Origin of the sequence: Streptomyces sp. NBC_00442, from assembly GCF_036014195.1 — a bacterium.
In the GTDB taxonomy this organism is placed as follows: Bacteria; Actinomycetota; Actinomycetes; order Streptomycetales; family Streptomycetaceae; genus Streptomyces.
The window spans coordinates 1,540,211-1,597,881 of record NZ_CP107918.1; the positions used below are offsets into that span (position 1 = coordinate 1,540,211).

At 71.5% G+C, this 57,671-nt stretch carries 46 protein-coding genes and 2 pseudogenes (2 of these 48 running past the window's edge); 19 read left to right on the plus strand and 29 right to left on the minus strand.

Annotation, left to right across the window (positions count from 1 at the left end):
• Positions 1-1,765 carry the 5' portion of a glycogen debranching N-terminal domain-containing protein gene (locus OG432_RS06810; RefSeq protein ID WP_443058347.1) on the minus strand. Its footprint begins 266 nt before the window's first position, so 1,765 of the gene's 2,031 nt are visible here — the first part of the coding sequence; the start codon lies at positions 1,763-1,765; its stop codon lies off the left edge, out of view.
• A gap of 340 nt (positions 1,766-2,105) precedes the next feature.
• Positions 2,106-3,476 carry a DUF4192 domain-containing protein gene (locus OG432_RS06815; protein ID WP_328315027.1) on the minus strand — a complete coding sequence of 457 codons (1,371 nt, stop codon included), beginning with the start codon at positions 3,474-3,476 and terminating at the stop codon, positions 2,106-2,108.
• A gap of 435 nt (positions 3,477-3,911) precedes the next feature.
• On the opposite strand from OG432_RS06815, the pseudogene OG432_RS06820 reads away from it, so the two are divergent.
• The 3 genes and pseudogenes from OG432_RS06820 to OG432_RS06830 form a co-directional block, all read left to right on the plus strand.
• Positions 3,912-4,142 (plus strand): annotated as a pseudogene (locus OG432_RS06820) (helix-turn-helix domain-containing protein); the annotation flags it as partial.
• Positions 4,143-4,318: 176 nt separating this feature from the next.
• Positions 4,319-6,490, plus strand: a complete 2,172-nt coding sequence (locus OG432_RS06825; RefSeq protein ID WP_328308755.1) for a RecQ family ATP-dependent DNA helicase — start codon at positions 4,319-4,321, stop codon at positions 6,488-6,490.
• Between the two features lie 296 nt (positions 6,491-6,786).
• A complete protein-coding gene (locus tag OG432_RS06830; RefSeq protein WP_328308757.1) occupies positions 6,787-7,425 on the plus strand; it encodes a hypothetical protein in 639 nt (212 codons plus the stop codon).
• Between the two features lie 138 nt (positions 7,426-7,563).
• On the opposite strand, the gene OG432_RS06835 is transcribed toward OG432_RS06830, so the two are convergent.
• The 4 genes from OG432_RS06835 to OG432_RS06850 all read right to left on the minus strand — a co-directional run bounded on the left by OG432_RS06835 (position 7,564) and on the right by OG432_RS06850 (position 11,020).
• Positions 7,564-8,187 carry a hypothetical protein gene (locus OG432_RS06835; protein ID WP_328308759.1) on the minus strand — a complete coding sequence of 208 codons (624 nt, stop codon included), beginning with the start codon at positions 8,185-8,187 and terminating at the stop codon, positions 7,564-7,566.
• Between the two features lie 259 nt (positions 8,188-8,446).
• The gene (locus OG432_RS06840) at positions 8,447-9,157 is read right to left on the minus strand and encodes a ribonuclease HII (RefSeq protein WP_328308761.1); all 711 of its coding nucleotides are present in this window, start codon (positions 9,155-9,157) and stop codon (positions 8,447-8,449) included.
• Positions 9,158-9,427: 270 nt separating this feature from the next.
• The gene (locus OG432_RS06845) at positions 9,428-10,348 is read right to left on the minus strand and encodes an ADP-ribosylglycohydrolase family protein (protein ID WP_328308763.1); all 921 of its coding nucleotides are present in this window, start codon (positions 10,346-10,348) and stop codon (positions 9,428-9,430) included.
• A gap of 12 nt (positions 10,349-10,360) precedes the next feature.
• The gene (locus tag OG432_RS06850; protein WP_328308765.1) at positions 10,361-11,020 is read right to left on the minus strand and encodes a histidine phosphatase family protein; all 660 of its coding nucleotides are present in this window, start codon (positions 11,018-11,020) and stop codon (positions 10,361-10,363) included.
• Between the two features lie 280 nt (positions 11,021-11,300).
• On the opposite strand from OG432_RS06850, the gene OG432_RS06855 reads away from it, so the two are divergent.
• Positions 11,301-12,011, plus strand: a complete 711-nt coding sequence (locus tag OG432_RS06855; RefSeq protein ID WP_443058554.1) for a TetR/AcrR family transcriptional regulator — start codon at positions 11,301-11,303, stop codon at positions 12,009-12,011.
• Positions 12,012-12,032: 21 nt separating this feature from the next.
• Here OG432_RS06855 and OG432_RS06860 read toward each other — a convergent pair whose 3' ends face one another.
• Positions 12,033-12,638: a YdbC family protein gene (locus OG432_RS06860; protein ID WP_328308769.1), complete on the minus strand. Its 606-nt coding sequence runs from the start codon at positions 12,636-12,638 to the stop codon at positions 12,033-12,035.
• 91 nt (positions 12,639-12,729) lie between these two features.
• Positions 12,730-13,578, minus strand: a complete 849-nt coding sequence (locus tag OG432_RS06865; RefSeq protein WP_328308771.1) for an arylamine N-acetyltransferase family protein — start codon at positions 13,576-13,578, stop codon at positions 12,730-12,732.
• Between the two features lie 157 nt (positions 13,579-13,735).
• On the opposite strand from OG432_RS06865, the gene OG432_RS06870 reads away from it, so the two are divergent.
• Positions 13,736-14,278, plus strand: a complete 543-nt coding sequence (locus OG432_RS06870) for a TerD family protein (protein WP_328308773.1) — start codon at positions 13,736-13,738, stop codon at positions 14,276-14,278.
• Between the two features lie 196 nt (positions 14,279-14,474).
• On the opposite strand, the gene OG432_RS06875 is transcribed toward OG432_RS06870, so the two are convergent.
• Positions 14,475-17,378 carry a vitamin B12-dependent ribonucleotide reductase gene (locus OG432_RS06875; protein ID WP_328308775.1) on the minus strand — a complete coding sequence of 968 codons (2,904 nt, stop codon included), beginning with the start codon at positions 17,376-17,378 and terminating at the stop codon, positions 14,475-14,477.
• Positions 17,379-17,533: 155 nt separating this feature from the next.
• On the minus strand, positions 17,534-18,055 hold the full coding sequence (nrdR, locus tag OG432_RS06880) for a transcriptional regulator NrdR (protein WP_328308777.1): 522 nt from the start codon (positions 18,053-18,055) through the stop codon (positions 17,534-17,536).
• 572 nt (positions 18,056-18,627) lie between these two features.
• Between nrdR and lexA the strand changes: the two genes are divergently transcribed.
• Positions 18,628-19,419, plus strand: a complete 792-nt coding sequence (lexA, locus tag OG432_RS06885) for a transcriptional repressor LexA (protein ID WP_328308779.1) — start codon at positions 18,628-18,630, stop codon at positions 19,417-19,419.
• Positions 19,420-19,564: 145 nt separating this feature from the next.
• Here lexA and OG432_RS06890 read toward each other — a convergent pair whose 3' ends face one another.
• The 5 genes from OG432_RS06890 to OG432_RS06910 form a co-directional block, all read right to left on the minus strand.
• On the minus strand, positions 19,565-21,535 hold the full coding sequence (locus OG432_RS06890) for an ATP-dependent DNA helicase (protein WP_328308781.1): 1,971 nt from the start codon (positions 21,533-21,535) through the stop codon (positions 19,565-19,567).
• A 37-nt stretch (positions 21,536-21,572) separates the two neighbouring features.
• The gene (locus tag OG432_RS06895) at positions 21,573-23,483 is read right to left on the minus strand and encodes an IucA/IucC family protein (RefSeq protein WP_443058556.1); all 1,911 of its coding nucleotides are present in this window, start codon (positions 23,481-23,483) and stop codon (positions 21,573-21,575) included.
• 199 nt (positions 23,484-23,682) lie between these two features.
• Positions 23,683-24,321: a GNAT family N-acetyltransferase gene (locus OG432_RS06900; RefSeq protein WP_328315029.1), complete on the minus strand. Its 639-nt coding sequence runs from the start codon at positions 24,319-24,321 to the stop codon at positions 23,683-23,685.
• 479 nt (positions 24,322-24,800) lie between these two features.
• Positions 24,801-26,672 carry an IucA/IucC family protein gene (locus tag OG432_RS06905; protein ID WP_328308785.1) on the minus strand — a complete coding sequence of 624 codons (1,872 nt, stop codon included), beginning with the start codon at positions 26,670-26,672 and terminating at the stop codon, positions 24,801-24,803.
• Between the two features lie 37 nt (positions 26,673-26,709).
• On the minus strand, positions 26,710-28,119 hold the full coding sequence (locus tag OG432_RS06910; protein WP_328308787.1) for a diaminobutyrate--2-oxoglutarate transaminase family protein: 1,410 nt from the start codon (positions 28,117-28,119) through the stop codon (positions 26,710-26,712).
• 337 nt (positions 28,120-28,456) lie between these two features.
• Here OG432_RS06910 and OG432_RS06915 point away from each other — a divergent pair, with 337 nt between their 5' ends.
• Both OG432_RS06915 and OG432_RS06920 read left to right on the plus strand, forming a co-directional pair.
• Entirely contained in the window at positions 28,457-29,680 is a 1,224-nt protein-coding gene (locus OG432_RS06915; RefSeq protein ID WP_328308789.1) for a trypsin-like serine peptidase, read from the plus strand.
• A gap of 203 nt (positions 29,681-29,883) precedes the next feature.
• A complete protein-coding gene (locus OG432_RS06920; RefSeq protein WP_328308790.1) occupies positions 29,884-31,053 on the plus strand; it encodes a trypsin-like serine peptidase in 1,170 nt (389 codons plus the stop codon).
• Between the two features lie 150 nt (positions 31,054-31,203).
• Here OG432_RS06920 and hflX read toward each other — a convergent pair whose 3' ends face one another.
• From hflX to miaA, 6 genes are all read right to left on the minus strand, one after another.
• Positions 31,204-32,706, minus strand: a complete 1,503-nt coding sequence (gene hflX / locus OG432_RS06925; protein WP_328308791.1) for a GTPase HflX — start codon at positions 32,704-32,706, stop codon at positions 31,204-31,206.
• Between the two features lie 196 nt (positions 32,707-32,902).
• Positions 32,903-34,366 carry a M1 family metallopeptidase gene (locus OG432_RS06930; RefSeq protein ID WP_328308793.1) on the minus strand — a complete coding sequence of 488 codons (1,464 nt, stop codon included), beginning with the start codon at positions 34,364-34,366 and terminating at the stop codon, positions 32,903-32,905.
• Between the two features lie 225 nt (positions 34,367-34,591).
• Positions 34,592-36,676: a RelA/SpoT family protein gene (locus OG432_RS06935; RefSeq protein WP_328308795.1), complete on the minus strand. Its 2,085-nt coding sequence runs from the start codon at positions 36,674-36,676 to the stop codon at positions 34,592-34,594.
• 304 nt (positions 36,677-36,980) lie between these two features.
• Entirely contained in the window at positions 36,981-37,844 is an 864-nt protein-coding gene (gene dapF, locus OG432_RS06940) for a diaminopimelate epimerase (RefSeq protein ID WP_328308797.1), read from the minus strand.
• Between the two features lie 151 nt (positions 37,845-37,995).
• Complete coding sequence (locus OG432_RS06945) at positions 37,996-38,592, minus strand: hypothetical protein (RefSeq protein WP_443058348.1); 597 nt, start codon at positions 38,590-38,592, stop codon at positions 37,996-37,998.
• A gap of 101 nt (positions 38,593-38,693) precedes the next feature.
• The gene (miaA, locus tag OG432_RS06950; protein ID WP_328308799.1) at positions 38,694-39,632 is read right to left on the minus strand and encodes a tRNA (adenosine(37)-N6)-dimethylallyltransferase MiaA; all 939 of its coding nucleotides are present in this window, start codon (positions 39,630-39,632) and stop codon (positions 38,694-38,696) included.
• 197 nt (positions 39,633-39,829) lie between these two features.
• Between miaA and OG432_RS06955 the strand changes: the two genes are divergently transcribed.
• Complete coding sequence (locus OG432_RS06955; RefSeq protein ID WP_328308801.1) at positions 39,830-40,126, plus strand: hypothetical protein; 297 nt, start codon at positions 39,830-39,832, stop codon at positions 40,124-40,126.
• A gap of 190 nt (positions 40,127-40,316) precedes the next feature.
• Here the strand turns inward: OG432_RS06955 and OG432_RS06960 are convergent, their stop codons facing one another.
• Both OG432_RS06960 and miaB read right to left on the minus strand, forming a co-directional pair.
• Entirely contained in the window at positions 40,317-41,018 is a 702-nt protein-coding gene (locus OG432_RS06960; RefSeq protein WP_328308802.1) for a class III extradiol dioxygenase subunit B-like domain-containing protein, read from the minus strand.
• Between the two features lie 80 nt (positions 41,019-41,098).
• On the minus strand, positions 41,099-42,586 hold the full coding sequence (gene miaB / locus OG432_RS06965) for a tRNA (N6-isopentenyl adenosine(37)-C2)-methylthiotransferase MiaB (protein ID WP_328308804.1): 1,488 nt from the start codon (positions 42,584-42,586) through the stop codon (positions 41,099-41,101).
• Positions 42,587-42,655: 69 nt separating this feature from the next.
• Between miaB and OG432_RS06970 the strand changes: the two genes are divergently transcribed.
• Positions 42,656-43,651, plus strand: a complete 996-nt coding sequence (locus OG432_RS06970) for a TAXI family TRAP transporter solute-binding subunit (protein WP_328308806.1) — start codon at positions 42,656-42,658, stop codon at positions 43,649-43,651.
• A 52-nt stretch (positions 43,652-43,703) separates the two neighbouring features.
• On the opposite strand, the gene OG432_RS06975 is transcribed toward OG432_RS06970, so the two are convergent.
• Positions 43,704-45,107 carry a sensor histidine kinase gene (locus tag OG432_RS06975; protein ID WP_328308808.1) on the minus strand — a complete coding sequence of 468 codons (1,404 nt, stop codon included), beginning with the start codon at positions 45,105-45,107 and terminating at the stop codon, positions 43,704-43,706.
• Positions 45,108-45,123: 16 nt separating this feature from the next.
• The gene (locus OG432_RS06980) at positions 45,124-45,825 is read right to left on the minus strand and encodes a response regulator transcription factor (protein ID WP_328308810.1); all 702 of its coding nucleotides are present in this window, start codon (positions 45,823-45,825) and stop codon (positions 45,124-45,126) included.
• Positions 45,826-46,176: 351 nt separating this feature from the next.
• Here OG432_RS06980 and OG432_RS06985 point away from each other — a divergent pair, with 351 nt between their 5' ends.
• From OG432_RS06985 to OG432_RS07020, 8 genes are all read left to right on the plus strand, one after another.
• Complete coding sequence (locus OG432_RS06985) at positions 46,177-46,962, plus strand: amino acid ABC transporter ATP-binding protein (RefSeq protein WP_328308812.1); 786 nt, start codon at positions 46,177-46,179, stop codon at positions 46,960-46,962.
• Positions 46,963-47,168: 206 nt separating this feature from the next.
• Entirely contained in the window at positions 47,169-48,089 is a 921-nt protein-coding gene (locus OG432_RS06990; protein WP_328308813.1) for a glutamate ABC transporter substrate-binding protein, read from the plus strand.
• A 129-nt stretch (positions 48,090-48,218) separates the two neighbouring features.
• Positions 48,219-48,866, plus strand: a complete 648-nt coding sequence (locus OG432_RS06995) for an amino acid ABC transporter permease (protein WP_328308814.1) — start codon at positions 48,219-48,221, stop codon at positions 48,864-48,866.
• A complete protein-coding gene (locus OG432_RS07000; protein ID WP_328308815.1) occupies positions 48,863-49,801 on the plus strand; it encodes an amino acid ABC transporter permease in 939 nt (312 codons plus the stop codon). Before OG432_RS06995 ends, OG432_RS07000 begins: the two co-directional genes overlap by 4 nt.
• A 143-nt stretch (positions 49,802-49,944) precedes the next feature.
• Complete coding sequence (locus OG432_RS07005) at positions 49,945-51,630, plus strand: FAD-dependent monooxygenase (protein WP_328308817.1); 1,686 nt, start codon at positions 49,945-49,947, stop codon at positions 51,628-51,630.
• Positions 51,631-51,819: 189 nt separating this feature from the next.
• Positions 51,820-51,891, plus strand: a complete 72-nt coding sequence (locus tag OG432_RS07010; RefSeq protein WP_309544753.1) for a putative leader peptide — start codon at positions 51,820-51,822, stop codon at positions 51,889-51,891.
• 90 nt (positions 51,892-51,981) lie between these two features.
• Positions 51,982-52,515: a cysteine dioxygenase gene (locus OG432_RS07015; protein ID WP_328308819.1), complete on the plus strand. Its 534-nt coding sequence runs from the start codon at positions 51,982-51,984 to the stop codon at positions 52,513-52,515.
• Positions 52,506-52,919, plus strand: a complete 414-nt coding sequence (locus OG432_RS07020) for a rhodanese-like domain-containing protein (RefSeq protein WP_328315031.1) — start codon at positions 52,506-52,508, stop codon at positions 52,917-52,919. Before OG432_RS07015 ends, OG432_RS07020 begins: the two co-directional genes overlap by 10 nt.
• Before the next feature lie 144 nt (positions 52,920-53,063).
• Here the strand turns inward: OG432_RS07020 and recX are convergent.
• From recX to OG432_RS07040, 4 genes and pseudogenes are all read right to left on the minus strand, one after another.
• A pseudogene (gene recX / locus OG432_RS07025) lies at positions 53,064-53,798 on the minus strand (recombination regulator RecX); the annotation flags it as partial.
• Positions 53,690-54,823, minus strand: a complete 1,134-nt coding sequence (gene recA / locus OG432_RS07030; RefSeq protein WP_328308821.1) for a recombinase RecA — start codon at positions 54,821-54,823, stop codon at positions 53,690-53,692. The gene recA and the pseudogene recX, both read right to left, overlap by 109 nt.
• A 354-nt stretch (positions 54,824-55,177) precedes the next feature.
• On the minus strand, positions 55,178-56,287 hold the full coding sequence (locus OG432_RS07035; RefSeq protein WP_328315032.1) for an AI-2E family transporter: 1,110 nt from the start codon (positions 56,285-56,287) through the stop codon (positions 55,178-55,180).
• 343 nt (positions 56,288-56,630) lie between these two features.
• Positions 56,631-56,825: a DUF3046 domain-containing protein gene (locus OG432_RS07040; protein ID WP_328308823.1), complete on the minus strand. Its 195-nt coding sequence runs from the start codon at positions 56,823-56,825 to the stop codon at positions 56,631-56,633.
• A gap of 80 nt (positions 56,826-56,905) precedes the next feature.
• On the opposite strand from OG432_RS07040, the gene OG432_RS07045 reads away from it, so the two are divergent.
• Positions 56,906-57,671, plus strand: partial view of a hypothetical protein gene (locus OG432_RS07045; protein ID WP_328308824.1) — the 5' portion only. 167 nt of this gene lie beyond the right edge of the window; the window shows 766 of its 933 coding nt (coding positions 1-766); the start codon lies at positions 56,906-56,908; its stop codon lies beyond the right edge, outside the window.

Below are 57,671 nucleotides of genomic sequence, written 5' to 3' on the forward strand. Positions count from 1 at the left end.
CCGCGGTGCGCTGCTCTCCCGCGTACATCTCGGGCAGCCGGTGGTCGAACGCCTCCGCGGCGGCCAGGACCCCCCGCAGCAGGGCGACGGCCTCCTTCTCGTAGCCGGCGCCCGCGAGCCCCGCGACGGCGACGGCGCTCTCGTGGACCCGCACCGCGCCGGCCCGGTGCCCGAACGCGTTGTACCCGGGCTCCTTCACGGCGAGCCCGCGCAGCCCCCATCCCGAATCCATCGCGGGGCCGCCGAGCAGCCGGGCCAGCTGCTCGGTCTGCACCTTGTCGAGCAGCCCGGGTGCGAGGCGGCCGCCGCCGAGCAGCCCCGTGTCGAGGAGGTGGGCGGCGCCCGCTCCGAGCAGCGGCACCGGGCGCCCGTCGGCGGTGCGGGCCGCGGCGGGACGGCCGCCGCCGAGGTCATCGACCCAGAACTCCGCCCGGAACCGCTCCCTCATCGTCTTGGCCCGTGCGAGCCAGACATCCGCTCCGGGACGCCCGCAGTCCCGCAGCAACTCCCCACCGAGCAGCGCGGCCCGGTGGGCATGGGCCTGGGTCTCGGCGCGGACGAGACGGGCTCCGGGGCCGGGCTCGGCGAGGTAGCCGTCGTCACCCAGAGCGGCGCCCAGCCAGTGCAGACAGCGCTCGGCCGCGGGCAGCAGCGCCGCCACGTCCGACTCGGGAAGCCCCCAAAGCCGCGCCTCCGCGAGCACGACAGGGAAGGCCAGCGTGGCCTCCACCCCCGTACAGCCCGGCGGGAGGAACGGGCCGGCGTCGCGCAGCGGACCCGGAATGCGCCCCAACTCCAGCCCCTTACCCCCCAGTTGGGTCCTGGCCAGGGTGCGCAGGGTGGCGGCCGCGAGCCGGGTGGACAGCGGCAGCGCCATCCGCGCCGCCCAGAGCGACTCGGCGGGCGCCGCGCCGCACCGCCAGGGCACACCGCCCGCCGCGTGCAGGTCCGCCGGGTTCGCGGGGTCGCGGATCAGCAGGGCCCGCAGGTCGTCGATGCTGCGCTGCCACAGCATCGCCACCCGCGGGTCGTCCCCCTCGGCCCTGGCCTCCTGGACCGAGGGCAGCGGGCTCGCTGCCTGGCCGGCCGGCCGCACGGGACGCCCCGACCGGACGGACAACTGGATCGTGTACGAGCCGCCCGGAGGAAGCTCCACCGCCCAGCGCAGTACCCCTGCGGAGGCGAGCGCGTCGGTGGGCGGCGGCTGGGCGGTCACCGCGCAGTGCGCGTTGCCCGAGGTCCAGCGCATCCCCGAGTCGTGGACGCTGGCGGGCAGTTCGGGCCCCGCGCGCCCCGCCGACACCCTCCCCAGCTCCGCCAGGTCGGTGCCCAGAGCGATCTCCACCGGGAACCTCACGGGCCGCCCCGCGGAACTGGTCAGGGTGATCCGTTCGGTGCCGTCCGCATGGCGTAACCGTTCGACACAGAGCTCGGGGTCGGGCCCGCCGTCCGCCGCGGTGCGCACCACGGCGACGAATCGGGCGCGGTCGGCCGCTATCGACCTGCCCTGCACGGAGATCGGGTCCCGGCCCGCCACTCTCAACTGGCAGCGCGAGAGCAGCCGTCTGCCGTGCTGGTAGAAGCCTTCGAGGCCGTGCCCGGTCAGTTGGCCGTGCTCGGGCGACACCACGAGGCCGGGCAGAGCCACGCAGATCACGGCCGCGTGGACGGCCGGGAGCTCGGCGGGCAGAGATCCGGGGACCCGTGGCGGAACCGGTCCCGGCATACCCCCGGCGCCGGCGCGGGGCGGTGCGGTGGACACCATGCGTACCCTTCTGCGCGTTCCGGACGACGACGGCTGCGGCCAGGCGGGCCGTCCCGCCCGTGGGGCGCGGCGCCCGGTGCCTCACTCGCCCGCCAAGTGAACGCCGCGAGCCTCGACCGGGTCACGGACCGATCGGCCCCGCTTCCCGTTACCGGCCGGCTCTGCCCCCCGTTACCGGCCGGCCCTGCCCCCCCGTTTACGGTCGGCCCTGCCCCTCCGTTACCGGTCGGCCCTGCCCCCCCCCGTTACCGGCCGCCCCTGCCCCTCTGTTTCGGGCCGGCCCTGCGCCCCGCTCCTGGCTGTCCCGGCCCCCTGTTACGGCCGGCTCTGCCTCACGTGTTCACTCCTCCCCCTTTGTCCTCTCCCCGGCCCTGCGGCGGACCCGGGTGCGCGTTTCCTTGTGGTTGGGTCCGGTCGACGGCGGGCCCGTGGGCGCGGGGCGGACGGCGGCACTCGCGGACGGGCGTACCCCGGCCGTGCCCCTTCCCGAGGGCCGCGCCGGGTTGCGGCGTGCCCCGCACTCCGCCACCGGAGCACTCGCCCCCTTGTCCGTACCGCGGCCCGCGAGCCGCGCCGCGCGCTCCTCCCGCAGGCAGATGCGCAGCTCCTCGGGGTCCAACCCCTGGTTGCAGGCCTGATGGAGCAGATAGGCGAAGCGATACTCGGGGTCGGCCCTCAAGGCGAGGCCGAAGGCGATCCGGGCGTGCGGATCGTCACCGGTCGACCAGGAAACCCAACCCGCCAGGGTGAGCAACGCGGCCGCGTGCCCCCGGTACGGACCGACGCAGCGGCGGGCCAGCGCACGCCACAGGCGCAGTGCGAGCTGGGCTTCGGCGCCCTCCATCCATTCGGCGGCCCAGTCCCGGGTCGTGCGGTCCTGGAGGCCGAGGATCACGGCTGCCGCCTCGTCGTGTGCGATGAGGCCGTCGTCCAGTTCGTCCGCCGCGTTGTTGCCGAGGAGCAGGGTGCCCGCGCCGGCGCCCCCGCCGTCCGCGGGCCGCGCGTCCGCGCCGCGAGCCGGTGCGGGGGCGCCCGCGATCCGCCGCATGAGCCGGCCCGCCAGGTCGAGCGTCTCGTCGGCCACGCCGCGTCGGTCCCCGTCGGTGAGGATGCGGGGGAACATCTCCGCGGCCGCGGCGTCCAGCGCCCGCTCCTGGTCTTCGGCGGCCGCCGTACACCATGGCGCGAATCGCTCCTCCATCTCCCGCAAGGAGCCCCGCACCTGGATACCCGCGTATGTGGCGGCGGCCGCCATGACCGAGGTGCCCGGCAGCGCGAGCACATTGCCCTCCGGCGGGCAGCAGCGGGTGTCGGGGCAGCAGTACGACCAGTATCGGCCGTCGGAGATGCACAGCGCTTCGAGCACCGGAACGTCGAGGTTGCCGCAGGCGGTACGCAGCCGCTGGGCCAACGGCCGCAGTCGCTCCATCACTTCGTGTGCGCTTCCATCTCGCGAGGGGTCCTGGCAGAGGAAGACGACGATGCCATCGGGCCGGGAGCCGCGCCGCTCGCTCCCCGTGATCAGGCAATCGGCGAGCTCGTCGGCGATGTCGGGCCATTCCTGCGGGGAGGCGGGCAGCCCGACCCTGACCCGGCCGCCGAACCTGCCGCTCTTGCCGTGCAACGCCACCAGGACCGCCGAGTCGGTCGGATGGAATCCCAGCAAGTACGGCAGCGCGTCGGCCAGTTCGGCCGGGCCGCGCAGGGTGATCCGCGGCTCCTCCGACGGGGCGCGTGAATCGGTCTCGTGGGATCGCGGTTCGTGGGATCGCGGTTCGCGGGGTCGGGATTCGTGAGAACGGGGTTCGTGAGAACGGGGTTCACGAGGTTCGGATTCGTGTGATGCGGATTCGTGGTGTTCGCTCATGTCTCGCATGCCCCGAGGGTTTCGCGATTCCGCATTCCCCACCACCCCTGTGGAAAACCTTATCCACAGGCCAGAAGTGCTGGTCATACAAATACCACCGACGAGACGACGGGGTCAGCGGTAAATGCTGCACCAGTGACGGCCGTCCACGAACCGAGGGCGCGGGCCTGCTGGGCGGGGTCGGTGTAGGCGGTCGCGATGACGGACATCGAGGCCGGAAGCAGGGCAGCGCCCGCGATGCCCGGAACACCGCACAGGCCGGTCAGGACAGCCACCGACATGGCGGGCGCAAGAACGGAAGCGAAACGGATAATTCCGATTACGCTATCGGAAGCGCCGACGGACTGGGGGCCTGCATATGCGGTCCCGTTCCGTCAGCTGAACACGTTCCGCACCGCCGCCGAGACCCCCGATATCACCAGGGCAGCCGAGTGTTTATATGACGCCCAGTCGAGCGTGACCGAACAAAATGCGTCGCTCCAAGCGGACTTGGGAGTGGCTCTTTTCGACCGTTCGGGCCGGGTACACGACTCCTGGCGTGCGCTGGGCAGCGAGTGGACGGGCCTGCGCCCATTCCCCGAACACCGCGCGCGAATTTCTCGACAGCACCGCGCTGACCAGGGCGGACCGCCGGGCGGGCATGGCAGCGTTGCGCGATTGTCCGACCCGTCCTGTTGTATGGGGGCATGGAGCACACGAGCAACGCGGAACTGCGCACCGAGGCCGACACCGTCCTCGCCCGTCTCGTCGGGGACGCCACCGGCACCGCGCGGCTGCGCGAGGACCAGTGGCGGGCGATCGAGGCCCTGGTCGCCGACAAGCGGCGGGCGCTCGTCGTGCAGCGCACGGGGTGGGGCAAGTCCGCGGTGTACTTCGTGGCGACCGCGCTGCTGCGCACCCAGGGCGCGGGCCCCACGGTGATCGTCTCGCCGTTGCTCGCCCTGATGCGCAACCAGGTCGAGGCGGCGGCGCGGGCCGGAATCACCGCCCGCACCATCAACTCGGCCAACCCCGAGGAGTGGGACACCATTCAGGAGGAGGTCGCGGCGGGCGCCGTCGACGTCCTGCTCGTCTCGCCCGAGCGGCTCAACAATCCGGACTTCCGGGACAACGTCCTGCCGAAGCTCTCAGCGGCCACGGGCCTGCTCGTGGTCGACGAGGCCCACTGCATCTCCGACTGGGGCCACGACTTCCGGCCCGACTACCGCCGCCTTCGCACGATGCTTGCCGAACTGCCGCCGGGGGTGCCGGTGTTGGCGACCACCGCCACGGCGAACGCCCGGGTGACGGCGGACGTGGCAGAGCAGCTCGGCACCGGCGGCGGGTCGGACGCGCTGGTGTTGCGCGGCCCCCTGGACCGCGAGAGCCTCAGCCTCAACGTGGTGTCACTGCCGGACGCGGCCCACCGACTGGGCTGGCTCGCCGACCACCTCGACGAGCTGCCGGGCTCGGGAATCATCTACACCCTGACGGTCGCGGCGGCCGAGGAGATCACGACGTATCTGCGCCGGCGCGGCCACACGGTGGCCTCGTACACCGGCAAGACGGAGAACGCGGACCGCCAGCAGGCCGAGGACGATCTGCTCGCCAACAGGGTCAAGGCGCTGGTCGCCACGTCCGCGCTCGGCATGGGCTTCGACAAGCCGGACCTGGGCTTCGTGGTCCACCTGGGCTCGCCCTCCTCCCCCATCGCCTACTACCAGCAGGTCGGCCGCGCGGGACGTGGGGTGGCGCACGCGGAGGTGCTGCTGCTGCCGGGCCGTGAGGACGAGGCGATCTGGAAGTACTTCGCGTCGGTGGCCTTCCCTCCGGAGGAGCAGGTCCGGCGCACCCTCGACGTCCTGGCGCAGGCCGGCCGCCCCCTGTCGCTGCCCGCCCTCGAACCCCTGGTGGAACTGCGTCGCACCCGCCTGGAGACGATGCTCAAGGTCCTCGACGTGGACGGCGCGGTGCACCGCGTCAAGGGCGGCTGGACCAGCACGGGCCGGCCGTGGGTGTACGACACCGAGCGGTACGCGTGGGTGGCCCGGCAGCGCTCCGCCGAGCAGCAGGCGATGCGGGACTACGCCTCGACGACGGGGTGCCGGATGGAGTTCCTGCGCCGCCAGCTCGACGACGAGCAGGCGGCGCCGTGCGGGCGCTGCGACAACTGCGCGGGCGCCCGCTTCACGGCGGACGTGTCCGGCACGGCCCTGGACGAGGCCCGCGGCGAGCTGACCCGGCCCGGCGTGGAGGTGGAACCCCGCAAGATGTGGCCCACGGGCCTCGCGGCGGTCGGCATCGACCTGAAGGGCCGCATCCCCGCGGGTGAACTGGCCTTCTCCGGGCGGGCATTGGGTCGCCTTTCGGACATCGGCTGGGGCAACCGGCTGCGCCCGATGCTCGCGCCGGGGGCGCCGGACGGACCGGTGCCCGACGACGTCGTGCAGGCGGTGGTGAGCGTCCTGGCCGACTGGGCCAAGGGCCGGGGCGGCTGGGCCTCGGGCGGCCCGGACGCGCCGCCGCGGCCGGCCGGCGTGGTGACCCTGCCCTCGCGCACCCGGCCCGCACTCGTCTCGTCCCTCGGCGCTCGGATCGCCGAGATCGGCCGGATGCCGCTGCTCGGCTCGCTCGCCTACGCGCAGGGCCCGCAGGGCGAGCGGATCGCCCAGTCCAACAGTGCCCAGCGGGTGCGCGCCCTGCACCACGCGTTCACCGTGCCCGAGTCACTCGCGGCCGCGCTCGCCGAAGCCGACGGCCCGGTGCTGCTCGTCGACGACGCCTCCGACACGGGCTGGACGCTGGCCGTCGCGGCGAGGCTGCTGCGCCGCTCCGGCGCACAGGGCGTCTTCCCTCTGGTTCTGGCGGTCCAGGCCTGAGGGAGGTGGCCTGCTCCCGGCAGCCAGGCGGTGGAACCTCCCAGCCCTCACGGGCGGGACATGGTCGTGCGCGAGCGACGGACCGGAGGCGGTCGGGGGTGATCGGGGGCGCGCCTGGGCAGGAATAGATGTGCGTGCCCACGGTCCCCGATCGGCGTCCTGACCCCGCGTCGCCAACCGACCGTAGGGCAGCGAGAACTGGGACCCGCCCCGCCCCTGTTCGGGGGACGGGCCGTGCCGGTGCGCGTCCGCCCGGCCCTGCCCGCGCGAGGGGTGCGTCTCCCGAAGGGAGGACCGTGACGCTTGGATCCGCTCCGTCCGCGGCTTCGGCCGTAGCCTCCAGCCTCTTGTCGGCCGGCTCAGCGAACCGCAGTACCCGGGTGCTCGAACCCGCCGAGTGGGCGGCGGCCGGCATTCCGCTGCTGCGCAGTCCTCGTGAGGTGGTCGACGGGCTGCACGAACGGCACCGGCCGACGCCCGGGACCGCCGTCGTCGCCGTCCTCGACCATGAGGAACGGCTCGCGGCCAGCGCGTCATTCAGCCGGCGGGCGTCCCTGGCCGACGGCTGGGAGTTCCGTAACGCGCTCCTGGTCCATCTGCGCCGGGTGGTCCCGCACGACTTGCGCCGCCGGTCCCCGGTACGCACGGCGGTGCTGCTCTACTGCCGGGACGGGGACGAGCAGTGGACGGACGAGGACGGCGCCTGGATGTGGGGGCTGCGCGACGCCTGCACCTTGCACGGGCTGCGCTGCGGGGCGTACATCACGCTCACGCGCGCGGGGTGGCAGGTGCTGGGCGAGGGCCGCGGCGGCCGCCGCCCCAGCACCGCCGCCGCACCGCACGTGAGGACCGACGCCGGTCTCACGGCGGGCCCGCCGGCGCTGAGGTCCGGCACCGGCGGATTGGACATGCCGCGGCGCACGGCCGCGCGCTGAACCGTCAAGGCACGGCGGTGACGGCGCTGTCACGGCCGTGGAGTCCACGGTGTTCGCCGCGCAGCCCGGGGCTTGACGAGCCCCCACCCGCGCGTCCGGCCGCCCTCGCGTGGGGACCGGATCGCGCGTGAGGGGGCTTCAGACTCCGGCGCCGAGCGCCTCGTTGACGCGCTGCGGGTCGCCGCAGACGATGAGCAGTACCTCGGCACGGGCCAGGGCGAGCGGCAGCGCGCGCGCCGCGGCGTCGTCGGCCTCCCTGGCGTTGGCGGCCACGACGACCACCGGTCGGGCCGAGGCCCGCGCGACGGCGTCCGCGTCGGCGTAGAAGACGTCGTCACGGGCGTCGTGCTGGGCCCAGTAGGCGTCCTCGCCGAAGGACAGCTCGTGTGCTGCCCACGGGTGCGGATCGCCGGTGGTGAGGACCAGGATGTCACCCGGCGCTCGGCCGGAGTCGAGCAGCAGGTCGACCGCTTCGCCCGCGGCGTCGAGCGCGCCGTCGGCGGGGGCCGGGATCAGCTGGATCTGCGGACCGGCCGGGCTCGGCGGCGCGGGCGGCGGGGTCTGCGCGACGGAACCGTGCGACCGCTGCGCGGGGGGCGTGGGCCGGGCCGGGCCGGGGCCCGGACGTCCGGGACGAGGCACGGCCGCGGGACGCGGACCGGGTACGGGGCGAGGGGTCTGCGCGGTGCGGCCGGCGGCCGGGGTGACGCGGGGACCCTGGGCACTCTCGTGAATCTGAGGCTCCTCGGGGATGAGAGGCATGGATGGATGTCTATCAAATGCCGGTGACGACATCACCGGCGGGTGGCACAAAGGTGCGATCGGGGCGGAGTCTCCCCGCAACTGGGCGGGAAAGTCCAGGGATTTCGGGACGCGGGCCCGGACTTTCGCTCCCCCGCGAAGCGGATGGGAAGCCTCCGGCAAAGGGAGACACAGGGACAGCAGCGGGATGCCGCAGGGAAGGCACGCAAAGCCCCCTTGGGCGCGCGGGCGCATGGCCGAACTCCGGTGTCGTCCGGGATCAGAAGTCGAAGCCGAGCTGTCCCCCGCTTTCGAGTGCGGCCGCCTGCGGCGAGAGCCGCGTCTTCTTCAGGTGGCGCCACTGGGGAAGGGCGTCCAGGTACGACCAGGAGAGCCGGTGGTAGGGGGTCGGTCCCCGCTCCTCCAGCGCCGCCTTGTGCACGGGCGAGGGATAGCCCGCGTTGTCGGCGAACCCGAACCCGGCGTACTCCCCCTGCGTGCCCGTCAGTTCGGCCATCATCGCGTCCCTGCGCACCTTGGCGATGACCGAGGCGGCCGACACGGCGACGCAGGACTGATCGCCCTTGATCACCGTACGGACCTGCCAGGGCAGCCCGAGGTAGTTGTGCTTCCCGTCGAGGATCACCGCGTCCGGCCGTACCGGCAGCGCGTCCAGAGCGCGTACGGCGGCCAGTCGCAGGGCCGCGGTCATGCCGAGCTCGTCGATCTCCTGCGGCGAGGCGTCACCGAGCGCGTACGCGGTGACCCAGCCCTCCAGTATCGCGGCGAGTTCATGGCGACGCTTGGGGCTGATCAGCTTGGAGTCGGTGAGCCCGGCGGGCGGTCGGCGCAGCCCCGTGACGGCGGCGCACACCGTGACGGGACCGGCCCACGCCCCGCGTCCGACTTCGTCGACACCGGCGACGATCTTGGCCCCGGTGGTGGCGCGAATCGAGCGCTCGACGCTGTGGGTGGGTGGTTCGTACGGCATGGCGTCTGCAAGGTTACGCCGCCGGTGGCCGCCCGCGACACCCAGGTCCACCACTCTCCCCTCCCTCCGCCTCCGCACACCTGGGAGCGGCACTGAGGCACCCCCGGGACCACGCCGAAGACCGGCTCGCCGAACGGGCGGGCGGGAGCGCGGCCCCGTCGGGTACGGCACGCCACCCCGGCACCGAGCTCGCACTCAACCCCCGGCACCCGGCACCCGGCACCCGGCACCCGGCACCCGGCACCCGGCACCCGGCACCGAGTGACGGTCTCAGCCGGTCGGCCCGGTCGGGAGCCAGTCCGGCAGTGGTTCGGTGCGCTCGAGCCAGGCGGCCGGGGGCGCCCCTGCCGTGCTGGAGGCGATCACGCCGCCCACGATCGCGCAGGTCGTGTCGACGTCGCCGCCCACCTGAGCCGTCGTCCAGAACGCCCGCTCGTAGTCGCCGAGCCCGCGCGCCGCGGACCAGAGGGCGAAGGGCACGGTGTCGTGCGCGCTGGTGCGCCGGCCGGAGCCGAGCACCGCGGCCACCGTCGCCGCGTCGTCGTAGTCGAGCATGTCCCTGGCCCGCCGGAGCCCGGCTCCCACCGCGCTGCGCGGCACGAGCGCGATCACCGCGTCGAGCAGGTCGCCCGGAGCGGGCGGCCCATCGGGCGCGGCGGCCAGCGCCGAGGCCGCCGCGACGGCCATGGCCCCCACGACGGCCTCGCGGTGCTGGTGCGTCGTATAGGAGGAGATCTCCGCCTGGTGGGTGGCCTGCTCGGGGTCGCCCGCGTACCAGGCGCCGAGCGGCGCGATGCGCATGGCGGAGCCGTTGCCCCAAGAGCCCTGGCCCTTGAAGAGCGCGGAGGCCAACTCCCGCCAGTCGCCGCCCTCTCGGACGAGGCGCAGCATCCGGTTGACCGCGGGACCGTAGCCCCGGTCGAAGTCGTGATGCCGGGCGAAGGACTGTGCGAGCGCGTCCTGGTCTATGCGGTCGTGCGAGGCGAGCACGGCCAGCACCGAGCAGGCCATCTCGGTGTCGTCGGTCCACTGCCACGGGCCTTCGGGCAGTTCCCGGCGCTTGAGGCGGGGGTAGTTGACGGGAACGAAGAACTGGGAGCCCAGTGCGTCGCCGACGGACAGCCCGCGCAGGCTGCCCAGCGCGCGGACGAGGCGCGGGTCGAATGCTTCGGTGGAGGAGTCAGCGGTCATCGCGCAGCCACTCTATCCGGTGATGCCGTACGGCTCGGGTGCACGCCAGCGCTGGAACGGCCGGTCCAGCGAGTACCGCCCGTCGGCGCCCAGCAGCAGTGTTCTGGTCTCCGCGTTTCCGGGGTTGGACAGCGACTCGAAGTCCGCCACGCTCCAGTGGAACCAGCGCATGCAGAACAGCCGCATGGTGAGCCCGTGCGTCACGAGAAGCACGTTGGGCGGGTGGTCCGGCGCTTCGAAGCTCCGGTAGAGGCTCTCCAGGAATGCACCCACCCGGTCGTAGACATCGGCCCCCGACTCGCCTTGCGCGAACCGGTAGAAGAAGTGGCCGTACGCGTCCCGGTACGCCTTCTGGAGCTTGACGTCGTCCCGGTCCTGCCAGTTCCCCCAGTCCTGTTCGCGCAGCCGTGGCTCCTCCCTGATGCGCACCTGCTCCGGGGCGAGACCGAACGCCCGGAACGTCTCGTGGGTGCGGCGGTACGGCGACACGTACACGCTGACCTTTTCCTCGCCGAACAGCGCACGCAGCCGCTCGCCCGTCGCCTCGGCCTGCCGCAGGCCGCTCTCGGTGAGCCTCAGCGCATGGTCGGGCTCGCGCTCGTACACGGTGTCGTCGGCATTGCCCTCCGACTCGCCATGCCGGACGAGGACGATGCGCCGTGGTCTTGCCATGCACAAACCCTAGATCGCCCGCGCCCCGATCGAGCGACTGTGCGACCTCCATCCGGCGTAGGCGCGCGCCGGCCCCTACCGGGCACCCCTCGTCGCGGGTGTTCGCCCGGTGTCGCGGGCAGGCCTGGATGAGCGTGAACAACATGAGCGTCTCCCGTTTTCCTTCGCCGGCCGGGCATCCCGGAGCGGCCCCCACCCATCCATGTAACGCAACTTTTGTGGCGTTACTGCGAGTGTGGCAGACTACGGCCCACTAACGCAACAGGAGTCGCAATTGAATATGACGCCCGACCCGCAGGCCGCCCACGCCCCGACCCCGCAGGAGCCGACACCGAAGAAGGCCGCGGCACCCCCGGACTCCACCGCCCCATCGGCGACACCCGGCAGCAGACGTCCGGGCGGACGCACGGCGCGCACCCGGGCCGCGGTGCGCGAGGCCGTGCTCACCGGGCTGTCCGAGCAGGGCTATCCGGGCCTCACCGTCGAGTACGTGGCCGAACACTCGGGCGTGCACAAGACGACCCTGTACCGGCGCTGGGGCGGCCTCGAAGGGCTCGTCGCCGATGCGCTCGACCCGGCCGGCGAGGAAGACTGGAGCCCGCCGGACACCGGGAGCCTTGCGGGGGATCTGCGCGCGCTGGCCCGCGAGATGGCCCAGTCGTTCGGCGCCGGGTCCGGGGGCGCCGGCCCCACTGCGCTCATCGCGGCGGCGTTCACATCGGCGCGCGCAGCGGATGCGCTGCGCGCGCTGTACACCGAGCGGTTCGAGCGGGGCGAAGCGGTCGTGCGACGCGGCGTGGAGCGGGGAGAGGTCCCGGCCGACACCGATGCGGGCGCCCTGGTGCGGGCCGTCGCGGCGCCCCTGTTCCTGCGGCTGTTCGTCACCCGCGAACCCGTCGACACACGGCTGGCCGACCAGTCGGCCTCGGCCGCTTTCGCAGCGGCGCGCGCGGGCGCCTTCGCCAACCACCCGAGCGCAAGCCCCGGTTGAGCTCCCCGAAAGCCCGCTCGATCAGACCGTCCAGCCCTGGTCGAGCTGCACGACGTCCCCGCTCAGAGCGGCGACGTCGGTCTCGGTCTGCGCCTGGAGCGAGAGCCGTTCCAGCCGGTCCGCGCGGTACTTTCCGCGTTCGGCGGCCGACTGCCACATCGAGAGCACCAGGAACTCGTGGCCGGGCGCCTCGGCGAACACGCCCCGCACCATGCCGGGGGACCCCGCCATCGCGGGGTTCCACACCCTGCGCTGCATCAGCGCGAAGTGCTCGACCCGCTCCTCATGCACCTCGCAGTGCGCGACGCGCACCACGTCGGCGTCCGTGAAGCCGGGCTCGAAGCCGGTCTTCACGTCGAAACGGTGCACGAAGAGTTTCGTCTCGATGTCCTTGTACGTGCCCGACTGGGAGGCCGCGACGCGGTCGTGTTCCCGCGCCATGAAGGAGTCGTAGAACGCCCGGCTCTCCCAGAAGCCGAAGACATGGGCCACCTCCGGCCGTCTCCGGCTCCAGCCGCCGCCCTGCCCGCGGAAACCGGGCTCGCCCAGTAACCCCGCCCACTTCCGCTGCCCCCGCTCGAAACCGCGGCGGTCCACCACGGTGCAGCGAGTCCACTTGACCAGCACCGCGCCATCGTACGGCGCGCCACCATGCCCCGGTCATGCTCCGGGTGAGTACGTCCGCAGCAATATGCCGCACGGCCCGAAGTCCAGTTCACTACCGAACACGAGCACGAGGCGCCTGCCCCTTCGGCCCACCGGCCAGAGCGCCCAGTTGGGCGAGATCATCCTGTTCCATCACGATGTCGAAGGTCTCCGACAGCAGCCGTCCCAGCTCATCGGCGGACACGCTGCGCCAGTCCATCGTGCCGTCGGTACGAGAGGTGGTGAACTCGTCCCTGACCAGCGCGCGGCGCACGCCGGGCGCGGCTCGCTGCACCACCACCTGCCCCACGAAACGGGACCGGGGGTGTGAGGAGCTGTAGTGGTTCATGACGGTGAAGTCGACGGGATAGAGGGGCTGCGGCGCGAAGGCGTAGAGATCGGTCCATCCTCCGGGCCGCCCCGTGCGCAGGACCTGGATCCCGTCGTTCTCGGTCTTGATCCCGAAGGTCCATCCGCCCTGTTCCACGACCGCGCCGCCCCGCAGGGGCACCGGCTCCAGCGGCCCCTGGTGGCCGAACCCCGTGTCGCACAGCCAGGGTTGACCGTCCACGGTCGCGATGAGCAGGGCGTGGGTCACCGGCGTCAGCGACGACACGTCCCGCCTCCTGACCCGTGCCCCGCGCGCCGCGAACGTGAAGCCCAGCCGTTCCAGTACGGCGGCGAACAACGAGTTCTGCTCGTAGCAGTAGCCTCCTCGCGCCTGCCCGACGAGTTTGCCCATGAGGCTCTTGACATCCAGGGGCACAGGGCGGCCCAGGGCGGCGTTCAGGTTCTCGAAGGGGATCGCCGCCACGTGCGCCCGGTGCAGCGCTCGCAGGGTGTCGAGCGTGGGCGACGCGTCACCGTCGTAGCCGATCCGCGCGAAGTACGCGTCCAGGTCGACGTCTTGGCCGTTCCACATCGCGATCCCCCTGCTGCAACCCCGGAGCCCCTGCGGCCCCTCCCTGCGCAATGATCACCGATCGGCCGCCGCCGAGCCAACTGGCTCTGCCCATGGGCCACATGGAGCGTGACAGCATGGAGGCAGGCGGGGTGGCGGATTCGGGGAGGGGTCTGACATGAGCGGCATCAGCAAGGGGCTCGGCACGGTCGAGGTGGCACTGCGCTGGGACCCGAGCCCACTGGGCTCACCCGCGCACGACCTGGATGTGGTCGCGGCCGTCTACGCGGCGCGCGCACCGTACGGGCCGCCCGACTACCGGGTGTACTTCGACAGCCGGTCCCCCGACGGCACCATCCACTTGGATCGCGACAGCCGCACCGGCCAGGGGCTCGGGTACGACGAGGTCATGACCCTGGAGTTCGCCCGTATGCCGGCCGAGCACACGCGCGTGGTGGTCGGCGTGGTCATCCAGCAGGGGGCCGGACATCGTGTCTTCGGCGATGTGGCCAACCCGGGCGTGCGCATCCGCGAGGGATACGCCGAACTGTCCAGCCATGCGTTGTCCAGCGTGGCGGGCGCCACCGCGGCCACCGTCGCGGAGTTCGTCCGCGGCGAGTCGGGCGCCTGGGAGTTTCATGAGGACATTCGCGGATTCACCCTTGACCCGGATGCCTTCATCGCCGCCATGGGCTCACCGCCCGCCCGTCCCCTCCCGTAGGGGCGGCGTCCGTAGGGGCGGCGTCCGACGCCCCTAGAGGCGGCGTCCAACGGCGCGACGACAGACGACAGCAGAAGGGGACCGGCCGAGACCGGTCCCCTTCTGCGAGCTACTTCATGAAGAGCTCTTCACGAACTCCGCTCAGCCAGGCGCGCGGGACGCGTCGGACGGTACGCCCGACGCGACCCGCCACCTGTCAGCTGCAGCCGCTGGTCGAGCCGCATCCCTCGCAGATGTAGCAGGAGCCGGCCCGCTGCATCTTCGTACCGCAGGAGAAGCAGAGCGGTGCGTCGGCGCTGACGCCGAGCTGCATCTCGACGAGTTCGGCCGAGTTGTGCGCGACCTTGGGGGCCTCGACGACGGCCGGCTTCGGCGCGGCGACGGCCTTGAGGGGCTCGCTCTGGCGCGGTGCGGACTGGGCCAGGCCCTCCACGTCCAGCTCGTCGTCCTCCATGGTCGGCTCGTACGAACCGGTGTCGAGGTGGCGCTGGCGCTCCTCGGCGGAGTGGATGCCGAGCGCGGAGCGCGTCTCGAACGGCAGGAAGTCGAGCGCCAGGCGGCGGAAGATGTAGTCGACGATCGACTGGGCCATCCGCACGTCCGGGTCGTCCGTCATGCCGGCCGGCTCGAAGCGCATGTTGGTGAACTTCGAGACGTAGGTCTCCAGCGGCACGCCGTACTGGAGGCCGACGGAGACGGCGATGGAGAAGGCGTCCATCATGCCCGCCAGGGTGGATCCCTGCTTGGACATCTTCAGGAAGACCTCGCCCAGACCGTCGTCCGGGTAGGAGTTCGCCGTCATGTAGCCCTCTGCGCCACCGACCGTGAAGGAGGTGGTGATCCCCGGGCGGCCCTTGGGGAGGCGCTTGCGGACCGGGCGGTACTCGACGACCTTCTCGACCGCGGTGCGGATGGTCTCCTCGGCCTTGGCGGTGACCGCGTCCTTCTCCCCGTCCTTGACGGACTTGGTCTTGGCGGAGAGGGGCTGGCCGACCTTGCAGTTGTCGCGGTAGATGGCGAGCGCCTTGACGCCCATCTTCCACGCCTCGAAGTAGACCTCTTCGACGTCCTCGACCGTGGCAGTCTCGGGCAGGTTGACCGTCTTGGACAGGGCGCCCGAGATCCACGGCTGGATGGCCGCCATCATGCGGACGTGACCCATCGCGGAGATGGAACGCTCACCCATGGCGCAGTCGAAGACCTCGTAGTGCTCGGTCTTCAGGCCCGGGGCGTCGACGACGTTCCCGTTCTCGGCGATGTGAGCGACGATCGCCTCGATCGCCTCCTCCTGGTAGCCGAGGCGACGCAGCGCCTGCGGCACCGTGCCGTTGACGATCTGCATCGAGCCGCCGCCGACCAGCTTCTTGAACTTGACCAGGGCGAGGTCGGGCTCCAGGCCGGTGGTGTCGCACGACATGGCGAGACCGATGGTGCCGGTGGGCGCGATGACCGAGGCCTGCGCGTTGCGGAAACCGTTCTTCGCGCCGAGCCGGATCACGTCCTGCCAGGCCTCCGTGGCGGCGGCCCAGATCGGGTTGTCCAGGTCGTCCACGTGCACGGCCGCGGCGTTGGCGTCGGCGTGCTGCTTCATGACGCGCTGGTGCGGCTCGGCGTTGCGGGCGTAGCCGTCGTACGCGCCGACGACCGCGGCGAGCTCGGCGGAGCGCTTGTAGGACGTGCCGGTCATCAGGGAGGTGATGGCACCGGCGAGCGCGCGGCCGCCGTCGGAGTCGTACGCGTGGCCCGTGGCCATCAGCAGGGCGCCGAGGTTGGCGTAGCCGATGCCCAGCTGGCGGTAGGCGCGGGTGTTCTCGCCGATCTTCTGGGTCGGGAAGTCCGCGAAGCAGATGGAGATGTCCATCGCGGTGATGACCAGCTCGACGACCTTGGCGAAGCGCTCGACGTCGAAGGACTGGTGGCCCAGGCCGTCGTCCTTGAGGAACTTCATCAGGTTCAGGGACGCGAGGTTGCAGGACGTGTTGTCCAGGTGCATGTACTCGCTGCAGGGGTTCGAGCCGTTGATGCGGCCGGACTCCGGGCAGGTGTGCCAGTGGTTGATGGTGTCGTCGTACTGGATGCCGGGGTCGGCGCAGGCCCAGGCGGCCTCGGCCATCTTGCGGAAGAGCGACTTGGCGTCGACCTCCTCGATGACGTCGCCGGTCATACGGGACGTCAGGCCGAACTTCCCGCCCTGCTCGACCGCCTTCATGAAGGTGTCGTTCACACGGACCGAGTTGTTGGCGTTCTGGTACTGGACGGACGTGATGTCGTCGCCGCCCAGGTCCATGTCGAAGCCCGCGTCGCGCAGCGCGCGGATCTTCTCCTCTTCCTTCACCTTGGTCTCGATGAAGTTCTCGATGTCGGGGTGGTCGACGTCGAGGATGACCATCTTGGCCGCGCGGCGGGTGGCGCCGCCCGACTTGATGGTGCCGGCCGAGGCGTCGGCGCCGCGCATGAAGGAGACGGGGCCCGAGGCGTTGCCGCCGGAGGACAGGAGCTCCTTCGAGGAGCGGATGCGGGAGAGGTTCAGGCCGGCGCCGGAGCCGCCCTTGAAGATCATGCCCTCTTCCTTGTACCAGTCGAGGATCGACTCCATGGAGTCGTCGACGGCCAGGATGAAGCAGGCCGAGACCTGCTGCGGCTGGGGCGTGCCGACGTTGAACCACACCGGCGAGTTGAAGCTGAAGATCTGGTGCAGGAGGGCGTAGGCCAGCTCGTGCTCGAAGATCTCGGCGTCGGCGGGCGAGGCGAAGTAGTCGTAGTCCTCGCCGGCCTTGCGGTAGGTCTTCACGATCCGGTCGATGAGCTGCCTCAGACCGGTCTCGCGCTGCGGGGTGCCGACGGCCCCGCGGAAGTACTTGCTGGTGACGATGTTGACCGCGTTCACCGACCAGAAGTCGGGGAACTCGACGCCACGCTGCTCGAAGTTGACCGAGCCGTCGCGCCAATTGGTCATGACGACGTCACGGCGCTCCCAGGACACCTCGTCGTACGGATGCACGCCGGGGGTGGTGTGGATGCGCTCGATGCGCAGCCCCTTGGTGGCCTTGGATCCCTTGGCTCGGGAGCCTCGTGCCGGGCCGCTCGCCGTCTCTGTCATTGCCGCCTCCCATACGCGGGCAAAAACGCCCAAAAGTGCCTGAATGTTCCCAGAGCACGGTGTTTGTCTGGTGCCACGGGCGCAGCAGAAGCTCACCCCTGGCAGGTTCTGGATGCCGCCGATCGGCGACCGCGGGCCCGCGCGGGGCCTCTCGGTCAGTCGGCAGCGGTGGCGGGGACGGGGACCTCGGGGGTCACGCCGTCCACGCACTCGTCTGATTGATCTGCGGGGGGCCGCTGCTCGCGGAGTTCCACGATGGCGGCCTCGAAGTCTTCGAGCGTGTCGAAAGCCCGGTATACGGACGCGAAGCGCAGGTACGCGACGAGGTCGAGCTCCTGCAACGGGCCGAGTATGGCAAGACCCACGTCGTGGGTGGTCAGCTCGGCGCTGCCGGTGGCGCGCACCGCCTCTTCGACCCGTTGGCCGAGCTTGGCGAGGGCGTCCTCCGTGACGGGCCTTCCCTGGCATGCCTTGCGGACGCCGGAGATGACCTTGGTGCGGCTGAAGGGCTCGGTCACGCCCGACCGCTTGATGACCATCAGCGAGGCCGTCTCCACCGTCGTGAAGCGACGGGAGCAGTCGGGGCACTGGCGGCGCCGGCGGATCGACGTGCCGTCGTCGGTCGTACGACTGTCGACGACACGACTGTCGGGGTGCCTGCAGAAGGGGCAGTGCATGGTTCCCAAGCCTCCTTCACAGCACGACTGAATAGCCTCGGCGGGCCCGGAATCCGCCCCGCGAAGCGAGCACCAGCATAGGCGATGGCCAGGGTCTTGATGGACCAGGGACCACAACTTCTGGGCGGCTGCACCAATCCAACCACTAGATCTAGTAGATCTCGGGCTTTGGCGCTTATCCGGCGCTACCGCGTGTCGCGTCAACGCGGTGGCGCGGCCGACGATTTCCGGCCGCGAACGAGGTTACGGGAAGCGCGTCGCAGCGGCGGATCGCGGGGTGCCGGATGTCAGACTGTGCGCCGGCGCTCCGGCGTCGCGGGCGACGCGCGGCAGGGGCCCGCACCGGTCCCCCGAGGGGAGGTCGCGCAGCGTCCATCCCGGCCGTGAAGGGTACCGTAATCGACCGAATTGCCGTTCGACGGGCCTCCGGTCGGAGGCTCGCACATACACCCACACCCAAGGCCACGTAGCTCGTTCTGCGATTTTTCACTCGAACGTGTGTTTGGCGCAACCTTTCGAAAGCCACTACCGTTGTCCAGCTAGGGAGACCACATTCGAGAGGGGCCGCCGACGTGACCACGACCGCAGACACTGCCACCATCACTGCCCAGGACCGCTCCCAGACCCGACTTGAGCCGGTGCATGCCATGAATGACGCAGTCACGAACCAGGGGGGGGAAGCCGCACGACCGGCCCGCTCCCTGCCCGGCCGGCCTCCAGGCATCCGGGCGGACAGCTCCGGGCTCACGGACCGGCAGCGACGAGTCATCGAAGTCATCCGGGACTCCGTGCAGCGGCGTGGCTACCCGCCGTCGATGCGCGAGATCGGTCAGGCCGTCGGTCTCTCCAGCACCTCGTCCGTCGCCCATCAGCTGATGGCCCTGGAGCGCAAGGGCTTCCTGCGCCGCGACCCGCATCGCCCGCGCGCCTACGAGGTACGGGGCTCCGACCAGCCGAGCAGCCAGCCCACCGACACGGCGGGCAAGCCGGCCGCCTCGTACGTGCCGCTGGTCGGCCGGATCGCCGCCGGTGGGCCGATCCTCGCCGAGGAGTCGGTGGAGGACGTCTTCCCCCTCCCCCGCCAGCTGGTCGGCGACGGTGAGCTGTTCGTCCTGAAGGTCGTCGGCGACTCGATGATCGAAGCCGCCATCTGTGACGGCGACTGGGTCACGGTCCGCCGCCAGCCCGTCGCCGAGAACGGCGACATCGTCGCCGCGATGCTGGACGGCGAGGCCACGGTCAAACGCTTCAAGCGCGAGGACAACCACATCTGGCTGCTCCCTCACAACGCCGCATATCAGCCGATTCCCGGCGACGACGCGACCATCCTGGGCAAGGTCGTGGCGGTCCTCCGGCGGGTCTGACCCCTCCGCCGGCTCTGAACCGGGCCCCGGGACCTCCTGCGCCGGTCCCGGGGCCCCGCTGTGCCCCCCGAACTCCCCGCCCTTCCAGGCGGGACAGCTCGGGGCGGGACAGCTCCGGGCGCCACAGCTCCTGGGTCGCTCGGCCCTACGCGCCGTCCGCCGTGGCCGCCGCGTCGATGGCCGCGAGCGAGCGACGTGCCTGGTTACGGTCCGTGGTGTACCAGAAGTCGGGCAGCGAGGCCCGCAGATAGCTGCCGTAGCGGGCGTTGGCCAGCCGCGGATCGAGCACCGCGACCACACCCCGGTCGCCGGTCGCCCGTACGAGACGGCCCGCGCCCTGGGCCATCAAAAGCGCCGCGTGCGTGGCCGCGACGGCCATGAAACCGTTGCCACCGCCCTCCTCCACCGCCTTCTGGCGGGCGCTCATCAGCGGGTCGTCGGGGCGCGGGAACGGGATGCGGTCCATGACCACCAGCTGGCAGCTCGGACCCGGCACATCGACGCCCTGCCACAGGGACAGCGTGCCGAAGAGACACGTCTTGGGGTCGGCCGCGAACGCCTTGATCAGCTCGCCCAGCGTCTCCTCGCCCTGGAGCAGGATCGGATGGTCGAGGCGGCCCCGCAGCTCCTCGGCCGCCGCCTGGGCGGCCCGCATCGAGGAGAACAGGCCGAGGGTGCGGCCACCGGCCGCCTCCACCAGCTCGGCCAGCTCGTCCATCATGTCGCCGCGCGAGCCCTCGCGGCCGGGCGTCGCCAGGTGCTTCGCGACATACAGGATGCCCTGCTTGGGGTAGTCGAACGGCGAGCCGACGTCGAGGCCCTTCCACTGCGGCACGTCCTCGCCGGCGGTGCCTTCCGCGGAGAGCCCGAGCGAGGTGCCCACTCCGTTGAAGTCACCGCCCAGCTTGAGGGTCGCGGAGGTCAGGACGACCGAGCGGTCCGCGAAAAGCTTCTCCCTGAGCAGCCCCGACACCGAGAGCGGAGCGACCCGCACGGAGGCGCCGAAGCGGTCGTGGCGCTCGTACCAGACGACGTCCCACTCGGAGCCGTTGGTGATGCGCTCGGCCACGCCATGCACCGTCTCCAGCATCGCCAGGGCCTGCTTGCGCACCGCGTCCTCGTCCTGGACCGACTTGTCGCGCGTCGAACCGAGCGCCGAGATCACCTCGCGGGCCGCGTCGCGCAACGCCATCAGCGCATAGCCGAGATCCTCCGGGACCTCTTCCAGCCGGCCCGGCAGCGCCAGCTCCAGGACCCGCTCGAAGCCCTCGGCCGCGGTCTGGAGCTGGTCGGCCACCTTCTCGTTGACGAGCTTGGCGCTGCGCCGCACGGCCCTGTTGACCTGCCCGGGGGTGAGCTCACCAGTGGCGACGCCGGTCACCCGGGAGACCAGCTCGTGGGCCTCGTCGACGATCAAGACCTCGTGCTGCGGCAGTACCGGCGCGCCCTCGATGGCGTCGATGGCCAGCAGCGCGTGATTGGTGACCACGACGTCGGAGAGCTTGGCGCGCTCGCGTGCCATCTCGGCGAAGCACTCCGCACCGTACGCACACTTCGTGGCGCCCAGGCACTCCCGGGACGACACCGAGACCTGCCCCCAGGCCTTGTCCGAGACGCCCGGGGTCAGGGCGTCACGGTCGCCGGTCTCCGTCTCGTCCGCCCAGTCCCGCATCCTCAGGAGGTCCTGGCCGAGCTTGCTGGTGGGCGCGGCCGACTCGAACTGGTCGAAGAGCCCCTCGTCCTCGTCCTGCGGCGCGCCCTCGTGGAGGCGGTGCAGGCACAGATAGTTCGAGCGGCCCTTCAGCATGGCGAACTGCGGACGCCGCCGGAGCAGCGGATGCAGCGCGTCCACGGTGCGTGGCAGATCGCGCTCCACGAGCTGGCGCTGGAGGGCCAGTGTCGCGGTGGCGATCACGACGCGCTCCCCGTGCGCCAGTGCCGGCACCAGATAGCCGAGGGACTTTCCGGTGCCCGTCCCGGCCTGGACCAGCAGGTGGGAGGCGTCGTCGACCGCATCGGCGACAGCGGTGGCCATGGCGACCTGGCCAGGCCGCTCCACACCGCCGACGGCGGTGACGGCGGCGTGCAGGAGCTCGGGAAGTGAAGGCTTTGTCATAGCCGCACCAGCCTAAGGCTCGCCACTGACAGTCGGATCACTCCGCCGGCGCCAGAGGGTTCGCCACGGTTCCGTACACCGTGGCGTGGGGCCGCTCGGAGCGGTCCCGGTAGCCGTCGGTGTGCAGCCGGTTCCGGTTCAGACAGAGCCGGTCGATCCGGGGCGTGAGCAGGTCGAACGTCTCGTAGCGGTCCTTGTCGTCGGGGAAGCGGGCCTGGTATCGCAGGATCTCTTCGCGCACCAGCGCCCAGAAGTCGTCCTCGGCGACGCCCAGTTGTTCCTCGCACAGCGGGGCGAGGAACCGGAACACTCCCACGAAGAGGCCCGAATGAATGAACTGCGTGAGGAAGTCGGGTGCCTCGGTGAGCAGGATGTTCCGCACGTCGTCGGGCATCGAGTCGTGCTCCGGGAGGTGCTCGGCGCTCACGTTGATGTCGTCGACGAAGTCCTTGATCGCAAGGCGTACGGGGACGTCCTGGTCGTCGAAGACGACGATGGCGTTCTCTCCGTGCGGCGAGAAGACGGTTCCGTAGCGGTAGAGGAAGCGCAGCAGCGGCGGCAGCAGGGCGCCGAACAGGCGGCGCAGCCACACCTGGGGCGCGAGCCCAGAGCGGGCGACGAGCTCGGCCGTGAAGGCGCGCCCGTCGGGATCCGTGTGGAGCAGCGCGGCCAGGGTGCGGGCCCGTTCTCCCGCCGCGAGCCTGGGCGGCAGCGGCTCCCGCCAGATCGCCCCGAGCAACTCCTTGTACTGGTAAGGCACTTCGCCGGTCCGGTCGTAGATCGGGTGCTCGACGGCGACCGAGGCGACCTCGCCGAGAAGGATCACCCGGCAGTCCTCCCGCAGGAAGGCGTCCCGGTCGCACAGGCCCTGCACCCAGGAGGTGACCGCGGGCGCGGCCACCGTGCGCTCCGTCGGCAGACCCCGCCACACCAGGGTGTTGAGGATGGACAGCGGAAGCTTCACGGTGTGGCGTTCGGGCCGCGACAGGTTGAGGAAGGTGCGGATGGACTGCTGGGGAAGACGCACGTCACCGTCGGTGGGGAGCGGCACGATGGCCTGGCCGGCGACCGCGGGGGCGAAGAGCGGAAGGATCATCTCCGTCCACTGCCAGGGGTGGACGGGCAGGTAGAGGTAGCGGGCGGGGTCGAGGCCGCGCGCGCGGAGCGCCGCGGCGAACGAGGCGCGGACCGGGGCGTCGAGCTCGCGGGCGTAGAGGCGCTCCGGCGTGGCCAGCGCTTCGGTGCCCCGGTAGCCGGCCAGGTCCGTGCGGACCGCGATCCAGGGCAGCCTGGCCGGAGTACGGGCTTCCGGGCTCCACCGCGCGGCGTCGTCGGCGGAGAAGCCGAGCCGTCCCTTGTTGAGCACGAGCCAGGGGTGACCACCCTGGTGGCCCTCCAGCTCCGCGTAGCCGAGGTCGGCGAGCTGGGCGACGGGCAGCGCGGTGCTGTGCAGACGGGTGTCGGCGGCCAGGGTGGCGGAGAGCTCCCGTACGAGGTGGCCGAAGGTCGCGCCGTCGACGCCGAGGGTCCGTCGGGCCAGCGCGAGGAAGCGCAGCGGGTCCGTGAGGGGCCGGCCCTCGGGGGGCGCGGGCGGACGGCTGGAGGCGTCCGCGCCGGCGGGCCCCTGCGCGGTCCCGGCGCCCGTGGCGCTCTCGGCGCTCCGCCCGGTCTCCGCGGTCTCGGCGCTCCGCCCGGTCTCCGCGGTCTCGGCGCTCCGTCCGGTCTCCGCGGTCTCGGCGCTCCGCACGTTCGGTTCGATCCGTCGTACGGATTCGGGGTCGACCTGCCAGCCGCCGTACGCGCCGCGCCGTGCGGCGAAGGTCAGCGTGCTGCCGTCGTCGAGGGCGAATCGGTACTGACCTGCGGATTTCCCAGCCGGACCGGCGTTGTCAGTGGTGGGCCCTACCGTTGGCTGCACGATTTCCTCGTACGCGAAGGCGCCGATCATCTTCGCGAGGAGGAGGCGTCCCGCGCGGTCCCAGGCCGCGGGGTTCAGCTCGGGCGGGGCCAGCAGTCGGGGCGGGGCTTCGGGGTCGAGGAGGCCGCGGGAGTCATGGGGGGAAGGAGGGTTCGGCACGGAGACTCCTCGGGGTGGGACCGATTCGGCTGGGTGTGTATCTGGGTGTGTGTACGGAGCGGCGGGGCGTTCACAGCAGGTTCCTGAGCGCGCGGTCGCGGACCATGAGAGCGGCGCGCTTGTCGGGAAGGTCGACCTCCGCGTGGAAGCGGAAGCCGGCGCTGAGGAACGCGGCGACGGAGGGGGTGTTGCGCAGGTCGGGTTCGGCGATCACGCGGGTGCAGTGCGGACGGTTGTCGAGGACGAGGTCGGCGACGGCCCTGAGCAGGGTGGTCCCGACGCGCCGGCCGCGGTCGGCGACGCCGCCGATGAGCAGATGGATGCCGGTGTCGTGGGGACGGGCCGGATAGTGGCGGGCCAGGGGGTCGAGATCGGCCCGGTAGATCTCCCAGTAGCTCATGGGGGTGGTGTCGAGGACGCCCAGGCAGGGCACGCTGCGGCCGTCGCCGTCGAGCTGGCCGCGCAGGTGGTCGGCGGTGACGGAGTCGGCTCCCGCCAACTCCCAGAAGGCGGCCACGGCAGGGTCGTTCATCCACTGGGTGAGGAGAGGGAGGTCGCGCTCGATGCGTACGGGGAGGAGGCGGAACGCACCGAGAGGGGTGGTGGCCGGCGCCCAGTCGCCCGGGGAATCGAGGAGGTCCTCGGCGACGGGGTGAGCCCGCCGGACACCGCTGCCCGGCCCCGGCCTCGGTCCTGGCCCCGGGCCCAGCCCGGGTCCCGGCCCCGACCCGGGTCCCGGTCCCGGCCTCAGGTCCGGCCCCGGCAGCCCGCCGACGGCGCGGAACCGCTGGGCGGCGTCGGCCGGGCCGGCCGGCGCGCCCGGGGGCGAGGCGGGCGCGGGGCGGGCTGTCGCCGGCTCGGTGGTGCCGTCCGGACCGGAACGGGCAGGACCACCGCCCGGGGCGGACGCACGGGGCCGGTCCGGGGCCGAGCGGGGACCGCCCGAACCGCCGGGCCCGGCAGGCCCGCTGGAGCCGTCGGGCCCGCCGGAGCCGTCCGAGCCGGCCCGTCCGTCCGCCGCCTGGTCGAACAGAGTGACCAGCTCGTCGGGCAGGTGCAGGTCCAGGGTGTCCTCGGCCGTCCCCGCCGGCCGGGGGGCCGGGCCGGTGTCCGCGTCGGTGCTCGCATCGGTGGGAGGCACGGCGACGCTCCTCTCAGCAGTTCGTACGGGTCATGTGCTCGTACAGGTCAAGTGCCGTTGGTGTGAAGGGGGTTGGTGATGGTGACGTAGACGGACTGGGTGTCGACCGGGCCGACGAGCTCGTCGAGGCCGTGCAGCCGGGTCAGCAGGTTGGCCTTGCAGCGCAGCGTCGCCCTGTTCAGCAACTGGTCGGGCAGGGGCGAGCCGAGGCCGGTGGCCTTGGCGAGGAACTGGCGCAGCGCGGCCAGCAGGACGCGTTCGTCCGCGAGGTGCTGGGCTCCGAAGGCGCCGATGAGGCCGAGGACGTTGTTGATGCCGAGGTAGTAGGCGAAGCGCTCGTCGGTGACGGCGTCCGGCACGAAGGTGTCGCTTGCGGCCCCGATGCCCGGCAGTCTTCGCTGGAGGGCGTCCCGGTGGGATTCGCGGAAGTAGTAGCCCTGGTTGTCGCGGTAACGGCCGCCTACGGGCCAGCCGTTGGGGTCGAGCAGGACCAGCGTGTTCTGCTGGTGGGCTTCGAGAGCGATGCCCGCCGTGCCGTCGAGCCAGAGCAGCGGGCGCACCACGTGGTCGAGGTAGCGCAGGAACCACTCGGCGCCGACGGCCGTGGTGGGCCGGCCGGTGCGGGCGGCGAGCCGGCCCACCACGTCGGCGAGCCGCGAGTGCATGCCGGTGCGGCCCGGCATGGGACGCGGCGCGGTGAGCGCGGCGATGCAGACCGCGTCGTCGCTGAGCATGAAGGGGTTGTGGCGGATCACCACGTCGAGTCCCGCCAGCGGTTCGCCGTCCGGGGTGTCGACGGCGAGCCAGGCGGGGTCACGGACGATGTCGAAGCAGGGGTGGGCGGCCTGCCATTGCTCGCCGAGGCCGGCCCGCAGCAGGCGGTGGACCTCCACGCCCCGGTGGAGTTCCTTGCGGAGGTTCTCACGACGGGAGTTGGTGATGCGCACGCCGAGCGACAGCTTGAGCATGGCGTCGGCGCCGGGGCGGTGCACGGTGCGGACGGACGACGTGGGGTACCAGTCCTCGCCGTGGGCGCCCATGTCGTGCAGGAGCCCGGCGTCCAGGAGGGCGGCGACGGCGGGGCGCTGGATGACGTCGCGGGCCTGCCAGGGATGCAGGGGCAACGGGACGCTTCCGGACGGCAGTTGGAGGCCGGGGCCGGCGAGCCGGCGCGTCAGGTCGGCGGCGTTCACGGTGCGGCCGCTCTCGGTCCACGCCGAGTCGCCGGCGAGCACGGAGGGCTCGACGGCCAGCCAGTGCAGAGGGAAGGAGCCGTACAGCTCGGGCGAGTAGCGGCGCACTTCCGCCTCGGAGAGGCCCTCTCGGCTCTTCGGGGTGGGGTGCAGGGGGTGACCGAGGAGGAGGGACTGTTCGGCGGTGAGGAACAGATCGGCTGTCTCGCGGGGGCCGGGGCGGGTGCGCCGGTCGGCGATGAAGCACGCCGTGCGGCGCACGGAGTCGGCGACGCGCCCCACCAGATCGGCGCCTTCACCCCGCCCCGCCTCGCGGCCGATGAGGGCGGCGACCGTGACGGCGTCGGCGGGCGGGGCGTCCGGGGCGGCGCCCTGCAGAGCGGGCCGGCCGAACCGGTGCCAGCCGGTGGCCGACCAGTACGGCACGGGCACCAGCAGGGCGGTGCCGCTCGCGGGGAGCGGGATGCGCAGGAGCATGCCGTCCGGCGCGGCCAGGTCGTTCTCCCGTACCCAGCAGCGCAGCAGGTTCTCGACGGCGGCGGCATCGGCCGCCACCCCCGCGTCGGCGTCGTCCAGCGGGTCGGGGTCGTCGTGGCCGGTCAGTCGTTCGCCGTGGATCCCGGCCTTCTGGCGCGGCACCGTCGTCGGCTCGGCCACCAGGGGGCCGCGGTGGGCGGTGGCAGAGCCGTCGGGCTCGTGCGCATCGGGGGCGGGAGTGGGGTTCACGGCGGTCTTCCTTGGCAGGTCGTGGGGTGATCCTGGGTCAGTGGGACGGTCCGGTCTGCGCCCCGTGGTGCGCTCCGGCGCCCGCGCCGGTGCGCGGGTGGCCGGCGCGCGCCGCGGCGGCCAGGGCGTCGGCGAGCCGGTCGAGGACGGCCACGGCCTGTTCGTCGGTGAGGGTGAGCGGAGGCAGCAGCCGTACGACGCTGGAGTGGCGGCCGCCCAGTTCGACGATGAGTCCGCGGCGCAGGCATTCCTCGCGTACGGCGGCGGCGAGGTCGGGTGCGGGCGGCGGGGGGTTGCCGGAGCTGAGGTCCTCACGCTCGGGGTCGACGAGTTCAATGCCGATCATCAGGCCACGGCCGCGCACGTCGCCGATGCAGGGGTGGTCGGCGGCGAGGCCCTGCAATTGGCCGAGCATGCGGGCTCCGAGGACGGCGGCGCGGTCGGCGAGCCGGTTCTCGCGGACGTACGCGAGCGTGGCGGCGCCGGCCGCCATGGCGAGCTGGTTGCCTCGGAAGGTACCGGCGTGCGCGCCCGGTTTCCAGACGTCGAGGCTGTCGCGGTACACGATCACGGCGAGGGGCAGCGAGCCGCCGATGGCCTTGGAGAGCACCATCACGTCGGGCACCACCTGGCTGTGCTCGACGGCCCAGAAGGTGCCGGTGCGGCCGACGCCCGTCTGCACCTCGTCGGCGATCAGCGGGATGGAGCGGCTCTCGGTGATCTCGCGCATCCGGCGCAGCCAGGCGTCGGGGGCCGGGATGACGCCCCCTTCGCCCTGCACCGGTTCGACGATCATGCCGGCCGGCGCGGGGACGCCGGCCTTGGGGTCGTCGAGGAGGTTCTCGGTCCAGCGGGCGGCGAGTTCGGCCCCGCGTTCACCGCCGACGCCGTAGGGGCAGCGGTAGTCGTGCGGGTAGGGCAGCCGGGTCGCTCCCCCGTCGCGGGCGCCGCCGGAGACGGCGAGGGCGCCCGCGGTCATACCGTGGTAGGAGCCGGCGAAGGCGAGCATGCCGGTCCGTCCGGTCGCGGTGCGGACCAGGTTCAGGGCGGCTTCGACGGCGTCGGTGCCGGCCGGTCCGCAGAACTGGATCCGTCCGTGCTCGGCGAGTTGGCGCGGCAGCGTGGCGAACAGTTCCGTGGTGAAGGCGTCCTTGACCGGTGTGGCGAGGTCGAGGATGTGCAGCGGCGCCCCCGAATCGAGGACCCTGCGGATCGCTTCGAGCACGACGGGATGGTTGTGCCCGAGCGCCAGCGTGCCGGCGCCCGAGAGGCAGTCGAGGTAGCGCCGCCCGTCCGCGCCCTCGATCGTGAGCCCGCGCGCCCGCACCGGCACGATGGGCAATGAGCGGGCGTAGGTGCGGGCGGCCGACTCCCGGAGGGACTGCCTGCGCAGGATTGCCTCATGAGCGCCCGGCAGCGCCGTCGGGGCTGGTTCGGTCACGGCCACGACTGCTGGTCCTCCCGCTGTGACGGTTCCGTATCGCGTCCGTTGCGCGGTACGTACGCCCGCGCTGAACGCTGTGCTGGTGTCCCCCGTACGTACCAACGACGCCGACAGCGCCGGATCACGGCCTGCGGTGAAGTTCCTTGCCGCCGAAGAAGGTTCACCTAACTCGGGGGGGGCCGGGCGGTGGCGCGGAGGCCCGACCTCGGCCCTGCCTCGAACCGCCGCGGCGGGCAACGGCATAGTGGGGGCCGCACTTCGGCGCCGCTTCACGGTGGCGTCGTCCACGAGTGCAGACGACGAAGACGCTTTGATGACGACGTTCCAGGGGGAATTCCAGATGCGACCGACACGCCAGTCCAGCGCCGAGCGCACGGGGAGGAGCGCGCGCCGCGGGGCCTCTCCCGTGCTGGCCGCGCTCGGCCTCACGGCCGCGCTCGCGCTGACCGCCACCGCGTGCGGACCCGGTGATTCCAGCGCCGACAGCAAGCCGACGGCTTCGGTGGCCCCGAGCGGCACCGACAAGTTCCAGATTCCCGCGGACGTCCAGGAGCAGCTCAAGAAGCACGGGATCGACCTGGACAAGTGGAAGAACGGCGAGTGGAGGAACTGGGACCGCGCCACCTGGCTGCGTGAGGCGAAGGACTACATCAACCCGATCATCCAGGGCCTGTGGGACCCGGACCGCATGCGCAAGGCGGACAAGCCTCCGGAGAAGGCCGTTCCCAACGACATCTCCGGTGACAAGGGCGTCACGGACCCGACGCCGGCGCCCGTCAAGGCGGCCGCGGTGAAGGCTCCGTACCACCAGAACCTGCCGGAGCTCGGCAAGCTGTTCTTCGACAGCCCCGAAGGTTCGATGGTGTGCTCGGCGACCGTCGTGACGGACCCGGCGCACCCGGGCAAGTCCAACATGGTGTGGACCGCGGGCCACTGTGTGCACGCGGGCGCCAAGGGCGGCTGGTACCGCAACATCGCCTTCGTCCCCTCCTACAACAACACCAACCTGCCGACTGCCCAGCTGCAGAAGGCCACCAAGCAGCAGATCGCCCCGTACGGCGTCTACTGGGCCGACTGGGCCCAGACGTCGCAGCAGTGGATCGAGGGCGGCGGCCCGACCGGCGGACAGGGCGCTCCGTACGACTTCGCGGTGCTGCACGTGACGCCGGAGAAGGGCTCGAACGGCAAATCCCTCGAGGAGACCGTCGGCGGCGCGCTGCCGGTGGACTTCAACGCTCCGGCCGTGCCGAAGATCAGCTCCATGACGGCCAACGGCTACCCGGCCGCGCCTCCCTATGACGGCCAGAAGCTGTTCCAGTGCAAGGCCAAGCCGGGCCGGCTGTCGCTGGAGGCGAGCATGCCGACGATGTACCGCCTCGGCTGCACCATGACGGGCGGTTCCTCCGGCGGCGGCTGGATCGCGACGGGCTCGGACGGCAAGCCCTCGCTCGTGTCCAACACCTCCATCGGCCCGGTCACCGCCGGCTGGCTCGCCGGCCCGCGCCTGGGCAAGGAGGCCAAGGGTGTCTTCGACTCGGTGAGCACCAAGTACGCCGGACGGTGAGCACTGTGGGGGTCCTGTGAATGGCCGGGGCCCCCTTTCGTCCCCCTCGTGCCCAGCGGGCATAGTAGGGGGCCGCACGGTGGGCGGAGGCGGACTCTCGCGCCCACCGCACTGACAAGCACATGACAAGACTCAGTACCACGACCCAGTACATGGCAGAAGCCGCCCCTCGACGGGCGGGCTCATCAGGGGGAATCGTTTTCATGCGATCCATACGTCCGCTGCTGGCCGCTTCCGGTCTCGCGGCGGCTCTCGCACTGACCGCCACCGCGTGCGGTCCGGGCGGGGACGACGCCGACAGCAAGCCGTCCGCCTCCAGTTCCACCCCGGCCAAGGGCGGTGCGACCGCGCCCTCCGGCCTGGCCGACGCCCTCAAGAAGCACGGCGGCGACCTGGACAAGTGGAAGAACGGCGGCTGGAAGAACTGGGACAAGGCCACCTGGCTGCGCGAGGCCAAGGACTTCGTCAACCCGGTGATCGACGGCCTGTGGAAGCCGGACCGGATGAAGTCCGCCCAGGACCCGCAGAAGACCATGGCGGCCGGCGACACCAACGGCGGCACGGGCATCTCCGACCCCGTGCCCGCGCCTGTCAAGGCCGTCCAGGAGAAGCTGCCCTACCACCAGTACGCGGCCCCGGTCGGCAAGGTGTTCTTCGACTCTCCCGAGGGCCCCATGGTGTGCTCGGGCACCGTCGTCAAGGACCCGGCCCACCCCGGCAGGTCCAACATGGTGTGGACCGCGGGCCACTGCGTCCACCGGGGCGGCTCCGGCGGCTGGTACCGCAACATCGCCTTCGTCCCCTCCTACAACGACAAGGGGAAGTCGGCGTCGGCGCTGAACAACGCGCGGCCCGAGGAGATCGCCCCCTACGGCGTCTACTGGGCCGACTGGGTCTCCACCTCCAACGAGTGGATCAATGACGGCGGTCCGACCGGCGGCACCGGCGCCCCCTACGACTACGCGGTCCTCCACGTGCGGCCGGAGAAGGGCACCAAGTCCCTCGAAGAGACCGTCGGCAACGCCCTGACGGTCAACTTCTCCGCCCCGCAGGCCAAGTCCGTCGCCTCGATGGGCGCGTGGGGCTACCCCGCCGCACCCCCCTACAACGGCCTCCAGATGTTCCGCTGCGTCGACCGCCCCGGTCAGCTCTCCATCAGTCCGGGCACTCCCCCGATGTACCGCATCGGCTGCACCATGACGGGCGGCTCCTCCGGCGGCGGCTGGTTCATGAACGGCCCCGACGGCAAGGCGCAGCTGGTCTCCAACACCTCGATCGGCCCGGTCACTTCGGGCTGGCTGGCCGGCCCCCAGCTCGGCGCGGGCGCCAAGGCGCTCTTCGACACGATGAGCGCGAAGTACGGCGGCCAGTAACCCCCCGGCCCCGCTACGACACAAGGCCCGGTACGACACAAGGCCCGCCCCCTCGCGTGAGGGGGCGGGCCTTGCTCGTTGTCCCGAAGTCGCTCAACGCCCGTACGGACGCTCAACGCCCGTACGGACGCTCAGTGCGCGGCCGGACGCTCAGTGCGCGGCCGGCACATACGGGGCCAGCTCGGCGGCGAGCGCCTCGTGCACCCGGGCCTTGAGGACGGTGCCCTCCGCCACGTGCTCCTCGGAGATCACCTCGCCCTCGGCGTGCGCACGGGCGATCAACTGCCCGTGGGTGTACGGCACCAGCGCCTCGATCTCGATCTCGGGGCGCGGCAGTTCGGTGTCGATGAGCGCGAGCAGCTCCTCGATACCCGCACCGGTGCGGGCCGAGACCGCGATCGAGTGCCGCTCGATCCGCAGCAGCCGCTGCAGCACCAGCGGATCCGCCGCGTCCGCCTTGTTGATCACCACGATCTCCGGCACGTCGACCGCGCCCACGTCACGGATCACCTCACGCACGGCGGCCAACTGCTCCTCCGGCGCCGGGTGCGACCCGTCCACCACGTGCAGGATCAGGTCGGAGTCGCCGACCTCCTCCATCGTGGAGCGGAACGCCTCGACGAGGTGGTGCGGCAGATGCCGGACGAAGCCGACGGTGTCGGCCAGCGTGTAGAGCCGCCCACTGGGCGTCTCCGCCCGGCGCACCGTCGGGTCGAGGGTGGCGAACAGCGAGTTCTCCACCAGCACGCCCGCGCCCGTGAGGCGGTTGAGCAGGGAGGACTTCCCGGCATTGGTGTAGCCGGCGATCGCCACCGAGGGCACCTTGTTGCGGCGCCGTTCCTGACGCTTGATCTCGCGGCCCGTCTTCATCTCCGCGATCTCACGGCGCATCTTCGCCATCTTCTCGCGGATCCGCCGACGGTCCGTCTCGATCTTGGTCTCACCGGGACCACGGGTGGCCATGCCGCCGCCACCGCTCGATCCGCCGCCGCCCATCTGACGCGACAGCGACTGACCCCAGCCGCGCAGCCTCGGCAGCATGTACTGCATCTGCGCGAGCGAGACCTGCGCCTTGCCCTCACGGGACTTGGCGTGCTGGGCGAAGATGTCGAGGATCAGCGCGGTCCTGTCGACCACCTTGACCTTGACGACGTCTTCGAGGTGGATCAGCTGGCCGGGGCTCAGCTCACCGTCGCAGACCACCGTGTCCGCGCCGGTCTCAAGAACGATGTCGCGCAGCTCCTGCGCCTTGCCGGAACCGATGTAGGTGGCCGGGTCGGGCTTGTCACGGCGCTGGTAGACACCGTCGAGCACCAGGGCGCCCGCCGTCTCGGCGAGGGCCGCGAGCTCGGCGAGCGAGTTCTCCGCGTCCTGAAGCGTCCCCGTGGTCCATACACCGACCAGCACCACGCGCTCCAGGCGCAGCTGCCGGTACTCGACCTCGGTGACGTCCTCGAGCTCGGTGGAAAGGCCCGCCACGCGCCGCAGGGCGGCACGCTCGGAGCGGTCCAGCTGGGCGCCGTCGCGCGCTCCGTCGATCTCGTGGCTCCAGGCGACGTCCTCTTCCATCAGGGCATCGGCCCGAAGGCTCTCGGTGCGGTGCGTGTCCGCGAAGCTCTGCTCGTCCTGGGAAGGGGATGAAGAGGAGGTCATTGGATCCTTACGTCGTTGGAATTACGGACCGGAACCCCCGGGGGGAATTCCGGCTGTGTCGGTCACAACGCGTAATGGACCCGAATGATTCCCGTACGGAATCCGGACCTGGCGACGTCGCCGACGTGAACGATGGTCGCACGGGCCCTTCGGGGCCGTCACCCCGGTTTTCCGGACCCGGCCGGCTCCGCCCCGGTCAGGCGTGCTTCGGCGCCTGGCTGTGCCAGTCGGGGTGGCCGGGCATCGGCGGGGTCTTCTCGCCGTACAGCCACGCCCGGAAGAACCCGGTCAGGTCGCGACCGGCGATCCGCGAGGCCAGCGCGGCGAAGTCGGCGCTCGACGCCGTGGAGTCCCGGTGGTCCCGCACCCAGCGCCGCTCCAGCCGGTCGAAGGCGCGCTCCCCGATCTCCTGGCGCAGCGCGTACAGCACGAGGGCGCTGCCGTCGTAGACGACCGGACGGAAGATGCCGATCTTCTGCCCCGGCCCGGCCGCCCTCGGCGCGGCAGGCGGCCCGCCGGCCGTGCGCCAGCCGTCGGACAGGGCGTAGGCAGCACGCATCCTGCGCTCCATGGGCTGCTTGCCGAACTCCTCGGCGTACCGCGCCTCGTACCAGGTGGCGTGCCCCTCGTTCAGCCACAGGTCCGACCAGGCGTGGGGCGAGACGCTGTCCCCGAACCAGTGGTGTGCCAGTTCGTGCACCATGACGGAGTCGACGTACCACTCGGGGAATTCGGGCCGGACGAACAGTGACCGCTCGAACAGCGTCAGGGTCTGCGTCTCCAGCTCGAAACCGGTGTCGGCGCCGGCGATCAGCACCCCGTACGTCTCGAAGGGGTACGCCCCGACCTGTCGCTCCATCCACGCGATGTGGCCGGGCGTCTTCGCCAGCCACGGTTCGAGCGCATCCCGGTCCGCCGCCGGGACCACGTCACGGATCGGCAGTCCGTGCGGTCCCTCCCGGTGCAGCACGGCGGAGTGCCCGATCGACACCTGGGCCAGCTCGGTCGCCATGGGGTGGCTGGTGCGGTACGTGGAGACGATCCGGCCGCCCCGGCGCTCCCGCGCGGCCGGCAGGCCATTGGCGACCACCGTCACATCGGCGGGTGCGGCCACGTGGAAGGTGAAGAACGCCTTGTCGGAGGGATGATCGTTGCAGGGGAACACCCGGTGGGCGGCGTCCGCCTGGTTGGCCATCACCAGGCCGTCGGTGGTCCGCACCCAGCCGCCGTCGCTCGCGGCGTCCGGAACGCTGGTGTGCCGCACGGTGATCCGCAGCGGTTCCCCGGCGGCGACGGGGTGCTCTGGAGTGATCACGAGATCCTCGTCGGCACTCGCGAACCGGGCCGGCCGCCCGTTCACCTCGGCGGCGTGGACCGCGCCCCGCGCGAAGTCCAGGTTGATCCGCTCCAGGGCGCCCGTCGCGACGGCGTCAATGGTCGTCACCGCCTCCAGCGGCTTCCTGTTGTCACCCACATAGGTGAGACCGATGTCGTACGAGAGCACGTCGTAGCCGGGATTGCCAAGATGCGGGAAGAGCGGATCTCCGATACCGAGCGGCACCGGGGCGGGCAGGGCGGCGGCGACTACGGAGGCCGCGGCGGCGGCGAGCAGCACGGCACGCAGATGGCGGGAGCGGGGACGGCGCGGGGTCAGCGGCATGCCCTACCGCTACCAGCGCGAAGGGGCCCGCCGGTGCCGACTCGCATGGGGGCCACCCGAACGGGGGCGGCCACCGGGGCGATGACAGATGCCAGGTGTCAGATATCAATTGTCAAAAGTCAGATGTCAGATGCCAAATGCCGGACATCGGATGGGCTGTTTCGGATCCCGGACATCGGATGTCGGATGTCGGATATCAGACGCTGATCATTGTCCGCCGACCTGTCACCCCGCGGCCGCCGGATGCTGCGCCCGGCTCACGTCGTACACCCCCGCTACGTCGCGCATGGTCCGCATGAGGGCCGGCAGCCCTGCCGCGTCCGGGAGTTGGAGCGTGTAGGTGTGCCGGACGCGCTGTTCGCTGGGGGGTTCCACGGTGGCCGAGACGATGGCCACGTCGGCGCCTGCGATGGCTTCGGTGAGATCGGCGAGCAGGCGGGGGCGTCCGAAGGCCTCGGCGACCAGGGTGACCCTGCATTCCGCGGCGGCGCCCCAGCGCACCTCCACCGGCGCGCGCCCCACGGCCTGCATGCGGACGACGGCCGGACACTGCTGGCGGTGCACGGTCACGGCCGCGCCGCGTACCGAGAAGCCGGTGATCGCGTCGGGCGGTACGGGGGTGCAGCAGCCGGCGAGGCGTACGGTCACGCCCGGCAGGTCGGTCACCGCGTTGGCGGCCGCGCGCCGGTGGGCCGGGACGTTGACCTGGGGCCGGGGCGCCGCGGCGGGCACCGTGACGCCCTCCGGGTTGGCCGCGAGCCAGCCGGTGATCGCGATCCGGGCCCTCGGGGTCCTTGCGTGGTCGAGCCAGTCGGACGACGGGCCGGAGGTGGCGTCCTGGGCGAGCAGGAGCTGCACGGTGTCGCCGTCGTTCAGGACCGTACTGAGTGTTGCGAGGCGGCCGTTGACGCGGGCGCCGATGCAGCTGTGGGCGGCCGCCCCGTATTGCGCGTAGGCGGCGTCGACGCAGCTCGCTCCGGCCGGCAGGACCAGGGTGCGGTCGTCGGCGCAGAACACCGTGATCTCGCTGTCCCCCGCCAGTTCCTCGCGCAGGGAGGACCAGAAGGTGTCGGGGTCGGGGGCGTTCTGCTGCCAGTCCAGGAGGCGTGAGAGCCAGCCGGGGCGTGTGGGGTCCTCGCGTTCGTCCCCCGTCTGCTGCGGGCCGTCGCCGGGTCCTTGTGCGTAGGGGTTTCCGAGCGCGATGACCCCGGCTTCGGCGACTTTGTGCATCTGGCGTGTACGGATGAGGACTTCGGCGACTTCGCCGGACGGCCCGACGACCGCCGTGTGGAGCGACTGGTACAGGTTGAACTTGGGCGATGCGATGAAGTCCTTGAACTCGGAGACGACCGGCGTGAAGCAGGTGTGGAGTTCGCCGAGGACGCCGTAGCAGTCGGCGTCCTCGGAGACGAGTACGAGCAGTCGCCCGAAGTCGCTTCCGCGCATTTCGCCGCGCTTGAGGCGGACCCGGTGCACGGAGACGAAGTGGCGTGGTCTGATGAGGACTTCGGCCTGGATGCCTGCCTCCCGCAGGACGGCCCGTACGCCGTCGGCGATGGCGGCGAGGGGGTCGACGGCGCCGGAGTTGGCCGCGATCAGGGCCCGGGTGTGCTCGTATTCCTCGGGGTGCAGGATCGCGAAGACGAGGTCTTCGAGTTCGGACTTGAGTGCCTGCACACCGAGGCGTTCGGCGAGCGGGATCAGTACGTCGCGGGTGACTTTGGCGATGCGGGCCTGTTTCTCGGGGCGCATCACGCCGAGGGTGCGCATGTTGTGCAGCCGGTCGGCGAGTTTGATCGACATCACGCGTACGTCGTCACCGGTGGCGACGAGCATTTTGCGGAACGTCTCGGGTTCGGCGGCGGCCCCGTAGTCGACCTTCTCCAACTTGGTGACGCCGTCCACCAGATAGGTGACTTCCGCGCCGAACTCGGCCCGTACCTGATCGAGCGTCACCTCGGTGTCCTCCACGGTGTCGTGGAGGAGGGAGGCGGTCAACGTGGTGGTTTCCGCGCCCAGTTCGGCGAGGATCAGCGTCACGGCGAGCGGGTGCGTGATGTACGGCTCGCCGCTCTTGCGGAACTGGCCGCGGTGGGAGGCTTCGGCGAGCACGTAGGCGCGGTGCAGTACGCCGAGGTCGGCGTCGGGGTGGTGGGCGCGGTGGGCGTCGGCCACATGGCCGATGGCGTCGGGCAGCCGGTCGCGTGGGACGGGCCCGAGCAGTGCCGCGCGGCCCAGCCGGCGCAGGTCGATCCTGGGGCGGCCGCGGCGGCGGCTCTGCGCACCAGGATTCGTGGCCTCTGCGCTCATGGGGCACCTCCGGCAGCATCGACCGGCGGTGGAGGGACCGGCGTGCCCCTCCGGGCCGGTGCTTGATGCTACCGAGCCCACCACGTGGCGCAGTCCCGCTCTCGCTCAGCGTGAACCGGATCACCCATTCGAGCGAAGGTTTCGGCCATGCCCGTTTCGTTGTCGGCCGGTGCGGTCAAGGGGCGGCAGGCGCCGAACCGACGCCGAACCGACGGCCCTGTGCCGACGGCGCAGAGCTGTCGATCCTGAGCCGTCGGTCCTGAGCTGTCGGTCTGGAGCCGGCAGTGCTCTCGGCCGGCAGTGCTCAGCCCGCGAACAGCGCGGGGTCGATGACGCCTTCGGCGACGATCACCGCGGATCCGGTCATCTCGATCTCGCCGTCCGGGTACTCGGTGATGAGCAGCGTGCCGCCGGGGAGGTCGACGGTGTAGGTGGCCGGGGTGCCGGTGACCGCGGGGTCGGCGCCGTCCCTGCGGGCGGCGGCGACGGCCACGGCGCAGGCGCCGGTGCCGCAGGAGCGGGTTTCTCCGGCGCCGCGCTCGTGGACCCGCATGGCCACGTGGCGCGGGCCCCGGTCGGCGACGAACTCGATGTTCACGCCGTCGGGGTAGACCGCGGCGGGGCTGAAGGGGGGTACGGAGCGCAGGTCGCCCGCGTGGTCGAGGTCGGTCACGAAGGCGACGGCGTGGGGGTTGCCCATGTTGATGTTGCGGGCGGGCCAGCTGCGGCCGTCCACGGTGACGGTGACGCCGGCCTCGGGGAGCTGCGCGCGCCCCATGGAGACGGTGATGTCGCCGCCCTTGGCGATGTGCACCTTCTTGATCCCGCCGCGGGTGGCGACGGCCAGGTCGCCCTCCGCCGTGAGGCCGGCGCGCTGCAGATAGCCGGCGAAGACGCGCACGCCGTTGCCGCACATCTCGGCGATCGAGCCGTCGCCGTTGCGGTAGTCCATGAACCATTCCGCCTCGTCGGCCATGGCCTTGGCCTCGGGGTGGGCGGCGCTGCGCACCACGTGGAGCAGGCCGTCGCCGCCGATTCCGGCCCGGCGGTCGCAGAGCCGGGCGACGGCGGACGCGGGCAGGTCGAGGGTGTTGTCCGGGTCGGGGACGATCACGAAGTCGTTCTCGGTTCCGTGGCCCTTGAGGAAGGCGATCGGCGCAGTGTTCACGCGTCAATCGTACGGGGGCGCACCGACATCCGGCCGGGCGGGCGGGCCGTCCTGGGGCCGCGGGGACGGCCGGAGGCCGCGGGGACGGCGGGAGGCGGGGTCTGCGGAGCAGGGGTCGGTGGAGGGGGTCTCGGCGGGGGCCGGGGCGGGGTCAGCGGAGGCGGGCCACGCGCCATACGGCGAGCGCGACGAGGACGACGGCGACGCCCACGTAGAGGGCGAGGACGCGCCAGTCCGGGCGTTCTCGTGATCCCCGGCCGGGCAGTCCGGGCCAGGTGTGGCCGACGCGGCGGGCGGCCATCATGCCCCAGCCGGCGGCGCAGCAGCTGATGAGCAGGCCGAGCATGGCCACGACGGGCCCGCCGTCGCCGAATTCGAAGGCGAGGGGGAAGGCGAACATGAGCGAGCCGAGCGCCGCGAGCATCACGATGGGGGCGAGCTGCCAGATCCTGAGCCGGCGCTGGGGGCGTAGTTCGACCTCGACCTCACCGCCGTCGGAGACCGCTCCGACGGAGCCGTCCTCCGGCCCGTCGGGGCTCAGGCCCGAGGCGCCGAGCATCGCGGATCCGAGCGCCGGCGGTGTCGCAGCCGGGTCGTGGGCGGTTCCGGTGGCGTTCTCGGCGGAGGCTGCGGCGGCGTCCTCGGGGACGGGGCTCGTCAGCCCTGGCCCGTGGTCCGTCGAGCCGGGGGGCGCGGTGTCCTTCCGCGACCCTTGCTCTCTGTTGCGAGGGCCGGCCTCCATCGCCACGCGCCCTCCCAACTCGGACTCCACTGGTGGATCGACGTTTGATGATGGCACGGGCTGCGGCGCCGCATTGACCCGCGGAGCGTCCCGATGCCATCACGTGATCAGGCTGTAACCGCTCGTTCGACCAACGCCAGCGCCTGGCGCGGGAGTTCCGCCCGGTCCTGCGTCGCGCCGCTCAACCAGTGGACGCGGGGGTCACGTCGAAACCAGGAGTCCTGGCGGCGTGCGAAGCGCTTGGTGGCGCGTACGGTTTCGGCGCGCGCCTCGTCCTCGGTGCACTCGCCTGCGAACGCCGTGAGGACCTGCTGGTAGCCAAGGGCCCGTGAGGCGGTGCGCCCTTCGCGCAGCCCGCGCTCCTCCAGGGTCCGCACCTCGTCGATCAGGCCCGCTTCCCACATCCGGTCGACGCGCAGGGTGATCCGTTCGTCGAGTTCGGGGCGGCCCACGTCGACGCCGATCTGGACGGTGTCGTACACCGATGCGTGGGTGGGCAGGTGGGCGGTGAACGGCTGTCCGGTGATCTCGATCACTTCGAGGGCGCGGACGATCCGGCGGCCGTTGCTGGGCAGGATCGCGCGGGCGGCGTCGGGGTCGGCGGCGGCCAGTCGCCGGTGCAGGGCGCCGGGGCCCTGCTGGTCCAGTTCGCCCTCCAGGCGGGCGCGTACGCCGGGGTCGGTGCCGGGGAAGTCGAGCACGTCGATCGCCCCGCGTACGTAGAGGCCGGATCCGCCGACGAGGACGGGGGTGCGTCCTGCGGCGAGGAGCCGGTCGATCTCGGCGCGGGCGAGCTTCTGGTAGAGCGCGACGTTGGCCGGTTCGGTGACGTCCCAGATGTCGAGGAGGTGGTGCGGGACGCCGCCGCGCTCGTCGGGCGTCAGCTTGGCGGTGCCGATGTCCATCCCTCGGTAGAGCTGCATGGAGTCGGCGTTGACGACCTCGCCGCCGAGCTGCTGGGCGAGGAAGACACCCAGATCGGACTTTCCGGCCGCTGTCGGACCGACGACGGCGATGACCCGCGGTGCGGGAGCTGCGCTTCTCACTGTCACAGTCTGTCAAACCCCGGGGGTCCTCCTCGAACGAGCGACGTGACGAGGCGCGGTTGGGTTCGTTGCCTGTTGCGAGGTTCCGAACGCCGGTTTGTTGACCGGTGCCGCCGGGCGACGCAATGAGGCGCTCCGGTCGGCCCGGGATTTCGCCCACACGAGTACGTTTTGGAGTAGATATGGGCGTTTTTTCGATGTTTCGCCGTAAGGCCGACGCGGTTGTCGCGGAGTCGAGCGAGGAGGCCTCGGCCGCCACGCTGACGGCGGAGCCTGGGGCCGAGGGCGACGCCGCCGCGGCGGGCTGCTGCCCGGGGGCCGGCGTTCCCGCGGGGTCCGAGGCGTCCGAGGGGTCCGAGGAGGCCGCGGCCGCCACGGAGAGCGGAGCGGGCGAGGCGGCGGAGGGCGTGGCCGCCGAGGGGGTCGAGATCCCCAAGCAGCAGTCCGCCGAGGAAGCCGCGGACAACGAGGCCGGCGAAGGCGCCCGCAAGTAGTCCCCCCGCACCACATGCTCCACGCACGACCTCACAGGTGCCCCACACATGTGACCCCCACCTGACCCACGAGGACGTCGGCGGCGCACCGCCCGCGTCCGCGGGGTGAACCACGCGCGCCGGAGGGCCGTGGAGCTGCTCGCTCCACGGCCCTCCGGGGTGTCATCGGCCTCGGAACCCGATCCGGGTTTCAGGACCAGACGCCGACGAAGTAGCCGACTCCGTACGGCGCGTCCTCGTAGAGGAGGCGTCCGGCGAGGCCGGCGTCGGCCGCCGCCCCTGCCAGTACCTGCCAGGGCGCGCGGCCCGCCGCCTTCAGCTCGTGCGCCAGCCGGTCGTCGAGGCCCTTCAGGGCGGCGATGTCGGCGGAGCCCAGAGCGGCCGCGGCGACGGCGTCGAAGGCCGTGGCGCGCTCGTCGAGGTAGCCGGGCGCCTTGAGGGTGCGGCAGGCGCTGCCGTCGCCCATGACGAGCAGTGCGACCCGGCCGGCCCTGGAGGCGAGTTCCTCGCCTGCCTCCGCGCACGGCCCCGGCTCCAGCCGCTCGGCCACGGCGTGCCCCTGGACCGGTGCGTCCGCCCAGCCGGCCCGCTCAAGGAGCCAGGCGCCGACCGCGAGCGAGGCGGGAAGGCGCTGCGCCCCGGGCTCACCGGCGCCCAGGCGTACCGACACGTCCACCCCGAACCCGGCGAACGTGCCCACCGCGCCGTGCCGGAACGTGCCGCTCTCGTCCGCGGGGCCGACCACGACGAGGAGGTCGGGCCGGGACGCGGCGAGCACGCCGACCGCGTCGGCGCAGGCATCGCGCGCCGCGTCGAGTTCCGGCGCGGCGCCGGCGGCGACCTCGGGGACCAGGAGGGGCGGGCAGGGGCAGACAGCGGCGGCTACGAGCATGATCCGCAGCCTAGCCCCGTTCCGCGGCCCCGGCCCCGCCGCGCGGAGCGGGCGGGCGCGCGGAGCGGGCGGCCCCGGACTCACACGGCCGAGCAGCCCCCCGTGGGCTCCGGCAGCGGCGCCGGGGCGCCGATCGACGGGAGCCCGAGCAGCACTCCGGCGGGCTTGGCGGCGGGCGCCGCGGTGCGCTTCTCCCAGGCGTCTCCGGCACGGGTGCGGCGCACCGCGTCCGTCGGGCCTTCGGCGAGGAGGTGGTGCGGGGCGGCGTAGGTGATCTCGACGGTCACCACGTCGCCGGGGCGCACGTCCTGGTCCGGCTTGGTGAAGTGGACCAGGCGGTTGTCGGGGGCGCGGCCGGACAGGCGCTGCGTGGAGCCGTCCTTGCGGCCCTCGCCCTCGGCGACCATGACCTCAAGGACGCGGCCGACCTGCTTCTTGTTCTCCTCCCAGGAGATCTCCTCCTGGAGGGCGGACAGGCGCATGTAGCGCTCCTGCACGACGTCCTTGGGGATCTGGCCCTCCATCGTCGCCGCGGGTGTGCCGGGGCGCTTGGAGTACTGGAAGGTGAAGGCGTTGGCGAAGCGGGCCTCGCGGACCGTGTGCATGGTCTGCTCGAAGTCCTCCTCGGTCTCTCCGGGGAAGCCCACGATGATGTCGGTCGAGATGGCGGCGTGCGGAATGGCCGCGCGTACCTTTTCGATGATCCCGAGGAAACGCTCCTGCCGGTAGGAGCGGCGCATCGCCTTGAGGACCGTGTCCGAACCGGACTGCAGCGGCATGTGCAGCTGCGGCATCACGTTCGGGGTCTCGGCCATGGCGGCGATCACGTCGTCCGTGAAGTCGCGCGGGTGCGGCGAGGTGAAGCGGACCCGCTCCAGGCCCTCGACGGCCCCGCAGGCGCGCAGCAGCTTGCTGAACGCCTCGCGGTCCCCGATGTCCGAACCGTAGGCGTTGACGTTCTGCCCGAGCAGCGTGATCTCCGAGACGCCCTCGCCGACCAGTGCCTCGATCTCGGCCAGGATGTCGCCGGGACGGCGGTCCTTCTCCTTGCCGCGCAGCGCCGGAACGATGCAGAAGGTGCAGGTGTTGTTGCAGCCCACCGAGATGGACACCCAGGCCGCGTACGCCGACTCGCGCCGCGTCGGCAGCGTGGAGGGGAACGCTTCCAGTGACTCGGCGATCTCGACCTGCGCCTCCTCCTGGATGCGGGCGCGCTCCAGGAGCACCGGCAGCTTGCCGATGTTGTGCGTGCCGAAGACGACATCGACCCAGGGGGCGCGCTCCACGATGGTGTCGCGGTCCTTCTGGGCGAGGCAGCCGCCGACGGCGATCTGCATGCCTGGCCGCTTCGTCTTCATCGGGGCGAGGCGGCCGAGATTGCCGTACAGCTTGTTGTCGGCGTTCTCCCGCACCGCGCAGGTGTTGAAGACGACGACGTCGGCATCCCCGTCGGCGCCCTCGGGCGCGCGGACGTAGCCGGCTCCCTCAAGGAGGCCGGACAGCCGCTCGGAGTCGTGGACGTTCATCTGGCACCCGTAGGTGCGCACCTCGTAGGTCTTCGCACTCATCTCGCACACCAGGGTACGGGGCCCGCCACCCCCTGGTCCTCACGGGCGATCAACTGGCAGGATCCAGCCATGCTCCCCGCTCTGTCCCGGCCCCGTCGCAAGCGCGCCCTGCAAGGGGCAGCGGCCACCGTGGTGTCGATCGGGCTGCTCGTGTGGTGGCTGGTCCCGTTCGGCAGCCCGTCACCGGCCGGCACGATCGACATCAGTACGGGCGTGCGCACCGGGGTGTACCAGCGCTACGGCGAGCTGCTGCGGCAGGCGCTCGCCAGTGACCTGCCCGACGTCCGCGTCCAGCTGCGCACGAGCGAGGGCTCGCAGCAGAATCTGCAGCGGGTGGCCGACGGCGTATCCGACTTCACCATCGCGACGGCCGACTCCGTCGACAAGTTCCGCAAGGACGACAAGCCGGGCGCGGACGATCTGCGCGGCTGCGCGCGGCTGTACGACGACTACGTACAGCTGGTGGTGCCGAAGGACTCGCCCGTGCGGTCGGTCGCGGACCTGCGCGGCAAGAAGGTCGCCGTCGGCCAGGACGGTTCGGGGGTGCGCCTGCTGGCCGACCGGCTGCTGCCGGCCGCGGGCCTGGATCCGCAGAAGGACATCACGCCCGTACCGGCGGGCATCGACACCATGCCTGAGCTGCTGCGCGGCCACCGGATCGACGCGTTCTTCTGGTCCGGTGGGCTGCCGACGACGGCCGTCCTCAAGTTGTCCGAGGCGTACCCGATCCGTCTCGTCCCGCTCGCCGACCTGGTGTCCGCGCTGCACAAGGCGGACGGCAGCACCGGGTACTACCGGGCTGCGACCATGCCCGCCGACGCCTATCCGCGGGCGCAGCGGGGCGTGCCCGTGCCGACGATCGCCGTGGCGAACCTGCTCGTCACCACGGACCGCACCGGTGCCGCGCTGACGGAGGGCTTCACGCGCACGGTGATAAACAGCCGTGACCGCATCGGCCGCGAGGTGCACGCGGCGCAGCTCGTGGACCTGCGGACGGCGATCTACACCAACCCGCTGCCGCTGCACGACGGGGCCCGCGACTACTACCGCTCGGTCAAGCCCTGAGCGCGGCGCCGGGAGGGCGCCGCGCCACGGGCAGCACCCGCTCGCCCCGGGTTCACTCCTCGGGCTGTGTGCGCGGCACGGTGACCGTCACCCGCAGACCGTGCGGCTCGTGGTGGGCGTAGGCGATGGTGCCGCCGCCGGCCGCGAGCAGAGCGCGGGAGATGGACAGGCCGAGGCCCGAGCCCTTCACGTTCTGGTGGCGGCCCGCACGCCAGAAGCGGTCGCCGATGCGGCCGAGCTCCTCGTCGGACAGGCCCGGCCCCCGGTCGCTGACCGTGACGGTGACCCGCGGTCCTTCGACTGTGACGGTGGCCCGCACCTCCTGGCCGGCGGGGGTGAACTTCAGGGCGTTGTCGATGACGGCGTCCAGGGCGCTGGAGAGTGCCACCGAGTCCGCCCAGCCGGTGGCCGCGGCCGAGCCGTCCGCGATCAGCCGTACGCCCTTGTCCTCGGCGAGCGGGCGCCATGCCGCCACTCGCTCCCCCGCGAGCGCACCGATGTCGGTGAGCTGGAGGTCGGCGGCGGCGTGTTCGGCGAGCGCCAGGCCCAGCAGGTCGTCGAGGACCTGCGCCAGGCGCTTGCCCTCGGTGCGGACCGAGGCGATCTCCTCGTTGCCTTCGGGGAGTTCGAGGGCGAGCAGCTCGATGCGCAGGAGCAGCGCGGACAGCGGGTTGCGCAGTTGGTGCGAGGCGTCGGCGACGAAGGCGCGCTGCTGTTCGAGGACCTCCTCGACGTTGTCGGCCATCTCGTTGAACGAGTGGGCGAGCCTTCTGAGTTCGGGGGGTCCGCCGGCGGCCGCGACACGGGAGTTCATGCGGCCGGTGGCGATGTCGTGGGTGACGGCGTCCAGGACGCGTACGGGTCTGAGCACCCATCCGGTCAGGCGGAACGCCGCGCCGACCGCGAGGAGCATGGCCGCGAGCTCGCCGGCCGCGATGAGGAGCCAGCCGTGCAGGGTGCTGGAACGCATGCTTCCGGTGGGCGAGTCGGTGACGACGACCGCGATGACGTCGCCCTCGCGCACCACGGGCGACGCGACCACGAGGCGGCCCTCCTGCCACGGCCACACCTGGGCCGGGTCGTGGCTGCGGCGGCCCGCAAGGGCCTCGTGGAAGGCGACGTAGCCCTGGCCCTTGGCGGGGACCTGCCAGCCGGCGGGGGCGCTCGCCATGGCGCTGCCGTTGCGGAAGAAGACGCCCGCCTTGATGCCGTACAGGGTCGAGTAGCGGGTGAGTTCCTCCTCCAGGGTGGTCAGCCGTTCCGCGCTGTTGGCGTCGTTGCCGTCGGGCGCCGTGACGAACTGCGCGAGCGCGGCGAAGCGCGCGGTGTCGTCGATCCGGTCGACGACGACCCGCTGCTGCGCCGCGTGGGCCACGCTGAGGGCCAGCGGAAAGCCGAACGCGACCAGGACGAGCGCGAGCAGGAAGATGAGGAGCGGCAGCAGGCGGGTACGCACCGGTCTGCTCGGGGTCTCAGCGGGCGGCCGGCGCGACGAGCCGGTAGCCCACGCCGCGCACGGTCTCGATCAGCGCGGGCATGCGCAGTTTGGAGCGCAGGGAGGCGACGTGCACTTCGAGGGTGCGGCCGGTCCCTTCCCAACTGGTGCGCCACACCTCGCTGATGATCTGTTCCCGGCGGAAGACGACACCCGGGCGCTGGGCGAGCAGCGCGAGCAGATCGAACTCCTTGCGGGTCAGCTGCACGCTCTCGCCGTCGACGCTGACGCGGCGGGTGGGGAGCTCGATCTGGACGCGGCCCAGGCGCAGTTCGGCGTCGTCCGGCTCGGGCGCGGCGCCCGGCGGCGGACGTCTGATGACCGCGTGGATGCGGGCGATGAGCTCGCCGGTGTCGTACGGCTTGACCACGTAGTCGTCGGCGCCCAGGTTGAGTCCGTGGATGCGCGACCGGACGTCGGCACGGGCCGTCACCATGATCACCGGGGTGGCGGTGCGCTTGCGGATCTTGCCGCAGACCTCGTAGCCGTCCTGGTCGGGCAGGCCGAGGTCGAGCAGGACCACACCGAAGGGTGGTTTGGCGCTGTGCTCGTCCGGCAGGAGGGCCTGCAGTGCCTCTTCGCCGTTGCGCGCGTGCTTCACCTCGAAGCCATGCTTGGCGAGCACCGCGGACAGGGCCGCGGCGACATGGTCGTCGTCCTCGACGAGCAGCAGTCTCATGGCCCCCCTCACCGGTCCCTCTGATCCCTGGATGCGCGCCGGATCCGCAGATGCGTCTTCACTGTGTCTGCTTCTGCGTCTTCGCTGTGTCTGCTTCGTCTTCGCGTGTTCACCGACCGCGCCTCGACATGTACTCCCGAATCCATGCTTATGGTCACCGCTTCGGTCAAGGGGGCGCCCGCCCCTTCGCACCATCCGTTACGGAGCCGGTACTCCCCGGGGGTGCGCGCTCACCGAGAGTGCCGCCACGCGACCGGATCGTTATGCTCAAGTTCCGCTCAGATGTAATGACGCTGGTCACAACTCACTACTACGTTCCTCCCCAACCGAGGAGGACGGAGCAAGAAGCCGATGAGCGGAGTATCAGTGGCCAAGGGGACCGAGGACGCCGTACCCGCGTCGGGTGACCTGGTCGTGCTGAGCAACGTCAACAAGCACTTCGGCGCGCTGCATGTGCTCCAGGACATCGACCTGACCATCGCCCGTGGCGAGGTCGTCGTCGTCATCGGGCCCTCAGGGTCCGGGAAGTCCACGCTGTGCCGCACCATCAACCGCCTGGAGACGATCGATTCCGGGGCGATCTCGATCGACGGCAAACCGCTGCCCCAGGAGGGCAAGGAGCTGGCGCGGTTGCGTGCCGATGTCGGCATGGTCTTCCAGTCGTTCAACCTCTTCGCGCACAAGACGGTGCTGGAGAACGTGATGCTGGGCCAGGTCAAGGTCCGCAAGACCGACAAGGGGGCCGCGGAGCAGAAGGCGCGCGCCCTGCTCGACCGGGTCGGCGTCGGCACCCAGGCCGACAAGTATCCGGCGCAGCTCTCGGGCGGTCAGCAGCAACGCGTGGCGATCGCGCGGGCGTTGGCGATGGACCCCAAGGTGATGCTCTTCGACGAGCCCACCTCGGCACTGGACCCGGAGATGATCAACGAGGTCCTGGAAGTCATGCAGCAGCTGGCGCGGGACGGCATGACGATGGTCGTCGTCACGCACGAGATGGGCTTCGCCCGCTCGGCGGCCAACCGGGTCGTGTTCATGGCCGACGGGAAGATCGTGGAAGAGGCCGTGCCCGACCAGTTCTTCAGCAACCCGCGCAGCGACCGGGCCAAGGACTTCCTGTCGAAGATCCTGCACCACTGACGCGCACCACCGGCACCGCCGGCACCAGCCGGCACCGTCGGCGGCAGTCGGCCGCAAGACGGCTGCAAGACCGGCCACGAGCAGGTGGCGGACAGCCGACGACAGATGACAGATGGCAAAGATCCATTGTCAACTGTCCATCGCCGCCGCGCACTTGACGGCCGACCGATGACGATCAACGACCAACGACGCAAGGAATGTTCGCCATGATGCTCCGCAAGTACGCCGCCGTCGCGGCGATCGCCGCGCTCGCTCTGACCGCGACCGCCTGTGGCGGGAAGTCCGGCTCCGCCGGTGACAAGCAGTCCGCACAGCCGGGCGCCAGCGACGCGCCGAAGCTTCCGACGTACACCGTGGCCTCCAACGTCACCCTCGACTCGCCGACCTTCAAGGCGGCCAAGTCCCGCGGCAAGCTCATCATCGGCTCCAAGGCCGACCAGCCCTACCTCGGCTTCGAGGACCAGTCGACGCGGGTGCGTTCCGGCTTCGACGTCGAGATCGCCAAGATGATCGCCGCCGACCTGGGCTTCAAGGACGACCAGATCGAGTGGAAGACCGTCGACTCCGGAGTGCGCGAGACCGCGATCTCCAAGGGCCAGGTCGACTACTACGTCGGCACCTACACGATCAACGACAAGCGTAAGCAGCAGGTCGGCTTCGCCGGACCGTACTACAAGGCCGGCGCCGACCTGCTCGTCCGCCAGGACGACACCTCCATCACCGGCAAGACCTCCGTCAAGGGCAAGAAGGTCTGCTCGATCGTCGGCTCCACGCCGCTGCAGGAGATCAAGAAGCCCGAGTACGGCGCCTCCGTCGTCGAGCTGTCCAAGTACTCGGACTGCGTGCAGCAGCTCCTGACCAAGCAGGTCGACGCGGTGACCACCGACGACGCGATCCTCAAGGGCTACGCCGCCAAGAACTCGGGCAAGCTCCGCGTGGTCGGCAAGCCGTTCACCGAGGAGCCGTACGGCATCGGCATGAACAAGGACGACAAGGCGCTGCGCGACTTCGTCGACTCCTCGCTGGAGAAGCACGAGCAGGACGGCACGTACAAGAAGATCTACGACGCGACGCTCGGCCTGTCCGGCTCCACCTTCCAGGCCCCGCCGGCCGTCGTCCGTTACTGACGGCAGCCGCACCGACGACAACCGCTCAACCCGCTCAACCCCTCAGCCGTTTGACGCGCCCCGTACCCGGTACGGGGCGCCCCGGCCCTGTCCGACGACCCAGCCGCTGCCCGCCGACGCGGAGACCTCATGAACGTACTGCTCGACCATTTCGCGGATTTCCGTGACGGCTTCATAGGCACGGTGGAGATCACCGTCGTCAGCTCGGTCATCGCGCTGGTGCTCGGACTGCTGCTCGCCGGTTTCCGGGTCTCCCCGGTGCCGCCGTTGCGCTTCTTCGGCACCGCCTGGGTGACGCTGTTGCGCAACACCCCTTTGACGCTGCTCTTCCTGGTCTCCTTCTTCGTCGTGCCGGAGATCTTCTTCCCCGGGATGAGCCCGTTCCTTCTCGGTTCGCTCGCGCTCGGTTTCTACACGGCGTCGTTCGTGTGCGAGGCCGTCAGGTCGGGTATCAGCACGGTGCCGTTGGGCCAGGCGGAGGCCGCCCGCTCGATCGGCATGAGCTTCCCGCAGACGCTGGGCCTGATCGTGCTGCCGCAGGCCACCCGGACGGTGATCCCGCCGCTGAGTTCCATCTTCATCGCGCTCACGAAGAACTCGGCGATCGCCGGTGCCTTCAGTGTGACCGAGCTGTTCGGCTGGCAGAAACTGATGAGCGAGGACGGGTACGACATCGTGCCGGTCTTCATCTGGGTCGCCCTCGGCTATCTGATCGTCACCTTCGCGATGAGTGGCCTCTTCCGTCTCCTTGAGCGCCGCATGGAGGTCGCCCGATGAGTGCCAGCGTTCTCTATGACGCCCCCGGCCCCAAGGCCGTCGTCCGCAACCGGATCTATGCCGTCGTCGGCACGGTCGTCCTGCTCGGTCTGGCCGTCGTCGCCGTCGTCCGGCTCTCGGACAAGGGCGACCTCGACTACGGCATGTGGGACATCTTCAATTACGAGGGCATCCGGCAGAACATCGCCGACGCGGTGCTCGCCACGTTGAAGGCGTTCGGTCTCGCGGCCGTCGGCTCGCTGGTGCTGGGCGTGGTCCTGGCCGTCGCCCGGCTGTCCGACCACAAGCCGGTGCGGTGGGCTGCGACGGCGTTCATCGAGCTGTTCCGTTCCATCCCGCTGCTCATCACGATCTACGGGGTGTGGGTGGGTTTCCTCACCGACTACTCGATGTGGGCGCTGGCGCTCGGCCTGTCGATCTACAACGGCTGTGTCCAGGCGGAAGTACTGCGGGCCGGCGTCAACTCGGTGCCCAAGGGGCAGCGGGAGGCGGCGTACGCCCTGGGGATGAGCAAGACGCAGGTGATGGCCAGTGTTCTCATGCCGCAGGCGGTCCGTGCGATGCTGCCGACGATCATCAGCCAGCTCGTCGTCACGCTCAAGGACACGTCGCTCGGTTTCATCATCCTGTATCCGGAGCTGCTCCAGACGGCCCGGCTGATCGCGAGCAACACGCAGGTCAACGGCGCGTACCCGTATGTGTCGACCATTGTGGTCATCGGCACCATCTATGTGGCGATGTGTCTGCTGCTCGCGGCGCTCGCCACGTGGATCGAGAAGCGCGGGCGACGGGCGAAGACGGGGATCTCCGTGGGCGCGGCCGCCGCTCCGCTCGCCGGTGCCGGTACCGCAGCCGGTCCTGCCGTTGGTCCTGGCGCCGCGGTGGCGGCCGAGGGGCCCGTGGGGGCCGATGGGGTGCCTGACGCGACGAACTGACGGCATATGAGGCAGTGACGCCCGCGTCGCTGCCTCCGTCACTTGACGCAAGCACGCGCAGTGGGTTGCATACGTTCTGTGATCGTGCACCGGGTTCCCCGCGCCACCTGCAAGCCGTTCCGACGTTCCTCGGGAGTCACGCCGTGGACCCGGTGATCATTGTCGGCGCCGGTCCGGTGGGCCTGGTGCTGGCGCTCTCCCTCGCGGCGCAGGGTGTGCCGTCCGTGGTTCTGGACGAGGGCTCGGGACCGGAGGAGCCGCGTCCGGTCCGTACGGTCGTGCTGCGCCCGGATGTCGCCGCGTTCGTGGCGGGGCTGGGGTGTCCGGCCGTGGTGGGCGACGGTGTCGGCTGGGTGGCCTGGCGGTCGATGAGGCGCGGTCACCTACTGCGCCGTGTGGAGTTCGGTGAGGGCCGGGACGGGGGGCCGTCGCCGGTGCATGTGCCGCAGCACGAGTTGGTGCGGGGGCTGCGTGCGGCCCTTGCGGCGTCCGGGCTGGTCCGTCTGGTCACGCACAGCCGTCTGGACCGGTTGGAGCAGGACGCGCAGGGGGTGTCCGCGCACACGTCGGGGCCGGGTGCGACGTGGTGGCGGGGCAGCTATGCGGTCGGCTGCGACGGTGCCCGCTCCACGGTCCGCAAGCTGCTCGATGTCCGTTTCGCGGGCCGTACGGCGGTGGAGCGTCAGGCGGTGGTGGCTCTGCGGGCCGAACTGCCGTGGCCCGGTGAGGCGTTGCTGCACCGGCTGCCGCCGTGGCGGGCGGGTGGCGAGGAGGTGACGGCCCGTCCTTTGCCGGGCGGGATCTGGCGGCTGGACTGGCTGCTTCCGCCGCGTGCCGACCTGGTCACGCCGGACGCCCTGGTGGGGCGGGTGCGGGACACGCTCGGCGGCTGGTGCGGTGGGACGCCGCAGTACGAGCTGCTGGACACGGGGGTCCACACGGTGCATCACCGGCTCGCGCGGCGCTGGCGGGTGCGGCGCGCGTTCCTGGCCGGGGACGCCGCGCATCTGCTGGGCGCTCTGGGGACGCAGGGCCTCGACGAGGGGCTGCGGGACGCGCGGAACCTCGCGTGGAAGCTGGCCCGTGCCTGGCACCACGGCCCGTGCGAGGCGCTCCTGGACAGTTATCAGGCGGAGCGGCGGACGGCGGTGGCGGCACGGCTGCGGGCGGCCGACCAGTCGTTGCCGGTGCTGCGGGGCGGGGCGGGGCTGCGCGGGTGGATTCCGGGTACCGCGCGGGCTCACGACGCGCTGGTGGCCGACGGGCATCTGGGGCGCGGTCCGCTCGGGGCGCCGGACGGCCATCCGGATTCGCCTCTCGCGCCCGCGCCTGCCGAGTCGCACATCGCGGTGGGTACGGCGGCGGGTTCGCCGGTCTCGGACGTGCCGGTGACGGCGCCGGACGGTGGTGTGGTCGCGCTGCGGGACCGGTTGGGCAGGGGCAGGCTTCTGGTGGTTCTGGTCGCGCCGGGCACCGCGGTCTGGGACCGTCGGCACTGGCTCACGGCGGGGGTCATGCCCCGTTTGACGGCGGCGGTGGCCGAGCTGCCGCTCGATGCCGAGCTGTTGGTCGCCGAGGCCTATCCGGGTGCGCCCGCTCATGCCGTCCTTCTGGTGCGTCCCGATGGCCACCTGGTCGCGGCCTTCAACGGCGTGCACCCGGTGGATCTGTACGCTGCCGCCGAGGCGGTACGGGGTGGGGTGGGGCGGGGCGAGGGGGACCCTGCCGGGTCTGGGTCTGGGTCTGGGGCCGACCGTGTTGGTGGTGGCGGGGTTGAGGGTGCTGGTGCCGCGCAGGTGGGGCAGGTGGTGGGGCGGAGGGCGGAGTGACACGTGACGTGCTGGCCGATGTCTGATGGCCGGTGCTTGATGGGCGATGTCTGACCGTCGCTGCCTGGCTGCCGGTGCCGTACGTTCGACGTCTGACGGTCGATGTGCGTCATCTGATATCCGTCATCCGGACGCCGATTGACCGGCACGGCCGCTCATGGTCTACTCCCGAGCGTGACCGACACCGATGTGCGCCTGTGGCGGAGGGTCCATATGGACCTCGTCCGCTATGCGGGCTGCGTGTGTCGCCCGTCCTGCTGATTCGCCTTTCCTTCGCGCCGTGCCGCAGCGCCCTTGTGCCGCTGATCGGCCGTACGCGCGCCTTCGCGAACTCCCTCAGGACGGTCTGCTGTGTCGCTCCTCGTACCCACACCTGTCAGTACATCGGTGCCCGCCCCCACTGAGGCGGCACTGCTCGACTTCGCCCAACGCACGGCTGCGGATGCCGCGTTGGTCGCCTCGCTCCCCCTCGACGAAGAGGGACGCACCTGGATTCGTCTCGACGGGCCGGGCGGCAGTGAGGCGTGGCTGATCGGCTGGCCGCCCGGTACCGGTACGGGCTGGCACGATCACGGTGGCTCTCACGGTGCCTTCGCGACGGCGGCGGGCGCGCTGCGTGAGGACTCGCTGGCGGCCCGGCTGCCCACGGAGGGCTGGAAGACGCTGGAGCTGGCCGAAGGGGTGGACCGTTCAAGGGAGTTGGGGGCCGGCAGCGGCCGGGCGTTCGGGCCGCATCATGTGCATCAGGTGCGGAACGAGTCGGGGACCGGGCATGCGATTTCGGTGCACGCCTACTATCCGCCGCTGCCGCTGATCCGGCGGTACAGCCGGACGGGCGCGGTGCTGAGGGTCGAGCAGGTCGAGCGTCCGGAGGACTGGAGTTGAGTGCGGAACGTGGCCGGCCGGTGGGAATCGATGAGCTTCTCGAACGGGCCAGATCGGGTCTTGACCGGTTGTCTCCGCAGGAGGCGTTTGCCGAGGCCGCGAGGGGGGCCCTTGTGGTGGACATCCGGTATGCGGCGCTGCGGGAGCGGGACGGTCTGATTCCGGGGGCCCTGGTGGTCGAGCGCAATGAGTTGGAGTGGCGGCTCGATCCGCAGGGCAGTCATCGCGCCGCGGAGGCCACGAGCCATGCGTTGCGGGTGGTGGTGGTCTGCAATGAGGGGTATGCGTCGTCTCTCGCGGCGGTGTCTTTGCGGGAGTTGGGGCTGTATCGGGCGACCGATCTGATCGGTGGTTTCCAGGCGTGGCGTGCGGCGGGTTTGCCGGTGACGGGACCGGTTGGCTGACCTGCGGCGGGGTGTGGGCCTCGCTCGTTCTGCGAGGTGCTCCGGCTGGTGCGGTTGGGTGGGCTGGTGTGGCGTCCCTGGCCGGGTGAGTGGCCAGGGACGGGATGCCCGGGGTGCCGGCGGTTGCCGGGCGGCCTGTGCGGGTCAGGCTTCGTACAGGTCGTCGGCGTCTTCGCCTTCTTGCTGGAGTGCCTGCCGGACGACGCGCAGGGCCATGCCTTCCGGGTAGCCCTTGCGGGCGAGCATGCCGGCGAGGCGGCGCAGGCGGCGGTCTCGGTCGAGGCCGCGGGTGGAGCGCAGTTTGCGTGCGACGAGGGCGCGGGCGGTTTCCTCCTCGCGGTCGGAGTCGAGTTGGGCGATTGCTTCGTCGACGACGGTGGCGTCGACGCCCTTGGTGCGCAGTTCGCGTGCCAGGGCGCGGCGGGCGAGTCCGCGGCCGTGGTGGCGGGATTCCACCCAGGCGTCGGCGAAGGCGGCGTCGTTGATCAGGCCGACCTCTTCGAAGCGGGAGAGGACGTCTTCGGAGATGTCGTCGGGGATTTCCCGTTTCTTCAGGGCGTCGGCGAGTTGTTTGCGGGTGCGGGGGGTCCCGGTGAGCAGGCGCAGGCAGATTGCCCGCGCCCGCTCGGCCGGGTCCTGGGGCGGCGGTTGTTTCTCGGCTCTCGTCGAGGTGGTGCCGTCGCCCGTTCCGTCCGGGCCGCCCCGTCGGGATCGGGCCCGCTGGGGGCTCGGTTCCTCGGGGTCGGCCCACTCGGTCCTGCGGGTCATCGCTAGCTCTTGGCAGCGGCGGCCTTGGCCGTCTTGGCCTTGGGGGCGGGCACGGCTGCCGTGTCCGTCGCCGGGGCGGTTTCGGCGGTGGCGTCCTTGGTGGTGGCGTCCTTGGTGGTTTCGGTGGCCGGGGCTTCCGGCCGGACACCGACGCCGAGCTTTTCGAGGATCTTCTTCTCGATCTCGTTGGCGAGGTCCGGGTTGTCCTTGAGGAAGTTGCGGGCGTTCTCCTTGCCCTGGCCGAGCTGGTCGCCCTCGTAGGTGTACCAGGCGCCGGCCTTGCGGACGAAGCCGTGCTCGACGCCCATGTCGATCAGGCCGCCCTCGCGGCTGATGCCCTGGCCGTAGAGGATGTCGAACTCGGCCTGCTTGAAGGGGGGCGCGACCTTGTTCTTGACGACCTTGACGCGGGTGCGGTTGCCGACCGCGTCGGTGCCGTCCTTGAGCGTTTCGATGCGGCGGATGTCGAGGCGTACGGAGGCGTAGAACTTCAGGGCCCGGCCACCGGTGGTGGTCTCCGGGGAGCCGAACATGACGCCGATCTTCTCGCGGAGCTGGTTGATGAAGATCGCGGTGGTCTTCGACTGGTTGAGCGCGCTGGTGATCTTCCGGAGGGCCTGGCTCATGAGGCGGGCCTGGAGGCCCACGTGGGAGTCGCCCATTTCGCCTTCGATTTCCGCGCGCGGCACCAGGGCCGCCACGGAGTCGATGACGATCAGGTCGAGGGCGCCGGAGCGGACCAGCATGTCGACGATTTCCAGTGCCTGCTCGCCGTTGTCCGGCTGCGACAGGATGAGGTTGTCGATGTCGACGCCGAGCTTCTTGGCGTACTCGGGGTCGAGGGCGTGTTCGGCGTCGATGAAGGCCACCGAGCCGCCGAGCTTCTGTGCGTTGGCCACCGCGTGCAGGGTCAGGGTCGTCTTGCCGGAGGATTCCGGGCCGTACACCTCCACGACGCGGCCGCGCGGCAGGCCGCCGACGCCGAGTGCGACGTCGAGCGCGGTCGACCCGGTGGGGATGACCTCGATGGGCTCGTTCGGCCGCTCGCCCAGGCGCATCACCGCGCCCTTGCCGAATTGCCGTTCAATCTGTGCGAGCGCGGCGTCGAGCGCCTTCTCGCGGTCGGTTCCTGCCATGGGTTCCACCCGATTTGCTTGAGTCGATCGCTTCACGTCAATGACGCTAACCCCTGCCACTGACAATGGGCCCCGGCGTCCTTCCAGCCTGTGGATAACTCCACCGGAAACACGGTGGAACCCGTGTGATCACAGGGCCGGAACCCCATGAGAATGGATGTTCGATTTTCGTGTCAAGCGCACCACGCGGGAGGGGGCACCTCGCCCTGCAGCATCCGCCGCCGCACTCCCCCATCATGACAAACAGCGCTTTTCGCCCAGCCGGGCCCAGCGGGACAGGGCCGGGTCGAGCCCGTCCGGGCCGTTCCCGTCCGGGCCGTTCCCGTCCGAGCCGTTCCCGTCCGGGAACGGGGGTCAGGAACGGTCGGGGTCCGCGCCGGGCGGCACCGCGGCGCCCTGGCCGCGGGTCTGGTGCCGGCCGTGGACCCGCGGGTCGTCCGTGACGTCGTAACGCTTCACATAGGCGCCGAGGAACGCCTGGAGGGTCGCCACCGCGGGGATCGCGATGAGGGCGCCGACCGCACCCATGAGCGCGGTGCCCGCGATCACCGAGCCGAAGGCGACCGCGGGGTGGATGTCCACGGTCTTGGCCGTGAGCTTGGGCTGCAGCACGTAGTTCTCGAATTGCTGGTAGATCACCACGAACCCGAGCACCCACACCGCGTACCAGGGGTTGACGGTGAAGGCGAGCAGCATCGGCAGGGCCCCGGCCAGGTAGGTGCCGATGGTGGGGATGAACTGCGAGACCAGGCCCACCCAGACGGCCAGGGCCGGGGCGTAGGGGACGCCCAGGATCTGCAGCAGGACGTAGTGCGCGACGCCGGAGACGAGCGCCATGAGGCCGCGCGAATAGAGGTAGCCGCCGGTCTTGTCGACCGCGATTTCCCAGGCGCGCAGCACCTCGGCCTGGCGGGCCGGGGGCAGTACGGAGCAGACCGTCCGGCGCAGCCGGGGGCCGTCGGCGGCGAAGTAGAACGAGAACAGGAAGATCGTCAGCAGCCGGAACAGGCCGCCGAGGACGGTGGCGGAGACGTCGAGGACGCCGGTCGCGCTGTTCTGGACGTATTTCTGCAGCCAGTCGGAGTGCAGGAGGCTGTCCTGCACCTCGACGCGCGAGAGCTCCGTGTGGAACGTGTGGTTGACCCAGTTGATCACCGAGTCGAGGTATTTGGGGAACTGCTCGACCATGTCGACGATCTGGCCCGCGAGCATGGAGCCGAGGAGTACGACGAAGCCGATCGTGGCGATCAGGAGGGCGAGGAAGACCAGGAAGGTCGCCAGGCCGCGGCGCATGCCGCGGGCCGCCATTCTGCCGACGGCGGGCTCCATGGCGAGCGCCACGAAGAACGCGATCAGGATGTTGATCAACAGGCCGATGAGCTGGTGGAAGGCCCAGCTGCCCAGTTGGAAGCAGGCGTAGAGGGCGAGCACGAGGACCACGGCGCGCGGCAGCCAGCGGGGCATGCGCGCGGGGCCGCCGGACCCGAGGAGCCCCCGTGGGGGTGCGCCGGGGGCGGGTGCGTCGTCGCCGCGTGGACCCGGCGGGCGGCCGGCGCCACGGCTGGTGTCGGCGTGGACCTCGCGGTCGGGTGCGGCCTCGCGGTCGGATTCTGTCCTGCGGTGGGCGTCGGCCTCGCGGTCGGCTTCTGCGTCGGCTTCGCGTTCGTCGGTGTTGATCTCGTCAGTCGGTGCCACGGGGCAAGTCTCGCGCATACATCCGACAGCGGGTCACCACGTCGGGCGCCGCCCGGTGCCCGGGGGCGGTTCGTCAGCCGGGGCCGTGCGCGTCACTCGAAGGCGTCCTGCTTCACCGTCTGTCCGCGGGGACGTCGACGGCGGCGCAGACCGCGCGCCACACGTCCTTGGCCTCCCAGCCCGCGTCGAGCGCCTCGTGCACGGTGCGTCCGCCCAGCTCGGTCATCACATGGTCGCGTGCGAAGGAGTCCGCGTATCCGGCGCCGAAGTGGTCGGCCATCCGCTCCCAGAAAATCGTCAACCGCATGACATCAGTATCCCGCCCCTGAGAGTGCAGCCCGGTCCGTAGGGCTTGTCCGTCGCTCTGCGGGCCCTACCGTCTCAAACATGGCTGGTTCCGGAGCATCCCCGCACTCCCCCGACTCCCCGCAGGCGCGCGCCGAGCACTTCATCTGGCTGACGGCCAGGGTGCTCGAGCAGCGCCGGTTCGCCTTCCACTTCCTCGGCGGGAACGCCGACGCGGTGGAAGCGGCGCTCTCCGCCTACGAGGGCGCCGACGGCGGCTACGGCCACGCGCTCGAACCCGATCTGCGCGGCCCCGTCAGCCAGCCCCTGCACACCGCGCACGCGCTGCGGGTCCTGGACTCGGTGGGCCGGCTCGGCGGGCGGCGTGTGGAGCGGGTGTGCCGTTATCTGACGGACGTGTCCACCAGGGACGGGGCGCTGCCCGCGCTTCACCCTTCCCAGCGCGGCTACCCGGCGGCGCCGTTCGTTCCCGTCGTCGACGATCCGCCCAGCGCCCTGCTGGCGACCGGACCCGTGGTGGGGCTGCTCCACCGCAACCAGGTGTGGCACGCGTGGCTCTTCCGGGCGACCGACTTCTGCTGGGCCGCCGTGGACGCGCTGGAGACGTCGCATCCGTACGAGGTGGAGGCCGCGGTCGCCTTCCTGGACGGCGCGCCCGACCGTGCGCGGGCCGAGGCGGCCGCGGACCGGCTCGGCCGTCTCGTCAGGGATCAGGGGCTGGCGGTGCTCGATCCGGCGCGGCTCGACCAGTGGCCGCTGTCGCCGGGGTACGCCCCGGGCGAGCACCATTTTCCGCACGACTACGCGCGCGTGCCCGGGTCGCTGGCCCGGCGCTGGTTCACCGACG

Excerpts from the sequence above, each read along its gene's own strand:
- OG432_RS06895 (WP_443058556.1), bottom strand. The coding sequence starts at position 23,483 with ATGATCGGCGCCTTCGCGTACGAGGAAATCGTGCAGCCAACGGTAGGG.
- OG432_RS06875 (WP_328308775.1), bottom strand. The coding sequence starts at position 17,378 with ATGACAGAGACGGCGAGCGGCCCGGCACGAGGCTCCCGAGCCAAGGGA.
- OG432_RS06930 (WP_328308793.1), bottom strand. The coding sequence starts at position 34,366 with ATGCCGCTGACCCCGCGCCGTCCCCGCTCCCGCCATCTGCGTGCCGTG.
- OG432_RS06990 (WP_328308813.1), top strand. The coding sequence starts at position 47,169 with ATGATGCTCCGCAAGTACGCCGCCGTCGCGGCGATCGCCGCGCTCGCT.
- OG432_RS07040 (WP_328308823.1), bottom strand. The coding sequence starts at position 56,825 with ATGCGGTTGACGATTTTCTGGGAGCGGATGGCCGACCACTTCGGCGCC.
- recA (WP_328308821.1), bottom strand. The coding sequence starts at position 54,823 with ATGGCAGGAACCGACCGCGAGAAGGCGCTCGACGCCGCGCTCGCACAG.
- OG432_RS06935 (WP_328308795.1), bottom strand. The coding sequence starts at position 36,676 with ATGAGCGCAGAGGCCACGAATCCTGGTGCGCAGAGCCGCCGCCGCGGC.
- OG432_RS06915 (WP_328308789.1), top strand. The coding sequence starts at position 28,457 with ATGCGACCGACACGCCAGTCCAGCGCCGAGCGCACGGGGAGGAGCGCG.
- OG432_RS06850 (WP_328308765.1), bottom strand. The coding sequence starts at position 11,020 with ATGGCAAGACCACGGCGCATCGTCCTCGTCCGGCATGGCGAGTCGGAG.
- OG432_RS06840 (WP_328308761.1), bottom strand. The coding sequence starts at position 9,157 with ATGCCGTACGAACCACCCACCCACAGCGTCGAGCGCTCGATTCGCGCC.
- nrdR (WP_328308777.1), bottom strand. The coding sequence starts at position 18,055 with ATGCACTGCCCCTTCTGCAGGCACCCCGACAGTCGTGTCGTCGACAGT.
- OG432_RS06960 (WP_328308802.1), bottom strand. The coding sequence starts at position 41,018 with ATGCTCGTAGCCGCCGCTGTCTGCCCCTGCCCGCCCCTCCTGGTCCCC.
- OG432_RS06890 (WP_328308781.1), bottom strand. The coding sequence starts at position 21,535 with ATGACAAAGCCTTCACTTCCCGAGCTCCTGCACGCCGCCGTCACCGCC.
- OG432_RS06855 (WP_443058554.1), top strand. The coding sequence starts at position 11,301 with ATGACGCCCGACCCGCAGGCCGCCCACGCCCCGACCCCGCAGGAGCCG.
- OG432_RS07000 (WP_328308815.1), top strand. The coding sequence starts at position 48,863 with ATGAGTGCCAGCGTTCTCTATGACGCCCCCGGCCCCAAGGCCGTCGTC.
- miaB (WP_328308804.1), bottom strand. The coding sequence starts at position 42,586 with ATGAGTGCGAAGACCTACGAGGTGCGCACCTACGGGTGCCAGATGAAC.
- OG432_RS06920 (WP_328308790.1), top strand. The coding sequence starts at position 29,884 with ATGCGATCCATACGTCCGCTGCTGGCCGCTTCCGGTCTCGCGGCGGCT.
- OG432_RS06955 (WP_328308801.1), top strand. The coding sequence starts at position 39,830 with ATGTTTCGCCGTAAGGCCGACGCGGTTGTCGCGGAGTCGAGCGAGGAG.
- OG432_RS06835 (WP_328308759.1), bottom strand. The coding sequence starts at position 8,187 with ATGCCTCTCATCCCCGAGGAGCCTCAGATTCACGAGAGTGCCCAGGGT.
- OG432_RS06995 (WP_328308814.1), top strand. The coding sequence starts at position 48,219 with ATGAACGTACTGCTCGACCATTTCGCGGATTTCCGTGACGGCTTCATA.
- OG432_RS07035 (WP_328315032.1), bottom strand. The coding sequence starts at position 56,287 with ATGCCCCGCTGGCTGCCGCGCGCCGTGGTCCTCGTGCTCGCCCTCTAC.
- OG432_RS06870 (WP_328308773.1), top strand. The coding sequence starts at position 13,736 with ATGAGCGGCATCAGCAAGGGGCTCGGCACGGTCGAGGTGGCACTGCGC.
- OG432_RS06825 (WP_328308755.1), top strand. The coding sequence starts at position 4,319 with ATGGAGCACACGAGCAACGCGGAACTGCGCACCGAGGCCGACACCGTC.
- OG432_RS06985 (WP_328308812.1), top strand. The coding sequence starts at position 46,177 with ATGAGCGGAGTATCAGTGGCCAAGGGGACCGAGGACGCCGTACCCGCG.
- OG432_RS06865 (WP_328308771.1), bottom strand. The coding sequence starts at position 13,578 with ATGTGGAACGGCCAAGACGTCGACCTGGACGCGTACTTCGCGCGGATC.
- OG432_RS06845 (WP_328308763.1), bottom strand. The coding sequence starts at position 10,348 with ATGACCGCTGACTCCTCCACCGAAGCATTCGACCCGCGCCTCGTCCGC.
- OG432_RS06970 (WP_328308806.1), top strand. The coding sequence starts at position 42,656 with ATGCTCCCCGCTCTGTCCCGGCCCCGTCGCAAGCGCGCCCTGCAAGGG.
- OG432_RS06980 (WP_328308810.1), bottom strand. The coding sequence starts at position 45,825 with ATGAGACTGCTGCTCGTCGAGGACGACGACCATGTCGCCGCGGCCCTG.
- hflX (WP_328308791.1), bottom strand. The coding sequence starts at position 32,706 with ATGACCTCCTCTTCATCCCCTTCCCAGGACGAGCAGAGCTTCGCGGAC.